Annotated in this window: 45 protein-coding genes and 1 pseudogene (1 of these 46 only partly in view); 19 read left to right on the forward strand and 27 right to left on the reverse strand. The window is 72.8% G+C overall.

Going from position 1 to position 49,918, the window contains the following annotated elements; translation table 11 throughout:
* The 3 genes in view from AAFN69_RS08120 to AAFN69_RS08130 are tightly spaced (each overlapping or abutting the next) and all read left to right on the forward strand, a layout consistent with a single transcriptional unit that may run on beyond the window.
* Positions 1-196 carry the end of a hypothetical protein gene (locus AAFN69_RS08120; RefSeq protein ID WP_347727645.1) on the forward strand. 560 nt of this gene lie to the left of the window's left edge, so only the last 196 of its 756 coding nucleotides appear in the window; its start codon lies beyond the left edge, outside the window; the stop codon is at positions 194-196.
* Positions 193-501: a helix-turn-helix domain-containing protein gene (locus tag AAFN69_RS08125; RefSeq protein ID WP_347727646.1), complete on the forward strand. Its 309-nt coding sequence runs from the start codon at positions 193-195 to the stop codon at positions 499-501. Before AAFN69_RS08120 ends, AAFN69_RS08125 begins: the two co-directional genes overlap by 4 nt.
* Entirely contained in the window at positions 498-1,634 is a 1,137-nt protein-coding gene (locus tag AAFN69_RS08130; protein ID WP_347727647.1) for a hypothetical protein, read from the forward strand. Before AAFN69_RS08125 ends, AAFN69_RS08130 begins: the two co-directional genes overlap by 4 nt.
* An 811-nt stretch (positions 1,635-2,445) precedes the next feature.
* On the opposite strand, the gene AAFN69_RS08135 is transcribed toward AAFN69_RS08130, so the two are convergent.
* Positions 2,446-2,760: a helix-turn-helix domain-containing protein gene (locus tag AAFN69_RS08135; protein WP_347727648.1), complete on the reverse strand. Its 315-nt coding sequence runs from the start codon at positions 2,758-2,760 to the stop codon at positions 2,446-2,448.
* A gap of 173 nt (positions 2,761-2,933) precedes the next feature.
* On the opposite strand from AAFN69_RS08135, the gene AAFN69_RS08140 reads away from it, so the two are divergent.
* Complete coding sequence (locus AAFN69_RS08140) at positions 2,934-3,899, forward strand: alpha/beta hydrolase (protein ID WP_347727649.1); 966 nt, start codon at positions 2,934-2,936, stop codon at positions 3,897-3,899.
* Between the two features lie 74 nt (positions 3,900-3,973).
* On the opposite strand, the gene AAFN69_RS08145 is transcribed toward AAFN69_RS08140, so the two are convergent.
* Together AAFN69_RS08145 and AAFN69_RS08150 are read right to left on the reverse strand one after the other, a co-directional pair.
* Entirely contained in the window at positions 3,974-4,540 is a 567-nt protein-coding gene (locus tag AAFN69_RS08145) for a hypothetical protein (protein ID WP_347727650.1), read from the reverse strand.
* An 823-nt stretch (positions 4,541-5,363) separates the two neighbouring features.
* On the reverse strand, positions 5,364-5,969 hold the full coding sequence (locus AAFN69_RS08150) for a TetR/AcrR family transcriptional regulator (RefSeq protein ID WP_347727651.1): 606 nt from the start codon (positions 5,967-5,969) through the stop codon (positions 5,364-5,366).
* Positions 5,970-6,062: 93 nt separating this feature from the next.
* Here AAFN69_RS08150 and AAFN69_RS08155 point away from each other — a divergent pair, with 93 nt between their 5' ends.
* Both AAFN69_RS08155 and AAFN69_RS08160 read left to right on the forward strand, forming a co-directional pair.
* A complete protein-coding gene (locus AAFN69_RS08155) occupies positions 6,063-7,049 on the forward strand; it encodes an LLM class oxidoreductase (protein ID WP_347727652.1) in 987 nt (328 codons plus the stop codon).
* Positions 7,043-7,600: a flavin reductase family protein gene (locus AAFN69_RS08160; RefSeq protein WP_347727653.1), complete on the forward strand. Its 558-nt coding sequence runs from the start codon at positions 7,043-7,045 to the stop codon at positions 7,598-7,600. Before AAFN69_RS08155 ends, AAFN69_RS08160 begins: the two co-directional genes overlap by 7 nt.
* A gap of 42 nt (positions 7,601-7,642) precedes the next feature.
* Here the strand turns inward: AAFN69_RS08160 and AAFN69_RS08165 are convergent, their stop codons facing one another.
* Positions 7,643-8,014: a DUF488 family protein gene (locus AAFN69_RS08165; RefSeq protein ID WP_347727654.1), complete on the reverse strand. Its 372-nt coding sequence runs from the start codon at positions 8,012-8,014 to the stop codon at positions 7,643-7,645.
* A gap of 193 nt (positions 8,015-8,207) precedes the next feature.
* Complete coding sequence (locus AAFN69_RS08170; RefSeq protein ID WP_347727655.1) at positions 8,208-8,915, reverse strand: hypothetical protein; 708 nt, start codon at positions 8,913-8,915, stop codon at positions 8,208-8,210.
* A gap of 431 nt (positions 8,916-9,346) precedes the next feature.
* Between AAFN69_RS08170 and AAFN69_RS08175 the strand changes: the two genes are divergently transcribed.
* From AAFN69_RS08175 to AAFN69_RS08185, 3 genes are all read left to right on the forward strand, one after another.
* Entirely contained in the window at positions 9,347-9,916 is a 570-nt protein-coding gene (locus AAFN69_RS08175; protein WP_347727656.1) for a TetR/AcrR family transcriptional regulator, read from the forward strand.
* A 632-nt stretch (positions 9,917-10,548) separates the two neighbouring features.
* Positions 10,549-11,157 (forward strand): hypothetical protein, encoded by a 609-nt coding sequence (locus AAFN69_RS08180; protein WP_347727657.1) that lies wholly within the window; start codon positions 10,549-10,551, stop codon positions 11,155-11,157.
* A gap of 372 nt (positions 11,158-11,529) precedes the next feature.
* Positions 11,530-12,873: a peptidase gene (locus tag AAFN69_RS08185; protein WP_347727658.1), complete on the forward strand. Its 1,344-nt coding sequence runs from the start codon at positions 11,530-11,532 to the stop codon at positions 12,871-12,873.
* A 142-nt stretch (positions 12,874-13,015) separates the two neighbouring features.
* Here AAFN69_RS08185 and AAFN69_RS08190 read toward each other — a convergent pair whose 3' ends face one another.
* The 8 genes from AAFN69_RS08190 to AAFN69_RS08225 all read right to left on the reverse strand — a co-directional run bounded on the left by AAFN69_RS08190 (position 13,016) and on the right by AAFN69_RS08225 (position 25,655).
* Positions 13,016-14,152: a hypothetical protein gene (locus AAFN69_RS08190; RefSeq protein WP_347727659.1), complete on the reverse strand. Its 1,137-nt coding sequence runs from the start codon at positions 14,150-14,152 to the stop codon at positions 13,016-13,018.
* 200 nt (positions 14,153-14,352) lie between these two features.
* On the reverse strand, positions 14,353-15,276 hold the full coding sequence (locus tag AAFN69_RS08195; protein WP_347727660.1) for a hypothetical protein: 924 nt from the start codon (positions 15,274-15,276) through the stop codon (positions 14,353-14,355).
* A gap of 2 nt (positions 15,277-15,278) precedes the next feature.
* On the reverse strand, positions 15,279-17,048 hold the full coding sequence (locus tag AAFN69_RS08200) for a sulfite reductase subunit alpha (protein WP_347727661.1): 1,770 nt from the start codon (positions 17,046-17,048) through the stop codon (positions 15,279-15,281).
* On the reverse strand, positions 17,045-22,687 hold the full coding sequence (locus tag AAFN69_RS08205) for a glutamate synthase-related protein (RefSeq protein ID WP_347727662.1): 5,643 nt from the start codon (positions 22,685-22,687) through the stop codon (positions 17,045-17,047). The genes AAFN69_RS08200 and AAFN69_RS08205 overlap by 4 nt, the downstream gene beginning before the upstream one ends.
* A gap of 217 nt (positions 22,688-22,904) precedes the next feature.
* Entirely contained in the window at positions 22,905-23,528 is a 624-nt protein-coding gene (locus tag AAFN69_RS08210; protein WP_347727663.1) for a hypothetical protein, read from the reverse strand.
* Complete coding sequence (locus AAFN69_RS08215; protein ID WP_347727664.1) at positions 23,521-24,270, reverse strand: SDR family NAD(P)-dependent oxidoreductase; 750 nt, start codon at positions 24,268-24,270, stop codon at positions 23,521-23,523. The genes AAFN69_RS08210 and AAFN69_RS08215 overlap by 8 nt, the downstream gene beginning before the upstream one ends.
* A complete protein-coding gene (locus tag AAFN69_RS08220; protein ID WP_347727665.1) occupies positions 24,267-25,223 on the reverse strand; it encodes an AraC family transcriptional regulator in 957 nt (318 codons plus the stop codon). The genes AAFN69_RS08215 and AAFN69_RS08220 overlap by 4 nt, the downstream gene beginning before the upstream one ends.
* Before the next feature lie 117 nt (positions 25,224-25,340).
* Positions 25,341-25,655, reverse strand: coding sequence for a VOC family protein (locus AAFN69_RS08225; protein WP_347727666.1), 315 nt, complete (start codon positions 25,653-25,655; stop codon positions 25,341-25,343).
* Between the two features lie 288 nt (positions 25,656-25,943).
* Here AAFN69_RS08225 and AAFN69_RS08230 point away from each other — a divergent pair, with 288 nt between their 5' ends.
* Complete coding sequence (locus AAFN69_RS08230; RefSeq protein WP_347727667.1) at positions 25,944-26,198, forward strand: hypothetical protein; 255 nt, start codon at positions 25,944-25,946, stop codon at positions 26,196-26,198.
* A gap of 47 nt (positions 26,199-26,245) precedes the next feature.
* Here the strand turns inward: AAFN69_RS08230 and AAFN69_RS08235 are convergent, their stop codons facing one another.
* Positions 26,246-27,229, reverse strand: a complete 984-nt coding sequence (locus AAFN69_RS08235; protein ID WP_347727668.1) for a LuxR family transcriptional regulator — start codon at positions 27,227-27,229, stop codon at positions 26,246-26,248.
* 203 nt (positions 27,230-27,432) lie between these two features.
* Between AAFN69_RS08235 and AAFN69_RS08240 the strand changes: the two genes are divergently transcribed.
* Positions 27,433-28,845, forward strand: a complete 1,413-nt coding sequence (locus AAFN69_RS08240) for an aminopeptidase P family protein (protein WP_347727669.1) — start codon at positions 27,433-27,435, stop codon at positions 28,843-28,845.
* Positions 28,846-28,925: 80 nt separating this feature from the next.
* Here AAFN69_RS08240 and AAFN69_RS08245 read toward each other — a convergent pair whose 3' ends face one another.
* The 8 genes and pseudogenes from AAFN69_RS08245 to AAFN69_RS08280 form a co-directional block, all read right to left on the reverse strand.
* Complete coding sequence (locus tag AAFN69_RS08245; protein WP_347727670.1) at positions 28,926-29,531, reverse strand: GNAT family N-acetyltransferase; 606 nt, start codon at positions 29,529-29,531, stop codon at positions 28,926-28,928.
* Positions 29,532-29,708: 177 nt separating this feature from the next.
* A pseudogene (locus AAFN69_RS08250) lies at positions 29,709-30,152 on the reverse strand (VWA-like domain-containing protein); the annotation flags it as partial.
* A gap of 70 nt (positions 30,153-30,222) precedes the next feature.
* Complete coding sequence (locus AAFN69_RS08255; RefSeq protein WP_347727671.1) at positions 30,223-30,729, reverse strand: hypothetical protein; 507 nt, start codon at positions 30,727-30,729, stop codon at positions 30,223-30,225.
* 139 nt (positions 30,730-30,868) lie between these two features.
* Entirely contained in the window at positions 30,869-31,111 is a 243-nt protein-coding gene (locus AAFN69_RS08260; protein ID WP_347727672.1) for a DUF6411 family protein, read from the reverse strand.
* 91 nt (positions 31,112-31,202) lie between these two features.
* Positions 31,203-31,526, reverse strand: coding sequence for a DUF427 domain-containing protein (locus AAFN69_RS08265; protein WP_347727673.1), 324 nt, complete (start codon positions 31,524-31,526; stop codon positions 31,203-31,205).
* A gap of 54 nt (positions 31,527-31,580) precedes the next feature.
* On the reverse strand, positions 31,581-32,162 hold the full coding sequence (locus tag AAFN69_RS08270) for a class I SAM-dependent methyltransferase (RefSeq protein WP_347727674.1): 582 nt from the start codon (positions 32,160-32,162) through the stop codon (positions 31,581-31,583).
* A gap of 170 nt (positions 32,163-32,332) precedes the next feature.
* On the reverse strand, positions 32,333-33,973 hold the full coding sequence (locus AAFN69_RS08275; RefSeq protein WP_347727675.1) for an MDR family MFS transporter: 1,641 nt from the start codon (positions 33,971-33,973) through the stop codon (positions 32,333-32,335).
* Positions 33,974-34,093: 120 nt separating this feature from the next.
* On the reverse strand, positions 34,094-35,317 hold the full coding sequence (locus AAFN69_RS08280) for a glycosyltransferase (RefSeq protein ID WP_347727676.1): 1,224 nt from the start codon (positions 35,315-35,317) through the stop codon (positions 34,094-34,096).
* 380 nt (positions 35,318-35,697) lie between these two features.
* On the opposite strand from AAFN69_RS08280, the gene AAFN69_RS08285 reads away from it, so the two are divergent.
* The 4 genes from AAFN69_RS08285 (at position 35,698) to AAFN69_RS08300 (ending at position 38,827) form a co-directional block, all read left to right on the forward strand.
* A complete protein-coding gene (locus tag AAFN69_RS08285) occupies positions 35,698-36,375 on the forward strand; it encodes a TetR/AcrR family transcriptional regulator (protein WP_347727677.1) in 678 nt (225 codons plus the stop codon).
* A 171-nt stretch (positions 36,376-36,546) separates the two neighbouring features.
* Positions 36,547-37,182, forward strand: coding sequence for an ABC transporter ATP-binding protein (locus tag AAFN69_RS08290; protein WP_347727678.1), 636 nt, complete (start codon positions 36,547-36,549; stop codon positions 37,180-37,182).
* Positions 37,179-38,042 (forward strand): metal ABC transporter permease, encoded by an 864-nt coding sequence (locus AAFN69_RS08295; protein WP_347727679.1) that lies wholly within the window; start codon positions 37,179-37,181, stop codon positions 38,040-38,042. The genes AAFN69_RS08290 and AAFN69_RS08295 overlap by 4 nt, the downstream gene beginning before the upstream one ends.
* Positions 38,000-38,827, forward strand: coding sequence for a zinc ABC transporter substrate-binding protein (locus AAFN69_RS08300; protein WP_347727680.1), 828 nt, complete (start codon positions 38,000-38,002; stop codon positions 38,825-38,827). The genes AAFN69_RS08295 and AAFN69_RS08300 overlap by 43 nt, the downstream gene beginning before the upstream one ends.
* 100 nt (positions 38,828-38,927) lie before the next feature.
* Here AAFN69_RS08300 and AAFN69_RS08305 read toward each other — a convergent pair whose 3' ends face one another.
* Both AAFN69_RS08305 and AAFN69_RS08310 read right to left on the reverse strand, forming a co-directional pair.
* Positions 38,928-40,676, reverse strand: a complete 1,749-nt coding sequence (locus AAFN69_RS08305; protein ID WP_347727681.1) for a class I adenylate-forming enzyme family protein — start codon at positions 40,674-40,676, stop codon at positions 38,928-38,930.
* Entirely contained in the window at positions 40,673-42,451 is a 1,779-nt protein-coding gene (locus tag AAFN69_RS08310; protein ID WP_347727682.1) for a CoA transferase, read from the reverse strand. Before AAFN69_RS08310 ends, AAFN69_RS08305 begins: the two co-directional genes overlap by 4 nt.
* A gap of 146 nt (positions 42,452-42,597) precedes the next feature.
* On the opposite strand from AAFN69_RS08310, the gene AAFN69_RS08315 reads away from it, so the two are divergent.
* Entirely contained in the window at positions 42,598-43,779 is a 1,182-nt protein-coding gene (locus AAFN69_RS08315) for an acyl-CoA dehydrogenase family protein (protein ID WP_347727683.1), read from the forward strand.
* Positions 43,780-43,810: 31 nt separating this feature from the next.
* Here the strand turns inward: AAFN69_RS08315 and AAFN69_RS08320 are convergent, their stop codons facing one another.
* Together AAFN69_RS08320 and AAFN69_RS08325 are read right to left on the reverse strand one after the other, a co-directional pair.
* On the reverse strand, positions 43,811-44,947 hold the full coding sequence (locus AAFN69_RS08320; protein ID WP_347727684.1) for a sugar ABC transporter permease: 1,137 nt from the start codon (positions 44,945-44,947) through the stop codon (positions 43,811-43,813).
* Between the two features lie 679 nt (positions 44,948-45,626).
* Positions 45,627-46,832, reverse strand: coding sequence for an MFS transporter (locus AAFN69_RS08325; RefSeq protein ID WP_347727685.1), 1,206 nt, complete (start codon positions 46,830-46,832; stop codon positions 45,627-45,629).
* Positions 46,833-47,063: 231 nt separating this feature from the next.
* Here AAFN69_RS08325 and AAFN69_RS08330 point away from each other — a divergent pair, with 231 nt between their 5' ends.
* The gene (locus AAFN69_RS08330; protein ID WP_347727686.1) at positions 47,064-47,837 is read left to right on the forward strand and encodes a hypothetical protein; all 774 of its coding nucleotides are present in this window, start codon (positions 47,064-47,066) and stop codon (positions 47,835-47,837) included.
* Between the two features lie 140 nt (positions 47,838-47,977).
* Positions 47,978-48,766 carry a sigma-70 family RNA polymerase sigma factor gene (locus AAFN69_RS08335; RefSeq protein WP_347727687.1) on the forward strand — a complete coding sequence of 263 codons (789 nt, stop codon included), beginning with the start codon at positions 47,978-47,980 and terminating at the stop codon, positions 48,764-48,766.
* Between the two features lie 58 nt (positions 48,767-48,824).
* On the opposite strand, the gene AAFN69_RS08340 is transcribed toward AAFN69_RS08335, so the two are convergent.
* Positions 48,825-49,547, reverse strand: a complete 723-nt coding sequence (locus AAFN69_RS08340) for a DJ-1/PfpI family protein (protein WP_347727688.1) — start codon at positions 49,545-49,547, stop codon at positions 48,825-48,827.
* Positions 49,548-49,788: 241 nt separating this feature from the next.
* On the opposite strand from AAFN69_RS08340, the gene AAFN69_RS08345 reads away from it, so the two are divergent.
* Positions 49,789-49,918 (forward strand): transposase domain-containing protein (locus tag AAFN69_RS08345; protein WP_347727702.1); only part of this gene is annotated, 130 nt, incomplete at its 3' end.

Raw genomic sequence — 49,918 nt, forward strand, 5'->3', positions numbered from 1 at the left:
TACGCCCCCGCCCCGCCCCGATGGATTGGCCGCGACCCTTCGCTTCGCCGAGTCGCGCACCCGGCTCGAAGGAGAGCGGATCGGGGCGCTTGCGTACCACGCCGGTTTGCCCGAGGTGGTCCTCCGGGCCCGCCGTCATGAGGAGGCCGAGCTCATCGGTACCTTGGTTCTGCGCCCTGCGGGAGCCCGGCGGTGAACGCGCGGTCCGGCCCGCCTCTGAGCTTCGCAGAGGCCTTCGACCTGCCCTTGAGCGTAGACCTGCGCACGGCCGCCCGAGCCTTCGGTGTCTGCCCCGGCACGGCGTACAGACTGATCCGTCTCGGTACCTTCCCTTGCCCCGTGCTGCGGGTGGGCGGGCGCTACCGCATTCCGACCGCGCAACTGTTGCGCTCTCTCGGCATTGAAGAGCGGCCCGTGTACGCCGCCGATCTGGAAACCGGCGCCGCATATGCCGACCGGTTCGACGACACTCGCCCCTACGAAGTGGAGCATTTCGCATGATCGCGTCAAAGGCTCTTCGGCCGCAGCCCGACCGGCCCCGGATGTGCTTCGTCGTTGGCCCCATCGGCGATCCGTACGCTGCGCACGGCAGCCCCGAGCGTGAGGCGTACGAGCATTACCTCGGAATCTTTGAGCAGGTGATCGCCCCCGCCTGTGAGAAGTATGAGATCACCGCAGTGCGCGCGGACGGCATCGCGCACGCCGGCGACATCAACGAACAGATCTGCAGGCATGTCATCGAGTCCGATCTCGTCATCGCGGATGTCAGCGGCGGCAACCCCAACGTGATGTACGAGCTGGGGCTGCGTCATATCACGGGCAAGCCGACAATTCACATTGGGGAAGCCGGACAACTGCCCTTCGACATCGCGTCGATCAGGACCATCCGGTACCAACGGGCGCGCAGCCACCTGGCAGGCGCGCGCAGGGAGATCGAGAGCGCTCTGGAAGTTGGAATCCAGGATGGGTTCGAACTCCTCACCCCGGCGAGGGTGCTGCGCGGATTCCAGACCGACGACGGGCCGTTGTCCTCCGAGCGGAGCGGTGATGCGGAGGTCGCAACCGAGGACGACTCGCCAGGGATATTGGACGATTTCGCCGCCATCGAAGACGGACTGGATCACATGACGGCGGACTTGGACGCGATGAGGAAGACGGTCGAGGCGATTGGTGCACTGACCGAACAGAGTACTGCTGAGATGATCGATCTCACCCAGGCGAATGCGCCCGCGAGCGCGCGGCTCGCGGCAGTGGCTCGGTATGCGGATTCGCTCAGCGCCCCTGCCGGGGAAATGAACTTCATTGCTGGTGAGTTCGCGGAACGGATGACGAATCTGGACAGTGGAGTGAGAGCCGCGCTGAGTCTCGTTGAGACGACTCCGCCCGACGAGCGCGGTGTGGAAACGGAAGAGTTCCTGGTACAGCTCGTGGCCTTGGACAAGTCCGCTCAGGCGGGTCTGTCACAGATGGGCTTCCTGGGTGCGTCTGCGGAACGCCTCGTCCGTGTGAGCCGCCACCTCCGCAAGCCGGTGAAGGACATTTCTCTCGCGGCGAAGCGGATGACCTCCGCCATCACGTGCATGGGGGAGTGGGCGGACAAGGCCCGTTCTCTGGCGCAGGGCACCACTGAGTAGAAACCGCCTCGGCAGGGACCCGGGCTCCTGAGGTCCGGGTTCTCTGTGGCAGCGGCCGCCCAAGGGGTGGAACGGCGGGCCGGCCCGGCGGGCTCCTCCACGCTGACGCCCATCACCAATCTCACACAATTGACAATCTTGGAGGAGGTTCCAAGTTTCATGCGGGTGAAGGAGCGCAAGCTGTGACCTCGCGAGGGGGTTGTGCTCCTTCTCTCCCGACCGGGAGTTCGGTCGAGCTGCGTTCATGACAAATGCGGGAAGCTCGGACTGGTGTCACGGTATCTGCTGTCCGGGATGACAGTGGCGTGTCGGACGGCTCACGCACTTCGTGGCCGCTGCATGTCCGGGCACAGGTCGGCCGCGGTTCAAGAGGGTTGTCCACGGCTGGTACCGTTCCCATCCAGTTTCGCAAGCGCAGCACGATGACTACGGTGCAGCGATGATTTCCGCGCTCACCACATCGCGCGAAGGCGCCTGGTCCGACGTGCGCGGAGGCTCTGCCCACCAGGTGGGGGCACGCTGATCGGGCAACAGCCTCAGTGGATCGCAGATGCGGATTGTGCACACAGGCAGCGGGATTGGGCGCGGGCGGAGGCCCCGGAGGGTCGTACTAACAGCGCCATCGTGTGCCGTCGGGCGTTGTGACGGCGGTGAGGCGGTCCCCGGCGTCTCACTCGTACCGCACCGCCGTCGAACCCTACTGCGGCGGTACTTGTCGCTGAACGGTCCGCCCGCGCAGGGCTGATTTCCAGCGCGCACCGCGCCGCGCGCCCCGGCGATATCGCTGAGGTGATCCCGTGTCGGCCCGCGCCTACGAGAGGGTTGCCGCCCGGTCGGTGAGGACGATGTCGAGCAGGCCGGGAAAGCGGGCGTCGAGGTCGTCGTGGCGCAGGGTGAGGAAGAATTTTCGGCCGTCGCGGCGCAGCCGGATCACGCCGCTCTCCCGGAGTATGCGCCAGTGGTGGGTCATGCTCGACTTCGGCACATCGCGCAGGATTTCGCCGCAGAACCGCTCCTCGCCGTTGGCCAGCGCCCGCGCGGCCTCCAGGCGGACGGGGTGGCCCAGCGCTGCCAGGACGTCGACCAGGCGGATGTCCGAGGTCTCGGGGTGGTGCAGATCCTCCATGGCCTCACTGTACGTGAGCCTCGTACGGATGCCGTGGGCCCATTGACAGTGGCCACTGAATAGTACGAAGATCTCGTACAGTTGATCGTACGAGATCTTCGTACAGTGTCTCCGTGTCTCCGTGTCTCCGCGTGACCCTGCCGCCATGGGCGGCTCATCCCTGGAGGACTTTCATGCCCGCGTCTCCTGTCAACTCGGCCACCGACTCGCTCAACGCCCCTCCGGGCGGGCCGTTGAGCGACGACGCCCTCGCCCGCCGGCTCGGTCCCGGATTCAGCAGCCGTCATGCCGAGGTCAACGGAATCCGGCTGCACTATGTGGAAGGCGGCACGGGGGAGCCGCTGATTCTGCTGGGCGGCTGGCCGCAGACCTGGTGGCAGTGGAACAAGGTCATGCCCGAACTCGCCCGCCGGTACCGGGTGATCGCCGTCGACCTGCGCGGCATGGGCGGCTCCGGCAAACCCGATGGCGGCTACGATAAGAAGACGATGGCCCGCGACATCCGCGAACTCATCCGCCACCTCGGTCTGGCCGAGGCGAGCATTGCCGGACATGACATCGGTGCCATGGTGGCCCATGCCCACGCGGCCAACCACCCCGAGGCGACCACCCGCGCCGTCCTGCTGGATGTCGCGCATCCGGACGCGAGCCTCTCCGCGCTCACTCTGCTCCCCGGCCCGGACCAGCACACCGGCTCGGTCGTCGAGGACGGTGACCGGACCTATCTGTGGTGGTTCGCCTTCAACCAGATCAGGGGCCTGCCCGAGCGGCTGCTGGAAGGCCGTTTCGGGAGCCTGGTGGACTGGCTCTTCACCTACATGGCGCACGACCCGGACAGTCTGGACGACTTCTCCCGCCAGGTGTACGCGCGGGCGTACGCCACTCCCGAGGCCGTCCGGGCCGGGAACCGCTGGTACCAGGCGTTCAACCATGACATCGCCGACGAGCGCACCTACGGGCCGGTGACGGTGCCCCTGCTCGTGCTCGGTGGTGACCACAGCAACTACGCGTATCTCCGCGACCTGATGCCCGCGAAGGGGACGGATGTGACCGTGCGGGAAGTCGCCGACTGCGGCCACTACATTCCCGAGGAGCAGCCCCGCGCGGTCATCGATGCCCTGACCGCCTTCCTGGGCTGACACCGGGTGCCCCCGCCCCGCCCCCTCCGGTGCCGGCCCGCCCTCAAGGTGCCGCGGGGGCCGGCGTCCCGGCGTCAGAGCAGTGAGGCGAGGAGCCCGGTCTCCGGTGCCAGTACCCCGGGCTGCCCGAGGGCGCGGAAGTCCGCCTCGACCGCTGCCAGGTCGAGGACGCCGGCGCGCACGGCGCGGTACCGGACGATCGACCACAGGAAGACATCGAGGTTGTCGAACTGCGTGTCGGCCTCGATGACCTCCTCTTCGTGGAACCACACCGCGACCCGGCCGCTGGTGAGCACGACGTAGTAGTTGCCTTCTCCATCGGCGCCGATGGAGAACACGTCGTCGGAGGACAGCTCCGTCTCGTAGTCGGAGTCGAGAATCCCGCAGTCGTTGGCCTCGAAGTCGAAGGCGTACGACCAGTCGTATATGTCGAGACACTGCGGCAGGGACCCTGAGCGAACGCTGCGGTCGAAGGCGGCCAGCGCGGTCGCGGCGCCGGGCGGGAGCTTGGCGAGGAATGGTTCGACCGGGCGGGTCGACGCCGGGATGTCGACCCGCGACTCGTCGGGAAACCAGCGCGCCAGGTCGCTGTGCAGCTCCCGATGCACATACCCGGTCAGTTCATCAACGGTGAGAGGCATGGGGTGAGGCTAAGGGATCCGCGATCGGCGCGGTGACCGCCCCGGACAGGTGGGAGTACCGCGCCCCGGCTTCCCGCGCACGTCGTCGTTGTGGGCCGGTACGAGGTGTGGTGAGGGCCGGCCCGTTCGCCGTGCCGCGCCGCCGTGGAATCTCACCGTCACCGGTTCGACGGGAGTGGGGCTCCGCAGGGCGGTGTCCGCCTGCCCGGAGGTCATGAACGCCACCCGGGCAGGCCGCGGCGCGGGCTCGGCGGGCTGGACGGAGCGCTGGGGCCCATCGCGGCCGGGGTGGTGGCCGGCGCTGCGGCGGGAGCGCGGGAGTGGGCCCGGCCGGCGATCGAAGCGCCGGCCGGATTGGTCTGAGCGGCTGCCCGGCATGACGGGCTCTCGTTCACCGGACGGCTCAGGCGCGGGGCCGAGGCTTGCGGTGTCCTGTGGGGAAGCGCCCTGCCGGGGGCTTCTGTCGCCTCGGGAGGGGTGGCTCAGGTCCCCGAGGAGGCGCCGGCCGCCCTCACCCCGCACTCCGGGCAGGCCCCGGACCCTCTCCGGCTGAAGAGGTGTCGGTAGAGGGTCACTTGGCGCCGGGGGATGCCGCAGAGTGTCATCTCATTCGCCAGGGCGTGTTCCAGAGCCGGGGAGCCCGTCTCGCGGCACGCGGTGAAGCGTGTCGACGCGGGACGGAGTGCGGAGATGAAGGACCGGGGGCGCCGGCCGGGCTGAGGCATGGCGGTCAGCCTCGCACATCGCCGGGGAGACCGGCAGTTGGTGGCGTGGACCCTCTCTTCGCCGGTGCATGCCCCGGCTGCGGACCGCCCGGCCTCGCTCATCCCCGGGGCGCCGCCCTCACGAGTTGGGCCAGATGGACGGCAGCGTCGCGGAGGGGGGCGTCGTCCGCGGTCACGCGGCTCAGGAGTTCGGCGCCCTCCAGCATGCTGATGACCGTGCCGGCGAGGGTGTGGGCGGCCGCCGGGGTGATGCCGCTCTCCGTGAGTCTGGCCGTGACCAGGTTCCGCCATCCGGTCAGGGCCAGGGTGGCGGCTTCCTGGAGGCCGGGGACGCGGCCGATGGTCTCCAGGGCGGTGACCGCGACCGGGCAGCCGTCGCTCCACTCCGACCGTCTGAGGTCGTCCGCCAGCAGCAGGGCACAGGCGGCGGCGGCCTCGGCCGGGTCGGGGTCCGAGGCGAGGCCCTTCGCCAGCATCTCGCCGAATTCGCGCGCGCCGTGGTGCATCGCCTCGATGGCGAGCTCCTGCTTCCCTCCGGGGAAGAAGTGGTAGACGGAGCTGGGGGACGCCTGTGCGGCTCCGGCGATCCGTTTGACCGAGGTGCTCTCGTATCCCTGCCGCTGAAGCAGGGCTGCCGTGGCCCGGATGATCCGGAGGCGGGTGTCGCCGTCGGACGGGCGGTCGCGCGGTGTGGTGGCTGCCATGCCCCGAGTCTACTGGTTGGAACGTTCAGTCCAAAGTTGCCCTATGCTCTGGACTGAACGTTCCAACCAGAGCGATGGACAGGTGTCGAGTCGATGAGCACAGCAGTGCCGGCCTCCTCGTGGGAGAGCCACCCCGGATATGCGCGGATGTTCGAACCCGGGAAGCTGACGGTGGGGCTGTTTCTGCCCCTGTGGCCGTACGCGGGGGCCATGGCGGGCATGCGCGGCCAGACGGATGTGGTCCGGCTGGCCGAGCGCGGGGGTTTCGCCGCCGTCTGGGTGCGGGACGTGCCCCTGGCCGACCCCGGCTTCGGTGACGTGGGGCAGGTGTACGACCCGTGGACCGCCCTGACCTGGCTCGCGGCGCACACCTCCCGGATCACCCTGGCGTCAGGGAGCGTGATCTTTCCCCTGCGACACCCCATTGACCTGGCCAAACAGGCGGCCTCCGTGGACCAGCTCAGCGGGGGCCGGCTGGTGCTCGGGGTGGCTTCCGGCGACCGGCCGGTGGAGTTTCCCGCGTACGGCCTGGACCACGGGGCGCGCGGTGCCCGGTACCGGGAGACGGTCGAATCCTTCCGGGCGCTGCTGGGGGAGGAGCGGCCCGGCGGGGTGAGCCTGCTTCCGAAGCCGGTGCACGGCCGCATCCCCCTTCTGATCACCGGGTCCTCCCGGCAGTCACCGCTCTGGATCGCCGAACACGCCGATGGCCGGCTGGTCCACCCCGGGGCCACCTCGGCCGCTGACGGCCCCAGGGCTCTGGGGGAGCGGATCGGGGCGTGGCGGGAGCTGATACCCGGCGGGGAGTTCCGGCCGGTCGCGACCAATGAGTGGATCGACCTCCACGAGGATCCGGACCATCCGCCGACCCCGCTGCGCGGCGGCTTCGTCCTGCGCACGGGCACGGAGGGGCTGCTCGAACTGCTCGGCCGCTGGCGGGACGCCGGGGTCAATCACGCGGCCCTCGGGGTTCAGCACGGCAGACGCCCGGCGGCGGAGGTGGTGGCGCAGCTCGCGGAGGAGGTCGTACCGCGCTTCCCCGCCCTCGCGGCGCCCGCGCCCCTGGCACCCGCGTGGTGACCCCGCCCCCGGAAGCCCGTGAGTCCGGCGCGTTCCGCGACGCCATGCGCCTCTGGGCGACCGGCGTCGCGGTGGTCACCACGCAGAGCGAACAGGGCCCGCACGGCATGACCGTCAACTCCCTGCTGTCGGTGTCACTGGACCCGCCCACCGTGCTGATCTCCCTGAAACGGGGCAGCCGCACCGAGGGTGCCATCCAGCGGACCGGCCGCTTCACCGTGAATGTCCTCGCCTCGGGGCAGCAGGCACTCGCCGGCCGTTTCGCCCGGCGCCGTGTCCCCGGTGCCGGGGAGTTCGCGGGGGTGCGCCACCGGCCGTCCCCCGACGGCGGCGGGCCGGAGCTGGAGGGGAGCGCCGCCGTCCTGGCATGCCGTACGACACGGAATGTGGAGGTCGCCGATCACACCCTGATCGTGGCGGAAGTGACCGGCGTCCGGCGGCTGCCGGCCGATGATCCCCGCGGACCGCTGCTCTACGTGGACCGGGGCTTTCGCGATCTCGCCGGACGCCCTCCGGGCGAGGGTGCCGCGACGGCCGGATCACCGCGGTGAGCCGCCCCGCGGGAGACACTTGCTGTACGGTGCCGGCCTCGCTCACCCGCCCCGCCGCCTGAGGTGGCCGACGAGGACCGGGACATGGCTGTGCTCCGGATCCTTGACGGCGGTGACCAGGGTCACCGCGGAGTCGCGGGCCAGAACGAGCAGTCTGTCCACCGCCGCGGCGGCCTCGGGTGCGGCCAGTTCCTCCTCGTAGCGGGCCCGGAAGGCGGCGAAGTCCAGCCGGCCGGCGTGGTAGGCGGTGCGGAGATCGCCCGAGGGCGTCGCGTCCTTGAGCCACTCGTCCACCGCGGCCCGCTCCTTGGACAGGCCGCGCGGCCACAGACGGTCCACCAGGACCCGCCGGCCGTCGGCGGGTTCGGGCGAGTCGTACACCCGGCGTACACGGAACTCGGGACCCGAACGCATGGTGTGCCTCCCGGGGTACGGCGATGACCGGCCCGCGCCCGGTATGCGGGCCTGGCCCCGCAGGGGTGATGGCCGATGGCGTTGTGGCAGGTCAGGGGCGGACCTGTCACGGTGAACGCTATCCCGGGAGCGGCCGGTTCCGGGGCGGCGAACCGCCGCCGGTGGTGACTGCGCCCCGTGCGGGCGCGGATCGTCACACCTCGGGAGGGCCGGCGGGCGGAGTGCTCGCCGCCTCCTCCCGGGCGCGCAGAACGGGACGTCCCTCCAGGAGTGCCCGCCGGATCGCGTTGACGGCGAGAAGGTTTCCCGGCTCGGTGAATTCGGGCAGCACCGCGTCCACGGCGCTGCCGACCCCGGAGTCCGGACCGAAGAGGTGCGGATCACCGCAGGGGCCCCGGACCGAGCCGTTCTCCGTCAGCAGCCGTGCGCCGGGTGGTACGGGGGTGAGGATGTTGCCGCGCCACCCCGCCTCGATCCAGGTGCCGGCGGTGAGGTCGCCCCCGACGATCAGGGTGGCCGCGTCGGTCAGACAGGTCAGGAGAATCTCCCCGGCGTCCAGCGAGCCCGCGACGACGAGCCCCGCGTCCGCCGTGCAGACCAGATTGCCCGCGTGGACGGATCCGGTGATGTGGAGGCAGGTGTAGAGGTCCAGGTTCAGGAGATCGAGGGTCCCCGTGACCCGGAGATCGCCCGCGATCACATGGAGCCGGTGACTCCGCCCCCGCAGGGAGAGCGCGCCGTCGACGGTGAGGTCCCCGCGGTGGACCAGCGCGTCCTTCGCCAGCCCTCCGGCCAGATCGAGCGATTCGAGTTCGGCGGTGTCGACACCGAGCTCCTTCCGGGCATCCGCCACGGGCATGGGGCGCCAGTCGGCCCCGGGTATCGCGAAATCCGCGCTCATACACGCCTCCTGCGCTCGTGGCGGGAGCCCGGCATCGCTTCCCGCACCCGGCACCCCGTACCGCCGCACAGAGTAGAACTCCCCACTGACAACGGTCCCGGCGCGACGCGTCGGAGACACTCTCCTTTGCGCTTGCCCGCAGGGCCGGGTGCGCCCGGCCCGGTGACGGAGATGAGACTCCGTGGGGGCGCGGGGGTCAGCCGGCCGTGTGGCGGTCGGCGGTGACGATCACGCGGGTCACCTCGTCCGGCCGGCGTGAGGTGGCCGAACGACTGACGGCCGGAGCCGTCCGCGAAGGCTCCGTGGACGAGGAGGAACGAGGGCTTGCCGGCGGGGGAGGCGGTTTCGTTGTGCGCGGTGCTGGTCACGGGTCCTCCAGGGAGACGGGAAGGGGGAAAGAGGTAGACAGAACGGTCTGTTAGTGTCAAATCATGAGTGAGAAACCGTTGCCCGCCCGCGAGCGGATCCTGGGTGCGGCCCTTCGTCTCTTCTACGAGGAGGGCGTCCGTGCTGTCGGAGTCGACCGGCTGATCGCCGAGTCGGGGGTCACCAAGGCGACCTTCTACCGCCACTTCCCCAGCAAGGAGGAGCTGGTGGTCGCCTATGTGGAGAGCATCGACCGGGACATCAGGGGCCTGGTCGGCAGCGCCCGGGCCCAGCTGTCCGCGCGCTCCGCCGTCGAGGCGTTCTTCAGCGGCCCCGGCGGTGTCGGCGACCAGCTGTGCAGGCCGCGCTTCCGCGGCTGCCCCTTCCTGAACGCCGCCGCCGAGCACCCCGACCCCGCGAATCCCGTCTCCCGCGCCATCCGTGCCCACATGGACTGGCTGCACGGCCAACTGCTCACCCTGCTGCGGGAATCGGGCCATCCCGCCCCCGAGCCGGCCGCCGACCGGCTGATGCTGCTGCGCCACGGAGGCATGACCCAGGTGCAGTTCATGGAACCGGCCCATGCCCGGTCCGTCCTGGACTCGGCCGTACGGGATGTTCTGACCGGCCGCTGAGCCGGTCGCCGATGCGTTCTCCGAGCCGTCCTTGGCTGATCCGCGCCGGGACCACCTGGCGGGACGAGCCGGCCGGACTGCTCGGCAGGCTGACCGATCAGGAGCGCCGGGAGCTGTCCGGTCCGGTACGCGACCGGCCGCTCGCCCCGGGCCGCCGCGTACCGCGGCGGTCTCGTCCCGTACGCCCCGCCCGCGCCGCGCGGCCCCGGTCGGGAGCCGTTCGATCGCCGGGCCCGGCGGTGGCTCCCGTCCATGGGCGTCACCACCTGCGGGGGCCGGACACGGGCCGCTCACCCGACGTGATGCCGGCGTACCTCTCGCCACCGCGCGAGTCCTCACTGACGGCCGTGGTGAAGTCCTGCCGGAGTGCCGGCCGCTGTCCCCTCTCGGCCCCCTTCAGCGGGGTGTTGGAGTGGATGTGTGCTCTGTGTGGTTTCGCGGCGCGCGCGCGCGTCAGAGGCGTGTGGGCGACAACTCCCAACAGTGCCCACAGGGCGAGAACATCAGGGCGTGAGGCAACCTTCCGCGCCCGCGTCTCCTCTCCTGATCCGACGAACCCGTCGAGTGAACACCCCACCGCGCAGGTGTGGTTGGGTGTTTCGCTCTCGCCTGAGGTGAGGAAGAGCATGAGAATGAGAACCGGTGTTTCCGCGATGGTCGCCGCCGCGAGCGCGGGCGTCCTCCTGGCGCCGCTCCCGGCTGCCGCCGCCCCCGACTCCACCCGCGGGCCCCACTGTGTCGTCAAGGTCGACACCGGGAAGTCCACCTGCTACGACACCTTCCGCGAGAGCATCGCGGCGGCCACCGGCGGCCGGATCACCGATGCCCCTCTCACGCCGCAGAAGGCCGCGAAGGACAAGAAGTTCCTCGCCAGGCTGGACGCGTCCGCCAAGGCCGCCGCCAACACGTCCACCACGCGTGCCGCCGCGTCCGCGCGGATCGGCGGCTGGCTCTTCGAGCACGGCTGGTACGGGGGCCGCTCCCTGGCCCTCTCCATCAACGCCGACGACTGTGTGCACGACGGACGCTGGGACGGCGGGATCGACTGGCTCGGCCCGTACGGGTTCAACGACATCACCAGCGCCGTGATGTCGGCGGGAGACTGCTCGGTCGAGCTCTACACGGACGGCTACTACCAGGGGTCGAGCACCAACTACGGCTACGCGGAGTGGGTGGGAAGCTTCATGAACGACAAGGCCAGCGCCGTCCGGCTGAAGGCGAACTTCGAGGTCGTGCGCTGAGGCCGGTCCGCTGGATCCGGCAGCCGTAGGAGTCCCGGTAGCCCGGTAGCCCGGTAGCCCGGAAGCCCTGGGAGGGCTCGGGCGTGAGCATCCGTGGTCCGCCCGCGATCGAGAGGGAGCGGGCACCCGCGCTCCGGTGCGCCGCCCGCTGCCACCGCCCGGCGAACCGGGCCGGCGCGCACGGCGGTGCGGACAGGTGCGCCTCCAGCCGGACACGTGGCGTGTCGATCCGGTGGCGGAGTGTCGATGTCCTGTCGGGAGAGCGCTCTCTCCGGCCCGGACCCCTCCCCCTGAAGTACCCGGTATGGCCGTCCGGACGTGGACGGCCTGCCCACAACCCCCTGTGAAATGAGGAAGAGCATGAGATTGCGTATGAGCGTCTCCGTGTTGGTGGCCGCCGCCTGTGCGGGTGTGCTGATGTCCCCCTCCCCGGCCGGGGCGGCGCGAATACCGGAGGGCGGTTCCGGCGCGCGGGCCGCCTCGGGTGCGGTGGACGACCCGGGGGCCGCGTTCTGGGCGAAACACGAACGGGTCGGCGAGGTGGCCGACGCGTTGGTCGCGGCGTCGCGGAAGCAGGCGCGGCAGGGCGGTTACGCCGGACTGGTGACGGCCCCGGAGAAGTCGTCGATCACGCTGTACTGGAAGGGCCGGGTCCCGGCGCAGGTGCGGGCGGCGATGAAGAGCGACCGGCGGGTGGCCGTGAGGACCGTGTCCGCGCCGTACACCGAGCACCAGCTGAAGGCCGCGCGGGATCGTGTCGTCCGGCAGCGGGCCGCGCTTCCCGGCCGCCTGACCTCCGCCGGTCCCAGCCCCGACGGCAAGGGACTGCTCATCGGCATGGCCCCGGAACGGGGCAAGACGGCTGCCGCCCGGAAGGCGGCCATCGCCCGCGACGTGACCGGCATCACGGGCGGCGTCGCGGTCGCTGCGGTGTCCTACTCCTCACCCGCACCGGCCGTGGGCAAGGCGAGCGATGACACGGCCCCCGCAGGGGTACGTGCCACGGGGAGGAATGCCCAGCAGGCGTACGGCGGTGCCAAGTGGCAGACGCGCAGTGGGGGATCCTGCTCGACCGGGTTCTCCGTCCGGTACTCGGGGTCGACGACGAATCGGATGACCAGTGCCGCGCACTGCGGCAGTGTCGGCGGCGCGGCCCACAGCCCGGAGCGGCCCAGCAGCTACCCCTTCGGCAGGATCGAGACGCTCCGCCACAACCGGGACGTCGGTGTCATGAAGGCGGAGCAGAACGGAGCCAACAGCTTCTTCCAGCCCGCCATCTGGTGGGGTCCATGGGTGGGCAATCCGTCCGGTCAGACGACCCGGCGGGTGGCCGGTGTCCACAACAACCACGTGGGACAGCACGTCTGCGGGTCCGGCGCACCCTCGGGCACCACCTGCGGCATCAGGATCGACGCGACCGGGCAGACCATCCGGCTCAATGGCTTCCCGGATGTGGAACAGGCGGTGCAGGTCAGCAAGCCGACCGGCCAGCCGGTCTGGGGCAACGGTGACAGCGGTGGGCCCGTCGTCCAGCCCAGCAGCCTCGGTGTCGCCTACGCCAACGGAATCATCTCCGCGCTGAGCAGCTCCTCGTCCAACTCCGCGCCCTGCCAGGGGGCCCCGGCGGCAGGCAGCCGCAAGTGCTCCAGCGTGGGCTGGTACGCCGCCTTCGACAGTTTCCTCTCGTATGAGGGGCTCAACCTGCTCACCCAGTAGCCGGCGCTGACGCCTGCCCGGTTCCGGGTTCGAGTGAACCCGGAACCGGGCGGGCGGCGACGCGTCGGCGCCGGGCGGCTCCACCGCACGCCCGGCTCACAGCGCGTTTCGGCGTGGTCGCCGCTCGCCCGGACGGCCGGGGTCAGCTCCCGGGGCGGTCCTCGGCGTTGTCCCGGACCCACACATACAGCGCGTCCACGGACTCCGAGGTCGTGCACCAGGCGCCGTCCCCCAGCGCGGCCGGGGCGTGGGAGGAGATGGGAAGGGGGTAGTCGATCCGTGTCAGGCCGCGCGCACCGGCGGTGTCGACCAGCCACTGCCGGCCCTCGCCCCACTCGTCGTCGCAGTCGATGGTCGACACGATCAGGGTCGTCTCGTCGAGGAAGCCGCCCGACCAGTCCCAGCAGGTCGGCATCTCGGCCTCGTCACCGTGCGGGGCGCCCCCGTGCCGGGGGATGGTGTCCACGGCGTCCCAGGTCAGCCCGTCCACCACCGCGCCGCGCGGGTCGCGGACGGCGAGTTCGTCCTGCTCGTGGGAGACGGTCATCAACCGCGCGCCCGACGCGCTCACATCCAGCGGAAGCAACTCGTCCTCCAGATGGGCGACCTCCAGACGCGTCCCGTCCCACCGGCCCCGGCGCGCGGCGGTCCCGTCCTGCCCCTCACCGATACCGAGGTGCATGCGGTGCGGGTCGAGCGGGTGGGGGAGATGGCGGCTGCCGCTCGCCGCGGCCCGGAGGTCGGTCCGCGCGAGCACCCGGCCGTCGGCGGGATCGAGCAGCAGCCACTCGTCCACCGCGTTCGGCAGCGGCCCGGCGCCCGTCAGCGGCCCGCGTATGTGCGCCCACACCAGGCCGCCGTCCGCCGAGAAGGCGACCGAACCGTTGCCCGGGAACTGGTGATCCCGGCGGTCCGTGTACTCCTCGCCGGACTCGTGCGACTCTCGGCAGGAGTCCGCCCAGCACCCGTGCCGGACCTCCCAGCGGACGGTCCCGGACGGCTCCACCGCGCGCACCGCGTGGGTCCCGGCGAAGACGGCCGCACTCCGGTCCGGCGCGACCGCCACGCCGCTGCGGAAACGCCTCCACGGCGCGGGAAAGCGCACCAGCGTCCCGGGCCGCGGGGCGAAGGCGTCGTCCAACTCCTGCGCCACGAGCTCCTCATCGCTCCGGTGCACCACCATCCGGCGGCCACTCCGTCCGGTGATCCGGGGCGGGCCCGCGCCGGGCGAGGTGATGAGCGCGGGGACGGTGGCGAGAAGCCGGGCACGAACGGACATGCGAATCTCCCGGGACGGCGGAATCACCGAAGGCTACGGCACCCCCGGGGCGGTCCGCGACGAACGCGATGGCTTCGGCGCCGGCGCTTGTGGCTCCCGTTACCGCTGTCGGCGGTGGTCTTCCCCGGCTCGGGTGACCTTGGCGTGATGGGTGACGACGCACCTGAAGGTCGGACAGCGAAATCCTGCTGGAGTACTGGCTAGGCGCCGGGCAGTGAGGCCGTGAGGCGTTCCCATTCCGCGTGCACCCGCTCGCCGACGATGCCGAACTGGGTGATGACCGCGACACACCGCCCGGTCTCGTCATCGAGCTCGATCGCCGAGGTCGGGCCGTGGGCGGCCGTCGAGCGGACGAGGCGGCAGGCCCGGACACCCGGGAGTGCGATCTGCACCGAGCTCTCCGCCATCGCCGCGAACAGCCGGCCGCCGATGGTCTGATCGGTGACATGGACCCGGCCGCTGCACACCTGCATGGCCGCCGGGGCGAACACCGCGACACCGATCGGCAGCCCGGCCGCGCAGACATGCTCCAGCACCGAGGGCACGACGCCGGTGTCGATCGCCCGGTACTCGCCCCGGTACCGGGCGAACGCCTCGCGCCGGGCGGTACCGCCGTCCGCGAGTACCGCGTCGAGCTGGGCGAGCTGGTCGCCGTTCTCCCACGCGGGCACCTCGGGGACCGCGAACGGGTCGCCGGCCGGGGATTCCGCGGCGGCCGGGGCGGCGAGTCCGGCCAGCAGGCGGTCACCCTCGGAGAGCAGCCGGCCCTGGTGCACGGTCCGGCCGGCCGCGTCGAGCAGATGCAGGGCGACCGCGCCGGCGCCCTCGTCCCGTACGACCACGGCCGAGGCGACCTTCTCGCCGTCGATGCGCAGCGCGATCGAGCCCGGCTGGACGGTGAACGCCTCACCGCGCAGGCTCGGGGCCGCGTAACTGCCGGCCTGCTCGATCCGCGCGACCGGGCCGCCGGTGACCGCCTGTACGTACTGGAAGAGCGTCAGACAGCGCGCGAGCTCCGGCATGCGCGCGTCGATCAGCCGCACGGTCCTGTTCCGTCCGCCACAGCCGTTCCCGGACGCGCGCGGGCCGTCGGCGTCGCGCGGCCCGGGAAGGTGGTTGGTCATGCTCAGTACACATCCCGTACATAGCGTTTCGCCCGGCGCAGATCCGCCAGATACCCCGCGGCGTCCTCGTCACCCCGGCCGCGCTGCTCCGCGATCACACCCAGCAGTGCCGCCTCGACATCCTTCGCCATCCGGGAGGCGTCGCCGCAGACATACACATGCGCGCCCTCCTCCAGCCACCCGTACAGCTCGCGCGACCGCTCGCGCATCCGGGTCTGGACATAGATCTTCTCGGCCTGGTCGCGTGAGAAGGCGAGGTCGAGCCGGGTCAGTACGCCCCGCTCCCGCAGCAGGGTGAGCTCGTCCTCGTACACGAAGTCCGTCTTGCGGTGCTGGTCGCCGAAGAACAGCCAGTTGTCACCGGAGGCGCCCCGCGCGGCGCGTTCGTGCAGGAAGCCGCGGAAGGGGGCGATACCGGTGCCCGGGCCGATCATGATCATGGGGACGCCGTCGTCGGCCGGGATGCCGAAGGCGGCGTTCGGCTGGAGGTGGACGCCGGCGGACGTGCCCTCGCCGACCCGGTCCGCGAGATGGGTCGACGCGACACCCTCGTACCGGCGGTTTCCGGCGGTGTACCGGATGGACGCGACGGTGAGGTGGACGCGGTCCGGGTGCGCGAGCGGGCTCGACGAGATCGAGTACTGCCGTGCCTGGAGCGGCCGGAGGAACGGCAGCAGTTCGCCGGCGCCCGGCGCGGCGGAACCGGCGTCCCGCAGCAGGTCGAGCACGTCCCGGCCCCAGAGCCAGGAGTCCAGGTCGGACCGGTCGCCGTGCGCGACCACCGCGGCGAGTTCGCTCGACGGCGCCCGCTCGACCAGGTCGGCCACCAGTTCCTTCGACGGGGTGCGGATCTCGCGCCCGGTGCGCAGCACCTCGGCGAGCGGCCGGCCGTCGATGTCCTCCTCGCCGCTCGCGCCGAGATGCGTCAGCAGCAGGCCGACGAGCGCGTCGTCGTTCACCGGTGTGACGGCGAGCGCGTCACCGGCCGTGTAGGTGATGCCGCTGTCGCCGAGGTCGAACTCGTAGTGGCGGATCTCCTTGGCGCTGTCCGGCGAGGAGAGCAGTCTGTTCACCGCGAGCCGCGACGGATAGGGGTTCCGCCTGTTCCAGGGGGAGCGGCCGGCGGGCGCGCCGGCCGGGGCCGCAGCGGCTGCCGGTGCGGTGTTCGCGGCCGGTACGCCGGTCTCGGCGGCCAGCCGGTCCACCACCGCGGCGGTCCACGCGGCGGCGGGCTCCTCGAAGTCCACATCGCAGTCGACGCGGTCGAGCAGCCGGACCGCGCCGAGCTGCTCCAAGTGCGTGTCGATCACTTTCGCGGCCTGGCAGAAGTCGTCGTACCCCCGGTCACCGAGCCCGAGGACCGCATAGCGCAGACCCTCCAGCCGGGGCGCCCCCTCGGCCTGGAGCGCCTCCCAGAACAGTCCGGCGTTGTCGGGCATCTCGCCCTCGCCGTAGGTCGAGGTGACCACGAGCAGATGGGACATGGCGGCGAGCCGCTCGGGCGTGATGTCGTCGAGCGCCGTGACATTCGCGCCGAGGCCGCGCGCGCGGGCCCCGGCGGCGGCCTCGCCCGCGAGGGATTCGGCGGTCCCGGTCTGGGTGCCGAACAGCACATCGACCGTGGCGGTCACCGGCGGAGTGCCGGCCGCGGCGGACTGCCGGCTCTCGGCGGCGGCGATGCCGGCGATGAACCCGGCGAGCCAGGACTCCTGTTCGGCCGAGAACGGCGCGTCGGCCAGGATGAGTGATCCGGTGGGGGGCATCAGTGTCATGCGGTCACCGCCTCGGTAGGGGCCTGCTGGGTGCTGCGTCCGGCGATGTCCGTGAGGGCCGCGGTCGCGAGCAGTTCGTCGAACCGGGCGGCCCGTACCCGCCCGGCGTTCTTCGCGTTCTGGTGGAGGATCCAGCCATAGGTGCCGGGAGCGTCCACACTCAGGTTGTTCCGCTGCCGCAGCGCTTGTTTGTAGTCGTCGAGCCGCTTGATCGCGATGAGCGTGGCGAGCTCGTCGTCGTCGAACCGCTCCAGAGCGCCGCGCAGGTACTTCACGACCCGCTGCTTGACCAGGAAGTCCTCGGTGAGGACGAGATTGCGGACCGCCTCGGCGACCCGGGGGTCGTCCAGACCGGCCGCGCCGGGCACCCGCTTGAGCGCGAGATCCTGGGCGACACCGAGAATCGTGTACGACGACAGCAGCGAGAACATCCCGTCGCCGCCCTGGTCGTTCAGTGCCGGGGCACGGCCGCCGAGCACGGTGCGGCGGTCGCGGTAGTCGACCTTGAACGCGCGCAGCTTGTCCGTCGCGATCGAGGTCGCGAGCTCGTCGAGGAGCTCGGTCCGGGTCGCCGCGGCGAGGATCTCCGAGGAGTCCTGGTACAGCAGCAGTGCCCGGGGCATCCCGCAGTACACATGGTTCCGCTCGGTTCCCCAGTTCTCCAGCAGCCGGGCCGCGAGCGGGGAACCGGTGGCCTCCAGATGCCACTCCAGGAGCAGCCGGGCGGCCTCCTCGTGGAAGGCGCCGTGCTCGGTGGCGGTCACCGGGAACACCAGGAGCGAGTCCGCGCTCACCCGGCCGGGCAGCTCGCCGGACGGGTCGTACTGGTAGAGGAATCCGCCGCTCATGCCATTGCCGAGGCCCTTGCCGAAGCCGCCGAGATTGAGCACGGTGCCGCCGGTCATGTACTCGCAGCCGAAGTCGCCGACGCCCTCCACGACCGCGGTCGCCCCGGAGTTGCGCACGGCGAACCGGTCCCCGGCCTCCCCCTCGACAAAGGTCCGGCCGCCGGTCGCGCCGAACAGCGCGAAGTTGCCGATGAGCACATTGCCGCCGCGTTCGGTGCTGCCGCCGCCCGGCGCGCGGACGATGATCCGGCCGCCGCTCTGGCTCTTGCCGACGCCGTCGTTCGCGGTGCCGGTGTGTTCGAGGGTGATGCCGTCGTTGCAGAACACGCCGTAGGACTGGCCGGCCGAGCCGCTGGTGCGGATGCGGACGGCGCCGTCGGTGAGACGGCGGCGGCCCCGGTCGTCGGTCACGATCGCGGGCGCGCCGGCCGAGCCGGCGGCGCCGGGCTCGTGGTTGAGAAGCCGCTCCACATCGATGCCGAGCTGACCGCCGACCGACTTGTCGCTGTTGCCGAGGCGGATGCCCTCGATGAGCACGGCCGGCTCGCGCCGGTCGACGAGCGCCGCACGGACCAGCTCGATGAGGGCGTCGTCGGTGGTGAAGTCCTTCTCCAGATACTCCGGGTCCGCGACGGTCTTCTCGGGTACGCGCGCCAGCAGACGGCGCACATCCAGGCGCCCGACGCTCGCGGGGTGGTCGAGCAGCTGGAGCAGGTCCGTGCGTCCCCGGGCCTCGCGCAGCGACCGCAGCCCGAGGCGGGCGAGGATCTGCCGGACATCGTGCGCGATGTTGAGCAGATACTGCGCCAGCGCGCGCGGGTCGCCCTCGAACGCCTCGGCGTTCGTGGTGAGTCCGGCGGGACACTTCACATTGCAGTTCTTGGCCATGACACAGCCGAGCATCATCAGCGCGGTGGTGCCGAACTCGAAGCTGTCGGCCCCCAGCAGCGCCGAGGTGACGACATCGCCGCCGGTCTGGTGCGCGCCGGAACAGCGCAGGACGACCTTCTGCCGGAGCCCGTTGGCGACGAGTGCCTGATGCACCTCGGCGACGCCGATCTCCGCCGACCGTCCCGCGTACTTGAGGCTGGTGACGGCCGCCGCGCCGGTGCCGCCGGTGTTCCCGGCGACGTTGATCACATCGGCACCGGCCTTGGCGACGCCGACCGCGATGGTGCCGATGCCCTCCGAGGACACCAGTTTCACGATGACCCGCACCCGCGCGGCCTTGCAGTCGTGGATGAGCTGTGCGAGATCCTCGATCGAGTAGGTGTCGTGGTGCGGCGGGGGCGAGATGAGCTCGATGCCCGGGGTGCCGCCGCGCGCCGCGGCGATGTCGACCGTGACCTTCGGCGCGGGGAGCTGACCGCCCTCGCCCGGCTTCGCACCCTGGCCGATCTTGATTTCGAGCTCTTCGAGCATCGGGTCGGCGAGATAGCCCGCCCAGATCCCGAACCTGCCCGACGCGAACTGCTTGATCCGGGAGCCGCGGATGGTGCCGTACCGGGAGTGGTGTTCGCCGCCCTCACCGCTGTTGGACATGGCGCCGACCATGTTCGCGCCGTGCGCGACGGCCTCGTGCGCGGTCGCCACCAGCGCGCCGTGGCTCATCGCGCCGGAGGCGAGGGCGGGGGTGATCTCGTGCGCGGGCTGCACCCGGTCGAGCGGAAGGCTCTCGGGCGCGCTCGTGAGGAGGGTGAGCAGCCGCGCGGCGGTGCCGCGCGCGGTGACGACGACACCGCCGGCGTCGGCGGTCAGGGTCTCGACCTCGCCGGGGTGCGAGAGGGCCAGTCCATCGGCGAGTGCGGTGTGCCGCGCGGTGGCGTCGAGTGCGGTGTGCCGTTCGGCGAGGTCGGGCGCGGTGTGCTGTGCGGACGCGTCGGACGCGTCGGGCGCGGTGTGTTCGGCGGGGCCGCCGGAGCCGGTGGGGGCGAGGCACAGACGGGCCGTCACCGAGTCCGCGTCCGCCGCCGGATCGGCGACCGACACGGTCACCCCCCGGACCATGACACTCGCGTTGCCGGTGGTGGAGAACCGGCCGAGCTCCCGGGCGAAGTCCTCCGGGGTGCGCAGCCCCGTGACATCCGCGGGCAGCGCGAGCACATCGCGAAGCGCGGACGGGCGGCGGAGGCGTTCCTGATGTGTCGTGCGCAGAAAGGCGCGGTATCCGGGGGTGATCCGGAACGCGTCGATCTCGGCGTCGCCGAGGGCGTCGTACCCGGTGTTCCGGTACGCCGCGTCGGTGATGCCGAACGCGTCGCCGAGCCGGCCGAGGGTGAGCAGACGGAGCGCGTCGGAGTCGTCCGGCCGGGCGAACTCCGGCCGCTCCTCGGTCATGTCGCCGAAGCCGCGCACGGCCGTGATGCCGAACGAGTGCCCGGCGCCGTCCGACCGCTCCTTGAAGAGCCCGAGCAGCGGGATCTGCTGCTCCGACTCGACTGTGCGGGCCCGCTCGTGCCACTCGGTGGCGGCCTGGGCGATACGGGCGAATCCGACACCGCCCACCGGGGCGTCCATGTGCGGGAAGATCCGCGCGAACACATCGTCGCGGGTGTCGAGATAGTTCGGTTCGAAGAACTCGCCGCCGATATAGCTCTCGGCGGTGCAGAGTCCGACCCGTCCCATGGTCTTGGCGAGTGACTTCTCGGCGGCCTTGCGGAATCTCGCGAGCGCCCGGTCGGTCTCGGTGATCTCGCCCGCGGGCGCGGGCGCGCTCGGGTGCTTCTCCTCGGCGCGCAGCCGCGCGCTGAGGCTGTAGACGGCCGAGGCGCCGAAGCCGAGCGCGGTGGCGACATGGTGCGAGGAGGCCAGCTGGCCGCTCTCCGCCACGATCGAGACGCGCAGCCGCAGCCCGGTCTCGATGAGGCGCTGGTTCACCGCCGCGACGGCGTGGATCACCGGCAGCGGCGCGTGTTCCGAGGAGATCGCCCGGTCGCTGAGGAGCGCGATACCGCCCCGCTCGCCGGCGAACCGCTCCACCTCGTCGCAGAGCCGGCCGAGCGCGGACCGGAGGGCGTCGGCGTTCGCGGTCTCGTCGCCGGGCACCGGGACGTAGAGCATGGCGAACCGCTCCAGCGGCACGATCGTCTGATCGCGCAGCCGGACCATGTCGAGGTGTCCGAGGACGGGGGAGGAGAGCACGAGCTGCCGGCCGCCCGTCGCGCCGGTTCCGCTGCCGGTGCCGTCGGGCTTGGGGCCGAGGGCGACCCGCATGCTCATGCCGTCGGCCTCGCGGATGCTGTCGAGCGGCGGGTTGGTCACCTGGGCGAAGCGCTGCGAGAAGTACTTCGCCATACCGCCCTCGGTGTCGCTGAGCGCGTTGATGGCATTGCCGTAACCCATCGCCGAGATCCGCTCCGACCCGGTGGCGAGCATCGGGTCGAGCATGAACCGGAAGCTCTCCTGGTTCAGCGAGTACGCCACGTACCGCCCGGCGAGCGTGAGGTCGCCGTCGTATCCGAGGGTGTTCGTGCCGCGCTCGTAGCCGGGGGCCGGCAGATCGTCGAGGTGCACCCGGGCCTCGCTCAGCAGCTCGGAGTACGGGCGCCGCGCGGCCAGCGATTCGAGCACCTCGCGGGTGCGCATCCGGCGGCCGGTGCGGTGGTCGACGACGAGCATGCCGCCGGCCTCGATACGGCCCCGGTGCACGACCTCGTCGTCGGGGAAGGCGACCTGGCCGGCCTCCGACGCCACCATGAGGTACTCGGAGGTCTCGACCGTGCGGAGCGGGCGCAGGCCGAGCCGGTCGAGCCGGGCGCCGACGACATCCCCGTCACTGAAGATCACCGCCGCCGGGCCGTCGTTCTTCTCCTCGTACAGCGAGAAGTACTCCAGCATGTCCCGCACGACGGGGGGCAGTGTGCTGTCGTTCTCCCACGCGGGCGGCATGAGTGACACGACCGCCTCGACGATGTCCAGGCCGTCGTCGAAGACCCGGCTCTGCAGGGTCTGGTCGAGCCGGCTGGAGTCCGACTGGCCCGGCGGGCGGACGATGCTCCTGGTGCGGGCGCGGGCGAGCGCCTCGTCGGAGAGCCGGTTCTTGCGGTCGGTGTTGAGCTCGCCGTTGTGCGCCATCAGCCGGAACGGCTGTGCCATGGTCGGGTGCGGCTCGGTGTTCGTGGAGAACCGGGTGTGGAAGTACAGGGACCGGACCGAGTGCCGCGGGTCGCCGAGGTCGCGGAAGTATCCGATGACCTCGCCGGAGTTGAGCCGCCCCTTGAGGACCTGGGTCCGGGCGCTCAGCGAGAGCGGGTACAGCCCGGCGTACCGCTCATCCGCGTAGGCGGCGGCCTCGACGGCGAGCAGCGCGCGGTTGGCGGCCTCGTCGACCTCGCCGCGACCGAGGCTTCCCGGCGCCCGGAACACCCACTGCACGATGGGGAGCTGGTGCCGCTCGGCGGCGGGGCGGGCGACGGTGTGATCGACCGGGACGTCACGGACCAGCAGTACCTCGAAGCCCTGCTCGGCGATGCTCCGGCCGACGAGATCCACCGCGCCGTCGCGGCGGTCGCCGGCCGGCACGAAGCAGTTCGCGACGCCGAAGTGCCCGGCGCGCAGCTTCTCGCCGGTGATCGCGCCGAAGAACTCCACCGACAGGTCGACACTCACGCCCGCGCCGTCGCCGACTCCCTCGGCGGACTTGCCGCCCCGGTGCGGGATGGTGCGGAGAGCCTCGTCGCCCTTGCGGATGACGTCGTGGCTCGGCGTCCCGTCGAGGCGGGTGATGAAGCCGACACCGCAGTCGCTGTGATCGCGGGCAGGGTTGTACAGACCGAGGGGGGAGTGATTCACGTGGGTCCCGTCAGCGAGAATTCCGGCAGCGGACGGCCAGGCTGCGTCGGTGAAGCGCTCGCCGCGGGCCGGCCGGTGCGACGGCCGGGCCCTGAGTGGTGTGAATGTGTACGGTAAGGGTTACCTAATATTCGCCGCAAGTGTTTGCCTGTCCAGGATGTGGGACGGGTCCTGGACAGGCGGCGGCGCGGTGAGCCGCACCGGCACCGGGTGGACGTCAGCGGTGCGGCTCCCCCGGAAGGGGTGATTCGGCCGCCGGGCGCCGCGCCAGAACCTCCGCCAGCAGCCGTTCGGCCCGCCGGGAGCGGCGCAGCAGACGAGGCGCCCGGGCCCCGGCGACGGCGAGAAGCGTCACGGGCAGCGGACGCCCGATCAGTACGGCCAGGGCGACCGACCAGGGCGGCACACCGGCCAGCGCGCACACCAGCACGCCGACCCGGGGCGTCCAGGGCAGCAGCGCGAGAAGCGCGAGCGCCCCGACTCCGTTCCGCGATACGAAGCCGCCGGCCTCGCGGAGCTCGTCACGGCCGGGAACGAGCCCGCCGACGGTCTCCAGCAGCCAGGGCCCGGCCAGCTGTACGGCCGTCGCCACCGTGAACGCGCCCAGGGCCGAGGCGATGACGAAGGTCAGCGCGATCATCCGGCTGCGCCGGGGGTGCAGCGCCGATGCCCCCACCAGGATCATCTGGTTGGGCAGGACCGGCAGCGCGTAGTCGCTGAACGGGAAGACGGCGAGCGCCGGAAGGAACCACGGCCGGTGCGCGGCCCGGTCGAGCCGTACCAGAACGCGGCCGGCGCGGGTGGTGGGACCGCCGGGAGCGGGGTGCGGGGCGTCAGCCATGGCGCAGCGCGCGGTAGCCGACGGACGGGGCGACCCGCATCAGGGCGGGCAGCAGGCGGGCCTTGCCGACATTGATCTCCGTCCGGTCGTGCCGGATGCCCTCGACCACCGCCCGCGCCGCCTCGGCCGCGCTGATCTTGCCCCGGCCCCGGCCCGCGGTCATGTCGGTGTCGACGAGCGGGAGGGTCACATCAATCACCCGGACATGGGGCGCACTCGCCTCGCACTGGTAGCGCAGGGCCCGGGTGAAGGTCCGCACCGCCGACTTGGCGGCGCAGTACACCGGCGCCGATGCCTTGGGTATGAGGGCCAGACCGCTGCCGATGTTCACGATCGCGGCCGACGGCCGGCGGCTGAGGTGGGGGAGCAGGCCGGTGGAGAGTGTGATGACGGCGTCCAGATTGACCGCCAGTTCCCGGCGGAGTACCGGCCGGAGGTCGCGCGGGTCGGTGGTCAGGAAATCGCTGAGGTTCTGCACCCCGGCGTTGTTGATGACGACGGAGACCTCGGGGTGACGGGCGGGAAGTGAGTCGCTGTAGGCGTCCACGGCGCCGGGGTCGGAGAGGTCCAGCAGCTCGGCCGAGACCCGGTCGCCGTACTCGGCCGTGAGACCGGCGAGCCCGTCCGGGTCACGGCCCACCGCCACCACATGCGCGCCGAGTCCGGTCAGCCGCCGGGTCAGCGCCCGGCCGACGCCGCGGGTCCCGCCCGTGACGAGAACCGTTCTGCCGGTGAGGTTCATGGAGTCGTACCCTTCGTCGGTTCAGGTGTCAGGAGCCTTCGCGCGCCGGGGGCCGGCCGCCGGAACGCCGAGCGGTAGGCCGCGGGTGTCATGGCGGTCCGGAGTTTGAAGTGGCGGGTGAAATGGGGCTGGTCCGCATAGCCGCAGACGAAGCCGATGACGCTGACGGGATGGTCGCCGCGCATGAGCAGCTCGGCGGCGGTCTCCGTGCGCACTCTCCCCAGCAGCCCGCTGAACCCTCCCGCGTCCGCCAGCCGCCGCTGGAGGCTCCGCGGCGGGATCCCCAGCTCGTCGGAGAGCCGGCCGAGGGTCCAGCGCCGGGCGGGGTCGGCCGCGAGCAGCCGTCGCGTGCGGGAGATCTCGTCCCGGCCGAGGACGCGCGCCCGGGGATCCGCCGGCAGTGGCGTCCGCGACCAGCCGAACCGCCACAGAGCGCTGTCCCGCGGGGGCGGGGGCGCGAGGAAGACACCGTCCGAGTACACGGTGACCGGTGCGCCCCGGCCCGCGGCGACCCGGATGTCCCGCACTCCGCGCAGCGCGAGCAGCGCCGTCAGCACGCCGAGGACCAGGGCGTCCTCGGCGGGATCCGGCGGCGCGCCGGGCGGTCCGACGTGTTCCGCGACGAGGTGTTCCGCGCCGCGCTCCCGGACCATCACCCGGTGGCGGGAGTGGGTGAACCGCTCCAGCCGCTGCCACCGCTCGAACAGATCGTGCGGAGTGACGGCGCTCAGCAGGGCCGAGACGGCCGGATCGGAGGTGTCCGACGACAGCGCCGAACCGGCCCGCAGCAGGGGGAGCAGCCCGTGTTCGCGGGCCACATCCCGCAGGAACCGGTGCTTGGCCTGGAACGGCAGCAGGGCCCCGCCGCTCCTGGGCGCGACGGTGGAGATGCCCTCCACCGCCAGCGCGCGCTGGACCAGTGCCACCAGTCCGGCACTCGCGTACTCCTCCATGACCGCCCCTTCCGTCCCGCTCGGACGGCACCGTACGGCCGCCGGCCCCGGGGTGTCTTGAACGATCGCGCCACACGGTCCCCGGCCGGGCAGGCGGGGGCCGTGTGGCGCGCGGTGTCAGGGCCGGCCGTGCGCGGGCGCCGACTCGCCGGGGACGGTCAGGACGACGGTCCGCCCGTCCGGGTCGGTCAGCACATGCCGGCCGGGGGCGGCCGAGCCGCCGGAGGCCGTCAGTCCGAGACGCAGCCTGCCGGTGGCCGGGCGGTCGCCGGCGGGGTAGAGCTCCAGCACGGCCCCGTCGCCGAGGACGGCGGCCCAGTGGTCGGGCCCGGTTCCGTGCCGCTCGGGCGCGAAGTTCAGCCCGAGGCCGGTGTAGAAGGCGTGGCAGGCTTCGAGCCGCCCGGTGTGGATGACGATGAGATCGATGCGCACGGTTCTCCTGTCGAAACGTTCGGGGCCGATCGAGGTGTACAAGGCGTAGGGCGTACAAGGTGTACGAGATGTACGAGGCGTACGAGGCGTACGAGGCGTACGAGATGCTCGCGGTGGCGCGGTGTCCCCCGTGGTCGCGGGGGAGTGAACAGCAAGATCATCCACTATTTGGTCCAGACCAATCGGAATGTGCGCTTCCCGTTGATTTGTGCCGTAAGTGCGTGGAAGCTCATGGCCGGCGCCGCGATGAACCCCGGTGCTCCCGGTGATGAAGGAGAGCGCACAGCCATGTCCATACGCACCATGCTTTCCACCACGACCGTCGCCGTCTCCCTGGTGGGGACCGCACTTCTGACCGCTCCGGCCGCACAGGCCGCCCCCGTCCCCGCGCCCGCGTCCACCGGTCAGTGGGTGAGCTACGGCGGCAACTCCTCCTTCGGCGCCTGCCTCCAGTCCGGCGCCGGCTGGGTCGCCAGGGGAGTCTTCTACAACTACGCCTGCGAGATCACCGAGCCCTACACCCTGTGGGCCTGGCGCGTCTGACCCGCCGGGGCCCCGGCACTCCCGCTCCGCCGCGGGGGTGCCGGGGCTCACAGCCAGCCGCTGCGCTGGGCCTGGAGAGCGAGCTGAAAGCGGTTCGCGGCGCCCAGCCGCGCCATCAGGATCTGGAGCCGCCGGAACAGCGTGCGGCGGCTGACGCCCAGCTCGCGGGCGATCACCTCGTCACTCGCACCGCCCGCCAGCAGCCACAGCAGCCGCCGGTCGGCGGGCGGCAGACCGCCCGGGCGGGTGGTGCGCCCCTGGAAGGGCAGGGCGTTCCGCCACGACTGCTCGAAGAGCGCCATCAGCGCGGAGAGCAGCCCGCACGGCTGCACGACCAGCATGGTGTTGTGCACATCGGCCTCCCTGATCGACAGCGAGACCAGCGCGTACGCCTCGTCGATGATCACCAGCTTGACCGGTACCGACGGCAGCACCCTGGCCTGTTCACCGGCCCGGACACAGGGCTCGATCACATCCCGCAGATGGCCCGGATGCTCCAGCGACTCCCGCGAGTACACGACCCGCTGTGTCACCCCGCGCGCCAGCGTGGCCAGCGCGTCCTCCGTGGCGCCGGGCAGGGGGAAGTACGGCGGCGACTCGAACTGGCGGATCTGCTCGCGGGCGCTCGCCCAGGCCCGGCGGATCCTGGGGCCGATGGTGTCGCCGGTGACGACCTCGACGAGATCGTCGTTGTACGCGGCGAGCCGCTGCCGGCGGAACGACTCGAACGCGCCGCCGACGGCGATCCGCGACTCCTCCACCTCGGCCGCCCGGTGCCGGGCGAGGATCTCCAGGCCCGCGGCGGGCGGAACCGGGGCGACCATGTCCGCGCCCTCCTCGGCGGCGCTGGCCAGACCGGCGTCCACCAGCGCTCCGTACGCCGCCGTGAGCTCCGCACCGCTCAGACCGGCCGCGGACGCGATGACGCTCAGCGGGGCGGGGGCCAGTTCCAGGAGGGTCTGATAGACCCGGGCCGCGTCCCGGTCGAGCCCCAGCAGCCGGAGCGCCTCACGGAGTTTCGCGTTCGTCATGTGTCCCATTGTCGACGGCCGGCACTCGCTGTCTGGCCGATCCGTGCCAGTGGCACACCTCGGCACCCGGCGGACGGGGTGCGGGATACCGTCCGGAGGCCGCCGGCGACCGGTGGCAGCGAGGGAGCCCGGGCCATACGGCGGGAAGGCCGGTCCGGGTGGCTCCCGCCGCTCACGAAAACCGCCAGGGGAAGGTGTACGACATGGCGAAAGGCCGGAAGAACGGTCTCTACTCAGGGATCTCCGAGGAGCTCTCCGCGCTGATGCGGACGGGGTGGGCGGACACCGAGCGCCACGATCCGCGGCCCGCGGAGCAGGCCCCGTACGCGGCCCGCCGCCGTGCCGCGCTCTCCGCGTGCTTCCCCGGCGAGCGCCTCGTGATCCCCTCCGGGAACCTCAAGGTCCGCTCGAACGACGACAGCTATCCCTTCCGGCCGTACACCGGCTATGTGCACATGACCGGTGACCGGGCGCGGGACGGCGCCCTCGTCCTCGAACCCCGGGCGGACGGCGGCCATGACGCCTACTGTTACCAGCTCCCCCGGGACAGCAGGGACGACAACGAGTTCTGGACCGGGCCCACGGCGGAGCTGTGGATGGGCCGGCGCCGCACCCTCGCCGAGTCGGCGGCCGTGCTCGGGCTGCCCTGCCGTGATGTGCGCACGGCCGCCGCCGATCTGGCCGCCGCCTCCGGCGCGCCGACCCGGATCGTCCGGGGGGTGGACCCGGCCCTGGAGGCCGCCGTCACCACGGAGGAGGAGCGCGACGGCGAACTGGAGGAGGCGCTGAGCGATCTCCGCCTGGTCAAGGACGAGTGGGAGATCGCCGAGCTCGGCAAGGCCGTGGACTCCACCGTGCGGGGATTCACCGATGTGATCGCGGAGCTCTCCCGCGCGATCGCCTCCTCCGAGCGGTGGATCGAGGGCACCTTCTTCCGCCGCGCGCGCCTGGAGGGCAATTCCGTCGGCTACGGCTCGATCTGCGCCGCGGGCGAGCACGCCACGATCATGCACTGGACCGACAACGACGGCCCGGTGCGCCCGGGGGATCTGCTGCTGCTCGACGCCGGAGTGGAGACCCACACCCTCTACACCGCCGATGTCACCCGCACCCTTCCGATCAGCGGCACCTTCACACCGATTCAGCGCAAGGTCTACGACGCGGTGTACGAGTCGCAGGAGGCCGGCATGGCCGCGGTGCGGCCCGGCGCCGCGTACCGCGACTTCCACGAGGCGAGCCAGCGCTCGCTCGCGGCCCGGCTGGTCGAGTGGGGCTTCATCGAGGGACCGGCGGAGCGTGCGTACGATCTCGGCCTCCAGCGCCGCTTCACCATGGCCGGCACCGGTCACATGCTCGGTCTGGACGTCCACGACTGCGCGCAGGCCCGGAACGAGGAGTACGTGGACGGTGTGCTGGAGCCGGGCATGGTGCTCACCGTCGAGCCCGGCCTGTACTTCCAGCCGGACGATCTCACGGTGCCCGAGGAGTGGCGCGGCATCGGCGTCCGTATCGAGGACGACCTGGTGGTGACCGCCGACGGGCACCGGAATCTGTCGGCGGGGCTGCCCCGCTCGGCGGACGAGGTCGAGGCGTGGATGGCCCGGTTCGCGGGCTGAGCCCGGCGTGGGGCCGGCGCTCTTCGGGGCGGGGGGGAGCGGGCACGCGCGAGGGACCGATTCCCGCGTGCCCGCCCGGCTCAGCGCGGCGCCGGACCGCCCGCGGCGCTCTGTTCGAACCGCTCACGCGGGCAGACGCAGAGGAAGGCGTCCTTCTCCGGCTTGGCGATTCTCTCGGTGACCGTGAAGCCGGCGTACTCGAAGATCCGGCGCGCGGCGGTGTTGCGGACATCCGGCTCGACCACCACGCGCCGGGTCGCCCGGTCGGCGAAGAGCTCCGTCATCGCGCGGGTGATCGCGGCGCGGGTGAAGCCGTGTACGGGGGTGTCGGTCGGCGCGACCAGGAAGTGCAGCCCGACATCGCCCGGTTCGGGCGAGTAGAGACCCACCAGATCCACATGTCTCGGGTCGTAGCGCTCCATCAGGAAGGCGGGCTCGCCGTCCGCCAGGCCGATGAAGGCGTCGCGGTGCTCGTGCGCCGCTATCGCCATGTACTCGCGTTCGACGTCCTGGAGCCGTGCGTCCTGCATCATCCAGAACACGGCCTTGGGGTGGGTGACCCACTGATGGACCAGTCCGGAGTCGGCCAGGGGGTCGAGAGGGCGGATGGTGAGGACGGCCGGGTCCGCGCCGGCCGTGCCGCCGATGGTGCTGCCCGTGGCTTCATCGGGCAGGTGCGTACGCATGCAATGCCCTTCTGGGTAGGGTGCCCGGCCGCCTCCACGGGCCGCCGGGGTTGATCCACTTAGGGTACCCTAAGTTGAGGTGGGGGCCCGTGAGGGTTGTCTCAAATCCCCTGGTTCGGCGGCCTGTTGCGGGGGCCGTGCGCGCACCGGGCGCCACGCGGCGTCGCCCGGAATTCCTCAGCGGGCGGCGGACATCTCACCGATGGCGACGACCTGTGCCCAGGCGGGCGGCGAGTCCGGCACATGGCCGGGATCGTCCTCCCGCGACGCGGCCGTGCGCTGCCGGGCGAACAGGCCCACCACCGTCCGGCACGGCGGACGCGTGCCCGGCCAGGGTGTCCGCCCGTCGGTCGGGGCCACGATGACATCCGGCCGCGGCGCTGTCCGGAGCGCCCTGCTGAACCCCGTGCGCAGATCGGTGCCCCCGCCGCCCGTCAGCGGTATCCCCTCGTCCGGGCGGAGCGTCCGCACGGTGTGGGCCGCCGCGTCGCAAGGAATCACCGTGACGAGATCCCGGCGGCCGCCCACCGCGCGGGAGATGGCGGCGACCTCCGGGAGCGCGCTGACCGGTTCGGTGTCGGCGACCGACCCCGAGGTGTCGATGACCACGGAAACCCCGGGGCGGCCCGCGGCGCGGGGCCGGCGGCACGGCGCGCCCGCCGTTCTCCGGCCGGGTGCGCGGCCGGCGTGCTCAGCCGAGTCCGTGCGGTCGTTCCAGCGGATGGGGCGGGCCGAAGTGCAGGCCGTTCTCGTCGAGGGCGTTGAAGACGGTGACCCGGTCGCCGGCGAGGACGAAGCTCACGGAGACGCTTCCCCGCGCGGCGTCGGTGCCGGTCCATTCGAGGAGCCCGGCCTCCGTGAGGCGTCTGCCCGGCAGGGGGCGCAGTTCCGCCAGCGGCTCCGGGCGCCACTCCAGATCGAAATCCGGCCAGTGGACCGGACGGCCGGGGTCGATCGTGTTCCAGCTGAGGGAGATGTCGTCGAAGGCCCGGTGGACGATCTCGACCTGTTCGCCCGCGAAGTCGAAGAGGACCGGACCGTCGCGGAACCATTCGCCGCCCCGCACGTCCCAGACCAGCCAGACCCTTGTCAGAACACGGCCGGCCAGGGCGCGCAGACGGCCTCCGTGACGTCGGGCGATGTCATTTCCGCCGCTCAGCCACTCGGGCTCGTACCCGGCCACACCGAATTCGAACATCCGGACATACTGTCAGACTTCGCTGCTCGATGTGTGCCGTCCCGGCCGGCTCGGAAAACGGCTCGGCACAGCCCCGGGGCGAACTCGCCGCGCCGGGGATGTGCCGGGGGAATGCCGTGCCGGAGGAGGGGGTGAGGGATCAGAAGGGCATCCGGCCACGGGCCCGGCGGCCGGCCGAACCGCTGCGGCCGACGGCACGGGAACTGCTCTGGAAGGGCTTGCTGAGGAGCCTGCCCAGAATGCCGGGCGCCTTGGAGCCGGCCCGCGAGCCGAGGCCGAGAGTGCGCTGGGTGCCGCGCTCCGGGTGGCGGGAGAAGCGGGGGATGAGGAAGGCGAGCACGGCCAGAACCACACATACGGCGACGATGGCGACGACAATCATGGACCTGCTCCTTCGCAATGGGGTGGGATGTCATCCGTCTGCCCCGCCGCGACGGCGGTATGTGTGCCGGGGGCCCCTTTCGCCCCCGGGCTCAGAGAACCTCGGTGTCGTAGAAGCAGAAATGCCCCCTGATCGCGGCGACCTCCGGCTTCGGGTCCGGATAGGCCCAGACGAGATCGTCGGCGCCGGGCACCGACCAGTAGGCGGCATCGCCCTTGAAGGGACAGTGGGTGCGGGTGTCGGAGCGGGTCAGCAGCGCGCTCCGGACGTCCTCCGGCGGCAGGTAGTAGCGGACGGGGCAGCCGGTCTCGCGCAGGACGAGGGGCCGCCGGCTCTCGGCGAGTGTGAGCCCGTCCCGTACGACGCGCACATGCGTTTCGCTCGGCTCGATGGTGATGCGGTGTCCGGAAGTCATACCCGGTTCAGCGCGCCCGGATCCGGGCTTGTTCCCGCCCCGGGAGAGGGGGCGTCACGCGGCGGAGCGGACGGCCATGAGCAGGCCGGTCGACCACGCCATGCGCACCGACCGGAAATCCGCGCGGTCCGCCAGCCGTGCGGAGAGCCGCTCCACCGCGGCCCCGTGCCCCGCGGGCCACTCCGGCCGGGGCGTGAGGTCGTCGATCAGATAGATGCCGCCGGGGGCCACCAGTTCGAGCGCCCGGTCGAGGTGGGTGAACTTCCCCGGCCAGGTGTCCGCGAAGACCAGGTCGAAGGGCTCGCCGCGGTACTGCTCCAGCCAGCTCCCGCCGTCCCCGGTCACCAGGGTCACCCGGGGGTCGGAGCCCAGGTGTTCCCGGGCTATCGCCTGCACCTCGGGGTCCAGCTCGACCGAGATCAGGCGCGAGTCCGGGTCCATGCCGCCGAGCAGCCAGGCGGAACCCTCGCCGGCGCCGGTGCCGAGTTCGAGAATCCGCCCGGCCGGCCGGGCGGCGGCCAGCGCCGCCAGGAGGCCGCCCGTGCGGTCGTCGCAGGACATGGTGAAACCCGCGCCGGCGGCCTTCGCGCGCAGGGCGGGCAGGGCGGGCGGGAGCAGACCGGGAGTGTCGTCCATGCGCACATGATCCGGACGCGGGCGGGCGGGGGCAATCGGTTTCCGCCGCGCTGCCCACCTGTCTCCCTCGCCGCATCGCCGCCCGGCCCTCCCGCAGCCCCGCCGCCCGGCAGCCCGGCAGCCCCGCAGCCCGGCACCGCGATGGCCGCCGTTCCGCGCCGGGCCGCGCCTCAGTCGGCGGAGAGCGTGGTGTCCGGCACCCGCCACACGGCGATCACCAGAGCCAGCAGGGCCACCGCCGTGCCGGTGAGGAAGACGGTCTGCATCGCGCTGACATAACCCTCCAGGAAGGGCTGCGCGACCCGCGCGTCGATGGTGCGGAGAAAGGCCGAGTCCTCCAGATCCAGACCGCCGCCGGGCCGTACGACATCCGCCAGCGGGCCGGCGTTCGCCGGCTCCTCGGCCAGCCGGCGGAAGGACGGGTCCTCACGGGCGGCGGTCAGCAGTTCGCCGATCCGGGGACCCGCCAGCGAGAAGAGGATCGAGAGGAACGCCGCGGTGCCCACCGTGCCGCCGTTGGAGCGGAAGAAGTTCACCGACGCGGTCGCCGCCCCCATGTCCCGCTGCGGCACATCGGACTGCGCGAGGGTCGTGATCGTCTGCATCGCGGCGCCCAGCCCCGCCCCCATGAAGACCATGCCGACACCGACGTACCAGAGCGGGCTGTCCACCCGGAGCGTCGCGAAGACCGCCATCGCCGCGGTGAGCGACCCGATCCCCGCCACCAGATGGACCTTGAACTTCCCCGTCCGTGACATCAGCCGTCCGACCACCAGCGTCACGGTCACATTCGCCACCACCGTGGGCAGCGTGGCGAGGCCCGCCGCCATCGGGGTCATGCCCCGGACCAGTTGGAGATGGAGCGGGAGCAGCAGCATCGCGCCGAACATGCCGATCCCGACGACGAAGTGCAGCAGCGCCCCCAGCCGGAACGCCCTGATACGGAAGAGCCGTATCGGCAGCAGCGCGGCATCCCCCATCCGCCGCTCCACCAGGACGAAGGCGGCCAGTCCCGCCACCCCCACGGCGTACAGCAGCAGCGCCCGGCCGGAGGACCAGCCCCAGCTCCGGCCCTGCTCGGCGATGATGAGCAGGGGGACCGCGCCGATGGCCAGCGCCGCCGCGCCGCCGTAGTCCAGCCGGTGCCGCACGGGCTGGTGGGGTATGTGCAGCACCCGCAGGATCACCACCACGGCCAGGGCCGCCAGCGGTACGTTCACCAGGAAGATCCAGCGCCAGCCGTCGATCCCGAGCAGGGTGGCGCGCTCCGCGAACACACCGCCCACCAGGGGGCCGATGACACTGGAGCCGGCGAAGACCGCGGTGATGTACCCCTGGTACCGGCCGCGCTCACGCGGTGAGGTGATGTCGGCGATGATCGTCATGGCGAGGGACATCAGCCCGCCGCCGCCGAGCCCCTGCACCGCGCGGAAGGCCGCGAGCTGATGGATCGAGCCGGCGAAACCGCAGAGCAGGGACCCCGCCGCGAACAGCACGATCGCGGCCAGATAGACCGGGCGGCGGCCGTGGATGTCGGAGAGCTTCCCGTACAGCGGGGTGGCGATGGTCCCGGTCACCAGATACGCGGTCGTCACCCATGCCTGCGCGGTCAGCCCGCGCAGATCGTCGGCGATGGTCCGCAGGGCGGAGGAGACCACCATCTGGTCGAGCGCCGCGAGGAACATCCCGAGCATCAGACCGGAGAGCACGGAGACGATCTGCCGGTGCGTCAGCCGGACCCGGGATCGGTGCGCGGGCCCGCCGGGCGGGCCGCCCGCCGTGCCGTGCGCGGTGGCGTCCGAGGACGTCATGCGTCTCCTTCACTCATGGACGGCCTGGTGCGATGTGCTGTGGCGCGATGCGGTACGGGGGCGGATGGGATCGCGCGCCCCACGGCCGATGCCCCCGGCCACCGCCCCGCGCCGGCCGGGCTATCCGGCGAGTTTCTCCAGGTCCGCGACGGCGCTCTCGATGTCCGGCAGGGCCAGCATCGCCAGCCGCGCCCGGCGGGCCCGCGCACCGATCCCGGGGTCGGCCAGCACCTCACGGCAGACGGCCGCGATCCCGTCCGGCCCGGTGTCGGTCACCCTCCGGCCGATGCCGAGTTCCTCCACGCGGACCGCGTTGGGGTGCTGGTCGCCGAATTGCGGCAGGACGGCCATCGGGGTGGCGGTGCGCAGCGACTCCCGGATGCTGTTGAACCCGCCATGGGTCAGAAACAGATCGACGGACTCCAGCAGCAGCGGCTGCGGCAGCCGCTCGGCGGTGTGGACATGCGGAGGCAGCCCGCCGGTGTCGGCCGGGATTCCCATGGTCGCCACGATGACGGTGCACTCCTCCAGCCGGGACACCGCCGCGATGATCGACCGCAGGGTCTCGGCCGGGTCGGGCATGCCGAGCGCCCGCACCGCGTCGGTGCCGGCACCGGTGCCGAGCTTCTCGTGGAGCAGGGGCAGCGCGGTGCCCGTGGCGGCGAAGACCAGCGGCCGGTCGGTGGGCAGGTCCGCGATCCACTCCGGCAGGACATGGCCCCGGTCCACATCGACCGTCTGCCGGTAGGCCCAGGAGTGCGGCAGATGCCTGGCGAAGGAGTAGTCCTGCGGGACGTAGTCGATCCTTCCGTACGGGATGATCGACAACGGGTCCTCCCGCACGGGCAGACCGCGGGCCTCCCGCAGGGTGTTGAGGCCCGGCAGCAGCGTGGCCGGGTCGAAGGAGTTGCTGGACCCGGAGGGGGTCGGGAGCTGCGGGACGCCGAGCAGTTCGCCGATCAGGACGCTGCCCATGTCCATGCCGTCGCGAAGGACGACATCGGGCCGGAAGTCCCGCGCCAGGGGGAGTAACGCGCCGAGGAGCTCCTCGGCCATCGCCCCCGTCATGGACTCCGACATGGCGTTCATCAGCCCGGTCTGCCGCTGTTCGTCGTCCAGGGCGGGATCCTCGGAGATCTCCCTGAGCCTGGCCATGACGTGGTAGCCAGGGAGTACGTCGTCGATACAGCTCACCACCCGCACGTCGTCCCGCTCGAAGACCGGGGCGACGGGCGGGGTGGTGGCCGCCACGACCTCGTGGCCCGCCGCGGCGAGGGCTCGTGCGAGGGGCAGTTGGGCGCGTCCGTGTGAGGGGCTGCCGAGGGTGGTGATCAGGATCCGCACGAATACGGCCTTTCGGTCGGGGGTTGTGCCGCTGGTGTGTTTGCGGCTCTGCCACGAGGGGGAGGAGGCGCCCGCGGCCGGTCCGCGAGACGGCCGGGAGCGGCGCGGAGGCGCCGGTGGCGGTGCCACCGGCCGCGATGTGCCGTTGCCGGCCGCCGGCTCCGGGGGCTGTCGGGCGGGCGCCCCGTGGAGAGTGTCCGGACACCGTTGTCCGGCGGGGAAGTGCGGGAGATCGCATGCGGCGTCACCACCCGTTACGGAAAAGTATGGTTGGACTCATCGCGAGGTCAACGACGGGTGACAACGTTCGATGACTTTTGGACAGGGAAGCGCCGTGCCGGGAGCAGGCGCGGCACGGGTTGCCAGCGGAGGTATGACAGGTGGACGGAACGCGCATACCCGGGCCGGACGGGATTCCCTCCTCGCCCGCCCGCAAGCAGGGTGCGGCGGGTACGCGTGCCGCTCTGGCGGACGCCGCCGCCCTGCGCTTCGGGCGGTACGGCTACAGCGGCACCAGCGTTCGCGACATCGCCAGGGACGCCGGTGTGGACGCGGCCCTCGTCTACCGCTACTTCGGCTCAAAAGAAGCACTCTTCGAAGCGGTCTCGACGAGTACCGCGATGTTCGAACCGCTCTGCCGGCTGCCGCTGGAGGAGGTGGCCGAGTGGGTCCGCGACATCGTCTCCAACGCCCCCGGCGAGCCGGAGGTGCCGCATCCGGTGCTGTCGGTGCTCCGCTCCTCCGACCGGGAGGAGGCCGTCGGACGGCTCCGCGACGAGATCGCCGAGGTCTTCTCGGGGCGCTTCGCCGGGCGTCTGGAGGGCCCGGACGCCGAACTGCGCGCCGAACTGCTCTCCGCCTGGCTGCTCGGCACCACCCTGCTGCGCACGGCCATCCGCACCCCGGCACTGGTCGCCGTCCCGGACGCCACGCTGCTCCAGTACCTGCGGGCGGGTATCGACCCGCTGCTGAAACCGGCGGGAGCGGCGCCGGTCGCGGACGGCTGTGACCGCTGCGGCTGTCCCAATCCCCCGGAGGCGGCCGTCCGGAGCGAATGACCCGCGCCCGGCCGGCCGGCTTCCGGCGCACCTCAGCGCCCCTCCCCGCGACCGCCTCCCGTGCCGCTTCCGTACTCCCCGGAAAACCCGAACATCCCGCCCGGGAACCCGATGCGCCCCGCGTCCGACTATCTCCGCACGGATACGGGCGAGCGGAGATGAGGCATGTGCATGGGCGGGCTGGACATACACATGCGGGGTGTCACCTGCCGGCACGGCGGAGTCGAGGCGGTCCGCGCGGCCGATGTGGAGATCGCGGCGGGCGAACGGGTGGCCCTCACCGGCACCAACGGCTCCGGCAAGACGACGCTGCTCCGCGCCCTGCTGGGACTCCACCCCCACTCCGCCGGGACGGTCCTGGTCGGCGGCCGGGACGCCCGCTCCCCGGCCGAATGGGCCCGGCGGCGGCGCGCCTGCGCCTGGATTCCGCAGAAACCGGCCGCCGGGCGCTTCCCGCTCCTCGGCCGTGAGCTGCTGGCCTCCGGTTCGTCCGGTCCCGAGGCCGCCGAGGCGGCGGAACGGCTGGGCGTCGGCGCCCTCACCGGACGCCCGCTGCACACCCTCTCCGGCGGCCAGTTGCAGCGCATGTATCTCGCGAGGGCGATCGGCTGTGTCGCGGCCGGCGCCGGGGTGCTGCTGGCCGACGAGCCCACCGCAGCACTCGACTTCGCCGGACAGCGGGAGGCGGCCGACGCGCTGACCGCGCTGCCCGTCACCCTGGTGGTCGTCACCCATGACCGGTCGCTGGCCGAACGGTGCGACCGGGTACTGGAGATGGCGGCCGGAGAACTGCGGGAGATCCGGTGAACCTCGCGGCCGATGTGGGCGAACTCCTCCAGCTGGTCCCCGTGCAGCGGGCCGGACTGGCGCTGCTGCTGGCGGCGGTCGGACTCCCCGTCATCGGGGTGATCATCGTCGGCCTCGACATCATGCCGGTGCGGTTCGCCATGATGCACATGGCACTGCTCGGTATCGCGGTTGGGCTGCTGACCGGCCTGGACCCCATGCTGTGCGCCCTGGTGGCCTGTGCGCTGGCGGGTGCGGGGGTCGCCCCGCTGGCCCGGACCCCGCAGGGGCTGTCCAGCGCGATGGGGCTGCTGATGAGCCTGGCCATCGCCGGGGCCCTGCTGCTGCTCTCCGTCTCCGGGGTCAACGCCTCCGGCGCCTTCGCCCTGCTGTGGGGCTCGATCCTCTCGGTGGGCAGCGCCGATCTGTACGTACTCGGCGCACTCGCCGCGGTGCTGCCCGCGCTGATGTGGTGGCGCCGCCGCGACATCGCCCTGCTGCTGTACGACCGTGAGCTCGCCCAGTGCTCCGGCGTACCGGTGCGCGCGCTCACCCTCGTCCTTCTCGTCCTGGTCGCGGTCGCCGTCGCCGGGGCCATCAAGCTGACCGGAGCGCTCCTGGTGGACGCCCTGACGCTGCTGCCCGCGCTGGCCGCGCGCCGTCTCGGCTCCTCCCTGCGATCCATCACCCTCTGGGCCGTCGGGATCGGGATCGCCGTCAACGCGACCGGATTCCTGCTCGCCCTCTGGCTGGACTGGCCGCCCGGTCCCGTCCTCGTCCTGACGGCGGGGGCGGTCGTCCTCGCCGTCCATCTCATCCCCGAACGGAGAATCAGCTCATGGCACGTCCCCCCGGCCGCATCCCTTCCCTCCTCGCACTGACCGCGGCGCTGCTGCTGACCGCGGCCTGCGGAGGCGACACCACCAACGGCTCCTCCGGCGACGGGCACGACAGCGGGCACGGCGGGGACCACGGCGGGAAGGACAAGCCCGTGGTGGTCGCCACCACCACCTGGGAGGGCGCGTTCGCCAAGGCGGCGGGTGCCGAGGACATCACGGTGATCGTCCCGTCGTCCGTGGGCCACGCCCCCGACTACGACCCCAAGCCGTCCGATCTGGCGGCCGTGGCCAAGGCGGACTTCGTGCTGTACGCCCCGTTCGAACCGTACGCGGAGAAGATCAAGGAGGCGGCCGGTTCATCGGCGAAGCTCGTGGAGGTCAAACTCGACAACGACGCCGGGAACATCACCGCCGAGGTCAACCGGCTGGGCGGGCTCTTCGGCACCTCGGACGCCGCGGCGAAGTGGAACACCGACTTCGGCACCGGTCACGACCGCCTGGTGAAGGAGCTCAAGGCGGCCTGGCCCGGCGGCCGGAGCCCGGCCGTCGTCTCCCAGGTCTTCACCGCGTGGGCGGCGAAGATGGCGGGCGCCCGGGTGGTCGGCACCTACGGCCCCGAGGCCGTGACCCCGGGACAGCTCGCCGAACTCTCCGCGAAGAAGCCCGGACTGGTGCTGGACAACGCCCATATGTCGACCGGGACCGTGCTCCCCGACTCCGGTGCGAAGCAGGTCGAGATCGCCAACTTCCCCGGCAGGGACCTGGATCTGGGCTCCGTGCACCGCAAGGCCGCCGACGAGCTGAGGAAGGCGATGGCCGCCTCCTGAAAACCCCCCCGCAGCCGGAACCGGAACCTCCCCCGGAACCGGAATTCGGGGGAAGGGGTGACGGGGAGGGAGCCGCCGCCTCGGCTCCCTCCCCGGTCGCTCATACGGACTCGGGCACCGCCGCCAGTCTCCGCAGCTCCTGCCGGTCCGGCTTCCCCGCGGGTGTCAGCGGAAGCTCCGCCACCACCAGCAGCCGCTCCGGGTGCTTGGCCCGGGCCACCCCGCGGCCGGTGAGATGACCGCAGAGCTCGCCGAGCTCCGGCGCGCCGCCCGCCCGGGGCACCACACACGCGGCCAGCCGTTCGCCCATCAGCGCGTCCGGAACCCCGACGCAGACCACGTCCCGGACACCGGGATGGGTGATCAGCTCCCCCTCCACCTCCGCCGGGCTGATGTTGGCCCCGCCCCGGATCACCAGATCCTTGAGCCGGCCCACCACCCGCAGCACCCCGTCCGGGCCGAGCAGTCCGAGATCCCCCGTCCGCACCCACCCCTCGGGGGTGCGGTAGCGCGCGTCCAGCTCCGGGGCGCCGACATAGCAGAGCGGGGTCATCGGGCCGCGCGCCACGATCTCCCCGATCTCCCCGCCGGCCAGCGGCTGATGGGTCTCGGGGCAGGTGATCCGGATCTCCGCCACCCGGGGATCGGGGCGGCCCACGGCCACCCCGGGCCCGGCATCCGCCGAGGCCGTACCGGTCTCTCCCGTACGGCCGGCTCCTCCCGTACGGCCCTCTTCCGTACGGCCCTCTTCCGTACGGCCGGCCTCTCCCGCGCCGTCGCCGTCCCCCGTACCGCCCAGTCCCGTGTGGCAGTTGACCCCGTCGGCCGATCCGTAGAGATGGACGACCGGACAGCCGAAGGCCCGCGCGGCGGCCGTCGCCGTCGCCTCGTCCAGCGGTGAGCCGCCGAGGATCAGCGCCGTCGGCGCGGGCAGCTCGCCGGCCGGGGCGTCCTGAAGCCTCTCCAGCATCATCCGCACCATGGTCGGTACGCCGAAGACATGCGTCGGCCGGTGCTCGCGGATCGCGGCCAGGGCCGCGTCGGGGGTGAAATGGTCCAGCAGGACGAGCGTTCCGCCGTGCCGCGCCAGGGTCACCGCCGTTCCGTTGGAGCCGAACGCGGACCCGAGCGGCACCAGGAACAGCGAGCGCGGCGGGGTGCCGCGCTCCGGTATCAGCGACGCCAGGAAATTGCCGCGCCCGCCCGCCAGCGCGTTGTGCGAGTACGCCACCATCTTCGGCTCGGCCTCCGAACCGGAGGAGACCAGAATGCGGGCCGCCGTGTCCGGGTCGGGACGGACCGCGGAGAAGGAGGCGGCATCGGACCGCAGCAGCGCGGCGAACGCCACCGTCCCCTCCGGCGCGGTCCCCGGACCCACCGCCACCACCTCGCGCAGCGCGGGCAGTTCCGTCCGCAGGGCGTGGAGATCGGCGGCATGCGACTGCCCCCGGTGGTCGATCGACGCGATCACCGCCACCGCGCCGGAGCGCCCCAGCAGGGAGACGGCCTCCCGGCTGCCCCGCCCGGCCGGGAAGGGCAGACTCACGGCGCCCAGCGCGGCCAGCGCCAGATCGGCCATGACCGCCGCCCGGACCGCCGGGAGCTGGACCCCGACCACGTCCCCGGGCCGTATGCCGAGGTCTCTCAGCCCGGCGGCCAGACATCGCACCTTCCGGTCCAGCGCCGTGTAACAGAGTTTCCCCTTGGCGTCGATGACCGCCGTGTGGTGCGGATCGGCGATCTGGCGAGCCCGGTAGAGGCTGTAGATGTCCAGGTCGGGGCAGGTGCCGTCGACAACCCAGGAACGGCGCAGGGCGGCCGGGAGCAGATCGCGCAGCGGGACGGTCACAGAAAACTCCAAGGGGCCGGGACGGCGGGTGCGCCGTGCGGGTCACGGGTGATCACGCCCTGGAAACGGGCGTCGTGCGGAAGTCCGGCCAGATCGGCCGTGACCGCCGCGGCGGACAGGCCCCTGGAGCGCAGCAGCTCCAGCGCCGATCCGGTGGAGCTCGCGCGCAGATCGTGTCCGGCGGCGGCGCGGGCGGCGGAGTCGGCCACCGCGATCCAGCCGTCGGCGGTGCGCAGCGGACGGCGGAATCCGGCGGGCCGCCTGAAGGAGCCGCCCTCGGCGCCGCGTCGCAGAGCGGGGGCGGTGAGCACATCGGCCGCCCCGAGCAGGGAGGAATCCACCCGGGCACCGCGCCCGGTCCGCTCCCGCAGCAGCAGCCCGGCCAGCACCGCCTCGGCGCCGGTCAGCCCGCCCAGCACGTCCAGCAGGGTCATCAGGGACGGTACGGGGGGCTCGTCCGCCGGCCGGACGGCCTCGCCGACACCGGTGCGCGCCTGGACCATGAAGTCCGTGCCCATCGGCGCACCGGGCAGCCGTCCGGCCCAGCCGCCGGTGTAGGCGTAGACCAGCGCCGGATTCACGGCCGCGAGATCGGGATGGTCCAGACCGAGCTCGGCCGCCTTCCCCGGCGCCCAGTTGTGCAGGAACACATCGGCCCCGGCGGCCAGTTCGCGCAGCCGCTCCCGGTCGCCGGCCGACTTGATGTCCACCTCGACCGCGCTCTTGCCCCGGTTGAGGGCGAGCCAGCGGGCGGAGACACCGGAACAGGCGGGCGGCATCCCGCGCAGCGGATCGCCGCCCGGCGGCTCGATCCGGATCACCTCGGCGCCCAGCAGATTCAGCAGCTGGGCGGCGAGCGGTGCCTGGATCCGCCGCCCGGCCTCCAGCACCGTCAGCCCGGCGAGCGGCGCCGGGCCGGCCGGCGGCCCGCCGTCCCCCCGGCCGCCGGCGAACGAGCCGAGCGGGGTCAGGGTCCACGGCGGCGCGTGGTCGTGCTCGGCGGCGCGGGCGGCCAGCGTGTGCAGGGCACAGACCTGCGCCCCGGAGCGCTCGGCCGCCTCCCGGATCCCCGCCCAGGGCCGGCCGCGCACGGCGGTGTGCAACTCCCCGGGGAAGGGGGCGCAAGCGGTGGCGTACCGGAACTGGAACGGCCGCCATCCCTCCCGTACCGCGGACTCCGGCGCCCCGACGGCCCGCCAGAACTCCGCCCACGCCCCGGCGTCCAGCGTCTCCAGCTCGAACACCACCCCGTCGGCCGAGGTGAACGGCGGTCCGCCGGGAGCGATCCCGGTGGCCTCCGGCTCCGGCGCCCCGGCCGCCGCCAGATACTGCGAGACGGCGAGCAGCCCGGCCCGGTCGGCGCTGGTCGCCGACTTCACGGCCGGGCCGCCGCGCGCCTGCGCCAGCAGACCCGCGAGCAGCGCCTGCACGGTCAGGACGCCGGTCGCGGTGGCGGTGTAGTCGGCCGCCAGGGCACGCGGAGCGCCGTCGCGGCGGCCGTGCACCGCCATGACGCCGGTGACGGCCTGCGCGGTGGCCTCGTCGGTCACCTCGCCCGCGAAGCCGGCCCATTGGGTGTGTGTCTCGGCGGGCTCGAAGCCGCCGCCGGTCAGTGCGGTGTGCCCGGCGGAATCCCGCCGTCCGGGGCCGTCCGCCCGGGCGCCGAGAAGTCCGAGATGGTCCGTGACCACGCTCATGATCTCCGGTGGCCCCGACGCGTCGAAGCGCAGCCCGGCGAGCGGTGCCGCGGCCGGGCCGGTGAATGGTGTCGCCATGCCTCTCCTCTCCGGGGCGCGGCAGGACCGGCTCCCGGATATGTCGCCCAACGCGGGAACTCACCGGGGATGTCACCCGACCAGTTCCGCGGAGAGACAGTCGGACGAGTGTTCCCCCGGGTTCCCGGGTGAAGGGCAGGAGTGACATGGCGAATCGAGGCGGTGCGCCGTCGGGCGGCCGGGAGGAGGACGCCTCGGAAACGCGCGAGCGCGTGTCGGCCTTTGTGCGGACCCGGGTGATGCCGGCCGAGGCGGTACTGGACGCCGGCGGTCCGCCCGCCGCGGCCGTCCTGCGCAAGCTGCGCGCGGAGGCCCGCGCGGAGGGAGTGTGGGCGCTGCCGCTCCCCGCCGAACTGGGCGGCGGGGGGCTCTCCCTGCGCCGGTACGCCGCCCTCGCCGAGGCCGAGGGCGCCAGCGACCACGGCCCGGCCGCCCTCGGCTCCGCGCCCCTGCTGGATGTGCTGATGCTGCGCCGGCACGGCGGGGCGGCACTGCGCGACCGGTACGCGAGGGCGCTGGTCGCCGGTGAACTCCGCTGTTGTTACGCCATGACGGAACCGGACGTTCCCGGTACGGATCCCTTCGCCACCGAGACCAGGGCCGAGCCCCTGCCGGACGGCGGCTGGCGGATCACCGGCCGCAAGTGGTTCGTCTCCGGCGCCGCCGGCGCCGATCTGGTCACTGTCCTGGCCCGCACCGACGGTGCGCACGGCGACCGTGAGGGGCTCTCCCTGCTGATGGTGCCCACCACGTCGGCGGGCTTCCGCGTGGTGCGCGAACTGCCGGTGCTCGGCGCGGGCGGCCAGTTCGAGATCGTCCTGGACGGGGTGACCGTCGACGGCGGCCATCTCCTCGGCGTACCCGGCCGGGCCCTGGACATCGCCGGCGAGAGACTCCAGCTCGGCCGTACGCTCCGCGCGCTGCGCTGGCTCGGCCAGGCCCAGCGCGCCTTCGACCTCATGTGCGAGCGGGCGGTCACCCGCACCGGCACCCGGGGGCCGCTCGCCGGCCACCAGCTCGTCCAGTGCCATGTCTTCGAGGCACTGCTCGCGCTGCGCACCACCCGGCCGCTGGTCCACGAGGCCGTGGCCCGGCTCGACGCGGGCCTCGACGCGGCGGTCGAGTCCGGGCTCGCCAAGGTCGCCGCCGCCCGGATGCTTCAGCGGGTCACCGACTCGGCCATCCAGGTCTTCGGCGCGGCGGGCCTCGGGCCGGACACCGCGCTGCCCGCGCTCTTCCGCTCCGGCCGCACCGCGCGGGTGCTCGACGGCCCCGACGAGCTGCACATCACCTCGGTGGCCCGCCGGGTGCTGCGCGAGTACGCCTGAGCGGCGCCGGTCTCCGCCGCGGGCCGCCGGGTCAGACCTCCCGGAGGCAGACCCGCCCGGTGAGCGCGGCCAGCCCCAGCGCCAGAAAGAAGTCACCCCAGATCAGCTCGTGCCGGACCGCCGTCGGGCCGGCCGCGTCATAGCAGCCGTCGAGCAGCATCCCCGGCGGGCGGCCCTGCCCCGGCCCGGAGAGATGGTGCCGGGTGAGCCGCCGCAGAACGGCCGACGCCCGGCCGGTGTACCGGTCCGCGGCGGCGCCCGGCCCGGCGGCCAGGGCGAGCTTCAGCAGCGCCACGGCGGTGATCGCGGCGGCCGAGGTGTCCAGCGGCCCATCGGGCACCCGCTCATTCGCCGGCGGAACAGCCGAAGGTCCGTCCGGTCCGGGCGGTACGCCCCCGGCCAGCAGAGCGCCGGCCACCTCGGCCAGGGGCCACGCCGGCTCACCGGGCCCGGCCGGCACGGCGGCGACGGCGGGCCGCAGCAGCGCGTCCGCCACGGCCAGCAGCAGCCAGGCACGCCCCCGGCTCCAGCCGGCCGGCGGATCCTCGCAGGCCCGCCGGGAACCGTCCGCCTCATGCACCCAGGCGGGCACCACGAGCCGGCCGTCCGGCGGCTGTTCGCCGCCGTGCCCGCCCAGACAGACCCCGAGGGTGCCGCGCAGCTGGGCCGCCGCCGCCTCCGGACCGCCCGGCCCCGCGCCCGCCAGCAGCGGCACGAGCCCCGGCACCGCGTCGGCCCGGGACACCAGCCTCGGCCCGCCGAAGGCCGAGCCCCAGGGCACCACCCCGAGCACCGGATCGACATCCGCCAGAACGGCCGCGGCTCCCTCCTCCCGTATCCGCACCGCCGCCGGCTCGTCCGGTGCCAGAGCCGTGCCGTACCAGAGGATCAGCCCCCGGGTCGCGGTGTCCGCCCCGGCCCAGGGAGCCAGCCGCACCGTGCACGAGGCCGCCGCCGCCCGGTCCTCGGCCGCACCGGTCCGCCGGGCCCGCAGCCACAGCAGCCCCGCCCAGAACCCGCCGGTCCAGGCTCCGCGCCCGGTGGTCGTCCAGCGTCCCGTCGCGGGATCGGCGAAGAGCGGAAACCGCGAGCCGACCTCCCCGCGCCCCTCCGCCACCCGGTCGAGCACGGAGTCCAGGGCGGATGCGGCCCAGTCGGATGAGGTCATGGAGTGGTCTCCCGCCGTTCTGCCGGATGAGGTCTTCTCGCGGTGTGCCGGTGCGGCGGCCGTCCACGGCTCCATCGGGCGCGTCGCGCCCGGCGTCGCGCCGGTCCGTCCCGCCGTGTACGGATGCGGCCTCGCGGCAGGCTCCCTCCGCCTCGACCGCCCCGCGCGGCACCCGGGTCCGGCACCCGGCGGGCACGGTGCGGGCCGGGTGCGGATACGGGGGCGCCGTGAGGCCCGCCTCGGGCCCTCCCGCCCGCGTACCACTCGGGTCCGGCGGGCCGTACTCGTGCCGGTGCGTCCTCGTGTGTGTACGGCCGCGGTGCCGCCGCCCGGCCCGCCTCGGGCCCTCCCGCCGCCGCGCGTGGTCCTGTCCGCGTGCCCCGTGCGACCCGGGTCCGGCGGGCCGGCCCGTCCCCGTGTGTACGAACACGGCGCCGGGGCCGGTCGTCGCTGTCTTCCGGCGATCCCGCCGCCGCCGCGCACACCACCGGCCCGGTCCGCCCCCGCTCGCACCCGCCGCTGTGCGCGGCCCTGTTCGTTCGCCGTACGTCACCGGGGCCGCCGGCTCCGGCGGCCCGTCCCGCTCGCCGCGCCTGGTGCGCGGGGACACGGCGTCGCGGTGGGGGCGACCCCGCCGCCCCCTCGCCCGTACGGCGCCGAGCGGCATCCGCGCTCCGCGTCACCGCGCGGGCGCGGTCCGCCGGGCCCGGTCGCGTACCGCCCAGAGGAGGGCCACCGCGCCCGCGCCGGCGAACTCCGCCGCCACCAGGATCCAGCCGGCGCCGTACCGTCCCGCCTCGGCGAGCACTCCGAACAGCGGCGGGCCCACGGCGAAACCGGCGAAGAAGCCGGCGGAGACCAGGGCCGAGTCCTGTCCGGCCCGGCCCGGGGCGGCGCGCTGGATGACCAGGACCATCGAGACCGCGTTGCCCGGGATGGCGAACAGCCCGACGGCAACCGCCGCCGGCCACACCAGCCATGACGCGTGGAAGGCGCCGGCCAGCAGCGCGGGGACGGTCAGCGCGCCCACCGCGAGCCATCCCGGCAGCCATTCGGCGCGGCCGGGCACCGCCGAGCGGGACCAGCTCACCCGGCCGGCGATGCCCGCCACACCGAGGACCGCCACCAGCCCGGCCGCCGTGCCCGCAGTCATGCCCAGTTCATCGGTGCCGAAGAGCGCGAGATAGGTGTTGAGCGAGGCGATCCCCGAACCGAGCAGCAGCGAGAAGACGGCGAGCCAGGCCAGATCGCCGCGCGGCAGCAGCACGATCCGCCCGGCCGGGGGCTTCGCGGCGGCCTGGTCCGGCGGAAGCGCCCGCAGCGTCCAGACGGCCGCCGCCAGCGCCGCGCCCGCCGCCGTCCACAGCGCGGCCCGCCATCCCAGCCCGCCGGCCAGCGCCGCCAGCGGCAGTCCGGCCGCGAAGGCGCCCAGCTGCACACCGGACTGCTTCATCCCGGTGACCGCGCCGCGCCGTTCGGGGCGGACGGTGGCCAGGATCGCCTTGTTGGTGGCCGGATTGGCGAGTGCCTGCGGCAGCCCGCCCAGCGCGACCGCGGCGAGGAGCAGCCCCGGGCCCGGGGCCGCGCCGATCAGCGCGAGCGCGACGGCGGCCAGTACCAGCAGCGCCACCAGCGAACGCCGCGGCCCGATCCGGTCCACCAGCCGCCCGCCCACCGGCGACAGCAGCGCCGCGGTGCCGAAGCCGACCGTGGTGGTGAGACCGAGGGTTGTGGCCGAGAGGCCGAGCCCGTCCACGAGTTCCGGGGCCAGCGCGCCGATCAGGAACAGCTGGAGCATCGAGACGGCCATGGCACAGGTGAGCAGTGCCGTGAGCCGGTGATCGCCCGGACTGTCCACGGCCGTGGCACTCCGCTCCGCCTTCACCGGTCCTCCGTTTCCGCATGCGGCAGACCCCCTCGGGGCCGGTGGACTCCGCTGCCTTCAACGCCATTCAGTCGTACGGAAGGGGCCGTTGGTTCCCCCGGGTTCTCGTGGCGCATCTCACACGCGGGACGGCTGCCGGACGGTCCGGAATTTTCGGCGAGTTCTGGATCATCCGGCCCGCACGGATGCGACGATGGGCCCGCCATGACTGGGAACAGGTGTTCTCGCGCAGTGAGGGCCGCGGTGTTCGCGGCCGTCTGTGTGCTGCCCGCAGCCGTGGGCCATGTGCTCATGTCGGGAACAGCCGTGCCGTGGCAGGGTGTTGTGACCGCCTTCGCGGTCACCGCCGCGGTGGCCGCCGCCCTGGCCGGCCGGGAACGCGGTCTGCTCTCCGTCACCGCGGCGGCCGTGACCGTACAGGCGGGCCTGCATGCCGCTTTCTCCTTCTCCCAGGCGGCCGTTCACCCGTCCGCGACCGGCGCGGGGTCCCTGGCGCGCCGCTGGGTCTCCGCGCTGATCTGCGGATGCCCCGGGGAATCCGGGACGGCGCCGTCCGCCCCGGCGGTCGCGGTGTCCCACGCCGGTCATCACGCCGGGCACGGTTCCACCCCGCACCTGGCGCAGGGGGCCACACCGCCCTCCGGAGCGGCCGATTCCGCATCGATCATGGGGCCGTTGGGCGCGGATCCGGGGCCGCAGGGCATGGCGGCGGGCTGGGACATGGGCGAGATGTCGCCATCCGGGATGCTCGCCGCCCACCTGCTGGCCGCCGTCCTGTGCGGACTCTGGCTCGGTCACGGGGAGCGGGCCGCGCACCGGATCGCCCGTGCCGTCGCCGGATGGCTCGCCGTACCGCTGCGGCCCATGCCCTGTCCGGTGGTCCCCGCGCCGGGACCCCGGCCCTTACGGCCCCGCCGGGGTGACCGGGTCCGCAGGCCCCGGCTGCTGCTGCTCGCCCACGCCATCACCTCACGGGGCCCGCCACCGGGAACTGCTGTCCTCTGACAGCGGATTCCCGGCGTCGCGAGGCCCTGCCGCGCGTCCCGGGCACCCGGCCCGCCCTTCCGCGGAGCCGGTCCCACGCGTACCGGCGAATCCGCCCCTGCGGCGGCGCCGGGCCTCTTCTCCGTGAAGGACCTCAGGCGATGACTCCTGCCCTGATCACCGCACCGCACCCCACCGGCGTCCGCCGCACGGACCCCGCGACCGCGTCCCCGACCGGTTCCGCGACCCGTTCCGCGGCCGGGACCCGTTCCGTGACCGGTCCCGTGTCGGCCCCGGTGTCGGCCCACGCGTCCGCCGACGCGACGGTCACCGACCTCGCCCTCGCCGCGCGGGAGGGCGACCCGGAGGCGGTCGACCGCTTCATCCGGGCGCTCCACCACGACGTATGGCGCTATGTCGCCTATCTGAGCGCGGACCCCCAGCTCGCCGACGACCTCGCCCAGGACACCTTTCTGCGCGCGCTCGGCAGCCTCCACCGCTTCGAGGGCCGCTCCTCGGCCCGCACCTGGCTGCTGTCGATAGCGCGCCGCACGGTCGTGGACAGCCTCCGCCATGCCGCCGCCAGGCCGAGAACCAGCGGCTGTGACGACTGGCAGTCGGTCGCCGAATCGGCCCAGCCGCGCGGTCTGCCGGGCTTCGACGAGGGCGTCGCGCTCGCCGAACTCCTCTCCCTCCTCCCCGACGACCGCCGCCAGGCGTTCGTCCTCACCCAGCTGACCGGTCTGCCCTACGCCCAGGCGGCGGCGGTGCTCGGCTGTCCGGTCGGCACCGTGCGATCCCGGGTCGCGCGGGCCCGGCTGGCACTCGCGGCCCAGCTGGTCCGGGCCGAGAACGCCGATATCGTCGAGACGGCCGGCGGCCCCGGCACCTCCGCCGCGCTCACGGCCGGTCCGCCGCCCGGCGGCGGCTGTCCGGCCATCGCCGCCTGAACGGAAGCCGAACGGGTGGCGGACGGGCCCGGAGCCCGTCCGCCACCCGCTCCCCCCGTCAGTCCTCCGCGCGCAGTACCGTGCCCCGCCGCTCGAACTCCAGCAGCCGCTCGACCTGTGCGGCGGCCTTCGACCCCAGCTCACGCTCCACCAGCCACAGCGCGCCGTCGATCCCCGAACTGACACCGCCCGCGCAGACGAGCGTGCCGTCGTCCACCACCCGTACATCCCGCACATCGGCACCGCGGTCCCGGAGATACTTCTTCGCACCCGCGTGTGTGGTGCAGGGCCGGGTGCCGATCAGTCCCGCCGCGTGGAGCACGACCACTCCCGTGCACACCCCGTAGAAGGTGAGCGAGGGGCGGGCCGCCCGCCGCAGCGCGGCGGTGAGAACCCCCTTCTTGATCTCCGACCAGATCCCCGATCCCTCCATCTGCGGAAATCCGCCGCCGGGCACCACGATCACATCCGCCGACCGGGGATCCCACGCACCGGGTACCGTCACCTCGGTGCCGGAGCCCGCGGTGATCCGGCCCGGCCGGTCGCCGGTGACCAGCTGTGTGGTGATCGGATGGCCGAGACCCTGGGCGGCGGAGAACACCCCGAGCGGGCCGAACACATCGAACTCCTCCACCCCGTCGAAAGCGACGATGTGCACCCGGAGGGGCCGGCGCCCGGCGGGTCCGGCGGGCGCCGCCGATGCCTTGGCCGCTCCCAGGCCGATGGCCGCCCCGGCACCCGCCACAGCCGTCACGGCGCTTCTCCGATTGATCTCTGCCACTGGGGACCTCCGTCGTCCGGCTTCATCAACACCACGTGTTTCGCGCCGAGTTGGTCGTGCCGGAGTGTGCGTGAGTTCCCGCCGGGCGCCGTCCGTCCGCCCGGGCCGGCGGGGCGCGCACCCCGCCGGCCGTACTCAGGCCGAGGCCGTAAGAGACGGCCTAGGCCCAATGCCGTTGTCTTTGTGGTGGGCGTACTGTGTTTGGTAGTGGGTCCCGGGGGTGGTTCAGGTGGCTGCGAGTGTGTCTGACTTATCGGGTCTTGGTCTCCTGACCTGGGTGTATCCGCCGGGTTTGGTGGACCGGGTGGTGGCGGCGTGCGGGCGGGCCGAGCAACGCCAGCGGTTGCTGCCGGCGAGGCTGGTGGTGTACT

Source organism: Streptomyces sp. CAU 1734 (assembly GCF_039888735.1).
Lineage (GTDB): Bacteria > Actinomycetota > Actinomycetes > Streptomycetales > Streptomycetaceae > Streptomyces.

What these genes read in the sequence shown, in the direction of transcription:
- AAFN69_RS08130 (WP_347727647.1), top strand. Translation starts at nt 498, where the DNA reads ATGATCGCGTCAAAGGCTCTTCGGCCGCAGCCCGACCGGCCCCGGATG.
- AAFN69_RS08135 (WP_347727648.1), bottom strand. Translation starts at nt 2,760, where the DNA reads ATGGAGGATCTGCACCACCCCGAGACCTCGGACATCCGCCTGGTCGAC.
- AAFN69_RS08140 (WP_347727649.1), top strand. Translation starts at nt 2,934, where the DNA reads ATGCCCGCGTCTCCTGTCAACTCGGCCACCGACTCGCTCAACGCCCCT.
- AAFN69_RS08145 (WP_347727650.1), bottom strand. Translation starts at nt 4,540, where the DNA reads ATGCCTCTCACCGTTGATGAACTGACCGGGTATGTGCATCGGGAGCTG.
- AAFN69_RS08150 (WP_347727651.1), bottom strand. Translation starts at nt 5,969, where the DNA reads ATGGCAGCCACCACACCGCGCGACCGCCCGTCCGACGGCGACACCCGC.
- AAFN69_RS08155 (WP_347727652.1), top strand. Translation starts at nt 6,063, where the DNA reads ATGAGCACAGCAGTGCCGGCCTCCTCGTGGGAGAGCCACCCCGGATAT.
- AAFN69_RS08165 (WP_347727654.1), bottom strand. Translation starts at nt 8,014, where the DNA reads ATGCGTTCGGGTCCCGAGTTCCGTGTACGCCGGGTGTACGACTCGCCC.
- AAFN69_RS08170 (WP_347727655.1), bottom strand. Translation starts at nt 8,915, where the DNA reads ATGAGCGCGGATTTCGCGATACCCGGGGCCGACTGGCGCCCCATGCCC.
- AAFN69_RS08175 (WP_347727656.1), top strand. Translation starts at nt 9,347, where the DNA reads ATGAGTGAGAAACCGTTGCCCGCCCGCGAGCGGATCCTGGGTGCGGCC.
- AAFN69_RS08180 (WP_347727657.1), top strand. Translation starts at nt 10,549, where the DNA reads ATGAGAACCGGTGTTTCCGCGATGGTCGCCGCCGCGAGCGCGGGCGTC.
- AAFN69_RS08185 (WP_347727658.1), top strand. Translation starts at nt 11,530, where the DNA reads ATGAGCGTCTCCGTGTTGGTGGCCGCCGCCTGTGCGGGTGTGCTGATG.
- AAFN69_RS08190 (WP_347727659.1), bottom strand. Translation starts at nt 14,152, where the DNA reads ATGTCCGTTCGTGCCCGGCTTCTCGCCACCGTCCCCGCGCTCATCACC.
- AAFN69_RS08195 (WP_347727660.1), bottom strand. Translation starts at nt 15,276, where the DNA reads ATGACCAACCACCTTCCCGGGCCGCGCGACGCCGACGGCCCGCGCGCG.
- AAFN69_RS08200 (WP_347727661.1), bottom strand. Translation starts at nt 17,048, where the DNA reads ATGACACTGATGCCCCCCACCGGATCACTCATCCTGGCCGACGCGCCG.
- AAFN69_RS08210 (WP_347727663.1), bottom strand. Translation starts at nt 23,528, where the DNA reads ATGGCTGACGCCCCGCACCCCGCTCCCGGCGGTCCCACCACCCGCGCC.
- AAFN69_RS08215 (WP_347727664.1), bottom strand. Translation starts at nt 24,270, where the DNA reads ATGAACCTCACCGGCAGAACGGTTCTCGTCACGGGCGGGACCCGCGGC.
- AAFN69_RS08220 (WP_347727665.1), bottom strand. Translation starts at nt 25,223, where the DNA reads ATGGAGGAGTACGCGAGTGCCGGACTGGTGGCACTGGTCCAGCGCGCG.
- AAFN69_RS08230 (WP_347727667.1), top strand. Translation starts at nt 25,944, where the DNA reads ATGTCCATACGCACCATGCTTTCCACCACGACCGTCGCCGTCTCCCTG.
- AAFN69_RS08235 (WP_347727668.1), bottom strand. Translation starts at nt 27,229, where the DNA reads ATGACGAACGCGAAACTCCGTGAGGCGCTCCGGCTGCTGGGGCTCGAC.
- AAFN69_RS08240 (WP_347727669.1), top strand. Translation starts at nt 27,433, where the DNA reads ATGGCGAAAGGCCGGAAGAACGGTCTCTACTCAGGGATCTCCGAGGAG.
- AAFN69_RS08245 (WP_347727670.1), bottom strand. Translation starts at nt 29,531, where the DNA reads ATGCGTACGCACCTGCCCGATGAAGCCACGGGCAGCACCATCGGCGGC.
- AAFN69_RS08255 (WP_347727671.1), bottom strand. Translation starts at nt 30,729, where the DNA reads ATGTTCGAATTCGGTGTGGCCGGGTACGAGCCCGAGTGGCTGAGCGGC.
- AAFN69_RS08260 (WP_347727672.1), bottom strand. Translation starts at nt 31,111, where the DNA reads ATGATTGTCGTCGCCATCGTCGCCGTATGTGTGGTTCTGGCCGTGCTC.
- AAFN69_RS08265 (WP_347727673.1), bottom strand. Translation starts at nt 31,526, where the DNA reads ATGACTTCCGGACACCGCATCACCATCGAGCCGAGCGAAACGCATGTG.
- AAFN69_RS08270 (WP_347727674.1), bottom strand. Translation starts at nt 32,162, where the DNA reads ATGGACGACACTCCCGGTCTGCTCCCGCCCGCCCTGCCCGCCCTGCGC.
- AAFN69_RS08275 (WP_347727675.1), bottom strand. Translation starts at nt 33,973, where the DNA reads ATGACGTCCTCGGACGCCACCGCGCACGGCACGGCGGGCGGCCCGCCC.
- AAFN69_RS08290 (WP_347727678.1), top strand. Translation starts at nt 36,547, where the DNA reads ATGGGCGGGCTGGACATACACATGCGGGGTGTCACCTGCCGGCACGGC.
- AAFN69_RS08300 (WP_347727680.1), top strand. Translation starts at nt 38,000, where the DNA reads ATGGCACGTCCCCCCGGCCGCATCCCTTCCCTCCTCGCACTGACCGCG.
- AAFN69_RS08310 (WP_347727682.1), bottom strand. Translation starts at nt 42,451, where the DNA reads ATGGCGACACCATTCACCGGCCCGGCCGCGGCACCGCTCGCCGGGCTG.
- AAFN69_RS08315 (WP_347727683.1), top strand. Translation starts at nt 42,598, where the DNA reads ATGGCGAATCGAGGCGGTGCGCCGTCGGGCGGCCGGGAGGAGGACGCC.
- AAFN69_RS08320 (WP_347727684.1), bottom strand. Translation starts at nt 44,947, where the DNA reads ATGACCTCATCCGACTGGGCCGCATCCGCCCTGGACTCCGTGCTCGAC.
- AAFN69_RS08335 (WP_347727687.1), top strand. Translation starts at nt 47,978, where the DNA reads ATGACTCCTGCCCTGATCACCGCACCGCACCCCACCGGCGTCCGCCGC.